This is a genomic window from Dysosmobacter sp. (assembly GCF_034093755.1).
Lineage (GTDB): Bacteria > Bacillota > Clostridia > Oscillospirales > Oscillospiraceae > Oscillibacter.
In genome coordinates this window covers 1-57,671 of the sequence record NZ_JAXEBZ010000069.1, presented here as the reverse complement: position 1 = coordinate 57,671, position 57,671 = coordinate 1, and the positions used below count along the sequence as shown (strand labels likewise).

Annotated in this window: 45 protein-coding genes and 1 other annotated feature (1 of these 46 running past the window's edge); of the genes, 7 read left to right on the top strand and 38 right to left on the bottom strand. The window is 61.2% G+C overall.

Translation table 11 applies throughout. The features are described from left to right. The coding region annotated (locus SOX55_RS09215) for a molybdopterin cofactor-binding domain-containing protein (protein ID WP_325287151.1) crosses the window boundary (this coding region is incomplete at its 3' end): on the bottom strand, positions 1-663 show 663 of its 1,187 nt. Its footprint begins 524 nt before the window's first position. Between the two features lie 104 nt (positions 664-767). On the opposite strand from SOX55_RS09215, the gene SOX55_RS09210 reads away from it, so the two are divergent. Further along, complete coding sequence (locus tag SOX55_RS09210) at positions 768-1,358, top strand: nucleotidyltransferase family protein (RefSeq protein ID WP_325287150.1); 591 nt, start codon at positions 768-770, stop codon at positions 1,356-1,358. Between the two features lie 39 nt (positions 1,359-1,397). On the opposite strand, the gene SOX55_RS09205 is transcribed toward SOX55_RS09210, so the two are convergent. The 14 genes from SOX55_RS09205 to SOX55_RS09140 form a co-directional block, all read right to left on the bottom strand. After that, the gene (locus SOX55_RS09205) at positions 1,398-1,688 is read right to left on the bottom strand and encodes a hypothetical protein (RefSeq protein ID WP_325287149.1); all 291 of its coding nucleotides are present in this window, start codon (positions 1,686-1,688) and stop codon (positions 1,398-1,400) included. Positions 1,689-1,691: 3 nt separating this feature from the next. Further along, positions 1,692-4,241, bottom strand: coding sequence for a selenium-dependent xanthine dehydrogenase (gene xdh, locus SOX55_RS09200; protein WP_325287148.1), 2,550 nt, complete (start codon positions 4,239-4,241; stop codon positions 1,692-1,694). Positions 4,242-4,344: 103 nt separating this feature from the next. Then, positions 4,345-4,977, bottom strand: coding sequence for a thiamine diphosphokinase (locus tag SOX55_RS09195; RefSeq protein ID WP_325287147.1), 633 nt, complete (start codon positions 4,975-4,977; stop codon positions 4,345-4,347). A gap of 121 nt (positions 4,978-5,098) precedes the next feature. Beyond that, positions 5,099-5,266 carry a hypothetical protein gene (locus tag SOX55_RS09190; protein WP_325287146.1) on the bottom strand — a complete coding sequence of 56 codons (168 nt, stop codon included), beginning with the start codon at positions 5,264-5,266 and terminating at the stop codon, positions 5,099-5,101. 62 nt (positions 5,267-5,328) lie between these two features. After that, the gene (locus SOX55_RS09185; RefSeq protein WP_325287145.1) at positions 5,329-5,742 is read right to left on the bottom strand and encodes a YjdF family protein; all 414 of its coding nucleotides are present in this window, start codon (positions 5,740-5,742) and stop codon (positions 5,329-5,331) included. Beyond that, entirely contained in the window at positions 5,711-6,271 is a 561-nt protein-coding gene (locus SOX55_RS09180; RefSeq protein WP_325287144.1) for a PadR family transcriptional regulator, read from the bottom strand. Before SOX55_RS09180 ends, SOX55_RS09185 begins: the two co-directional genes overlap by 32 nt. A 117-nt stretch (positions 6,272-6,388) precedes the next feature. Continuing rightward, a complete protein-coding gene (locus tag SOX55_RS09175) occupies positions 6,389-6,976 on the bottom strand; it encodes a LysE family transporter (protein ID WP_325287143.1) in 588 nt (195 codons plus the stop codon). Positions 6,977-7,007: 31 nt separating this feature from the next. Further along, positions 7,008-8,213 (bottom strand): ATP-binding protein, encoded by a 1,206-nt coding sequence (locus SOX55_RS09170; RefSeq protein WP_325287142.1) that lies wholly within the window; start codon positions 8,211-8,213, stop codon positions 7,008-7,010. After that, entirely contained in the window at positions 8,213-9,871 is a 1,659-nt protein-coding gene (gene ilvD / locus SOX55_RS09165; protein ID WP_325287141.1) for a dihydroxy-acid dehydratase, read from the bottom strand. The genes SOX55_RS09170 and ilvD overlap by 1 nt, the downstream gene beginning before the upstream one ends. Before the next feature lie 63 nt (positions 9,872-9,934). Next, the gene (gene ilvC / locus SOX55_RS09160) at positions 9,935-10,954 is read right to left on the bottom strand and encodes a ketol-acid reductoisomerase (RefSeq protein WP_325287140.1); all 1,020 of its coding nucleotides are present in this window, start codon (positions 10,952-10,954) and stop codon (positions 9,935-9,937) included. A gap of 127 nt (positions 10,955-11,081) precedes the next feature. Continuing rightward, positions 11,082-11,330: a binding site (T-box leader), on the bottom strand. Between the two features lie 324 nt (positions 11,331-11,654). Further along, positions 11,655-13,265 (bottom strand): HAL/PAL/TAL family ammonia-lyase, encoded by a 1,611-nt coding sequence (locus SOX55_RS09155; protein WP_325287139.1) that lies wholly within the window; start codon positions 13,263-13,265, stop codon positions 11,655-11,657. 113 nt (positions 13,266-13,378) lie between these two features. Beyond that, positions 13,379-14,893 carry a Na+/H+ antiporter NhaC family protein gene (locus tag SOX55_RS09150; protein WP_325287138.1) on the bottom strand — a complete coding sequence of 505 codons (1,515 nt, stop codon included), beginning with the start codon at positions 14,891-14,893 and terminating at the stop codon, positions 13,379-13,381. 60 nt (positions 14,894-14,953) lie between these two features. Continuing rightward, complete coding sequence (locus tag SOX55_RS09145; protein WP_325287137.1) at positions 14,954-15,538, bottom strand: hypothetical protein; 585 nt, start codon at positions 15,536-15,538, stop codon at positions 14,954-14,956. 1 nt (position 15,539) lies between these two features. Further along, complete coding sequence (locus SOX55_RS09140) at positions 15,540-15,989, bottom strand: hypothetical protein (protein ID WP_325287136.1); 450 nt, start codon at positions 15,987-15,989, stop codon at positions 15,540-15,542. 252 nt (positions 15,990-16,241) lie between these two features. Between SOX55_RS09140 and SOX55_RS09135 the strand changes: the two genes are divergently transcribed. Together SOX55_RS09135 and SOX55_RS09130 are read left to right on the top strand one after the other, a co-directional pair. Next, complete coding sequence (locus SOX55_RS09135) at positions 16,242-17,318, top strand: selenium metabolism-associated LysR family transcriptional regulator (RefSeq protein ID WP_325287135.1); 1,077 nt, start codon at positions 16,242-16,244, stop codon at positions 17,316-17,318. A gap of 295 nt (positions 17,319-17,613) precedes the next feature. Further along, positions 17,614-18,894 carry an L-cysteine desulfidase family protein gene (locus tag SOX55_RS09130; RefSeq protein WP_325287134.1) on the top strand — a complete coding sequence of 427 codons (1,281 nt, stop codon included), beginning with the start codon at positions 17,614-17,616 and terminating at the stop codon, positions 18,892-18,894. Positions 18,895-18,969: 75 nt separating this feature from the next. On the opposite strand, the gene pepD is transcribed toward SOX55_RS09130, so the two are convergent. From pepD to SOX55_RS09075, 11 genes are all read right to left on the bottom strand, one after another. Continuing rightward, complete coding sequence (gene pepD, locus SOX55_RS09125; RefSeq protein ID WP_325287133.1) at positions 18,970-20,439, bottom strand: beta-Ala-His dipeptidase; 1,470 nt, start codon at positions 20,437-20,439, stop codon at positions 18,970-18,972. A gap of 41 nt (positions 20,440-20,480) precedes the next feature. Continuing rightward, on the bottom strand, positions 20,481-20,792 hold the full coding sequence (locus SOX55_RS09120) for a 2Fe-2S iron-sulfur cluster-binding protein (RefSeq protein WP_325287132.1): 312 nt from the start codon (positions 20,790-20,792) through the stop codon (positions 20,481-20,483). 5 nt (positions 20,793-20,797) lie between these two features. After that, positions 20,798-22,600 carry an FAD-binding protein gene (locus SOX55_RS09115; protein ID WP_325287131.1) on the bottom strand — a complete coding sequence of 601 codons (1,803 nt, stop codon included), beginning with the start codon at positions 22,598-22,600 and terminating at the stop codon, positions 20,798-20,800. Beyond that, positions 22,597-23,109, bottom strand: coding sequence for an L-2-amino-thiazoline-4-carboxylic acid hydrolase (locus SOX55_RS09110; RefSeq protein WP_325287130.1), 513 nt, complete (start codon positions 23,107-23,109; stop codon positions 22,597-22,599). The genes SOX55_RS09115 and SOX55_RS09110 overlap by 4 nt, the downstream gene beginning before the upstream one ends. A gap of 12 nt (positions 23,110-23,121) precedes the next feature. Continuing rightward, on the bottom strand, positions 23,122-23,628 hold the full coding sequence (locus SOX55_RS09105) for an L-2-amino-thiazoline-4-carboxylic acid hydrolase (RefSeq protein ID WP_325287129.1): 507 nt from the start codon (positions 23,626-23,628) through the stop codon (positions 23,122-23,124). Then, the gene (locus SOX55_RS09100; protein ID WP_325287128.1) at positions 23,612-24,955 is read right to left on the bottom strand and encodes an amidohydrolase; all 1,344 of its coding nucleotides are present in this window, start codon (positions 24,953-24,955) and stop codon (positions 23,612-23,614) included. Before SOX55_RS09100 ends, SOX55_RS09105 begins: the two co-directional genes overlap by 17 nt. Before the next feature lie 57 nt (positions 24,956-25,012). Beyond that, positions 25,013-25,975, bottom strand: a complete 963-nt coding sequence (locus SOX55_RS09095; RefSeq protein WP_325287127.1) for an ABC transporter ATP-binding protein — start codon at positions 25,973-25,975, stop codon at positions 25,013-25,015. Beyond that, positions 25,972-26,961 carry an ABC transporter ATP-binding protein gene (locus SOX55_RS09090; protein WP_325287126.1) on the bottom strand — a complete coding sequence of 330 codons (990 nt, stop codon included), beginning with the start codon at positions 26,959-26,961 and terminating at the stop codon, positions 25,972-25,974. Before SOX55_RS09090 ends, SOX55_RS09095 begins: the two co-directional genes overlap by 4 nt. A 15-nt stretch (positions 26,962-26,976) precedes the next feature. Next, on the bottom strand, positions 26,977-27,843 hold the full coding sequence (locus SOX55_RS09085; RefSeq protein WP_325287125.1) for an ABC transporter permease: 867 nt from the start codon (positions 27,841-27,843) through the stop codon (positions 26,977-26,979). A gap of 10 nt (positions 27,844-27,853) precedes the next feature. Next, positions 27,854-28,792 (bottom strand): ABC transporter permease, encoded by a 939-nt coding sequence (locus SOX55_RS09080; RefSeq protein WP_325287124.1) that lies wholly within the window; start codon positions 28,790-28,792, stop codon positions 27,854-27,856. 178 nt (positions 28,793-28,970) lie between these two features. Then, positions 28,971-30,359: an ABC transporter substrate-binding protein gene (locus tag SOX55_RS09075; protein ID WP_325287123.1), complete on the bottom strand. Its 1,389-nt coding sequence runs from the start codon at positions 30,357-30,359 to the stop codon at positions 28,971-28,973. Between SOX55_RS09075 and SOX55_RS09070 the strand changes: the two genes are divergently transcribed. Both SOX55_RS09070 and SOX55_RS09065 read left to right on the top strand, forming a co-directional pair. Beyond that, positions 30,358-30,684 carry a hypothetical protein gene (locus SOX55_RS09070; protein ID WP_325287122.1) on the top strand — a complete coding sequence of 109 codons (327 nt, stop codon included), beginning with the start codon at positions 30,358-30,360 and terminating at the stop codon, positions 30,682-30,684. The genes SOX55_RS09075 and SOX55_RS09070 overlap by 2 nt on opposite strands. A 266-nt stretch (positions 30,685-30,950) precedes the next feature. Beyond that, the gene (locus SOX55_RS09065; protein ID WP_325287121.1) at positions 30,951-31,871 is read left to right on the top strand and encodes a LysR family transcriptional regulator; all 921 of its coding nucleotides are present in this window, start codon (positions 30,951-30,953) and stop codon (positions 31,869-31,871) included. A 103-nt stretch (positions 31,872-31,974) separates the two neighbouring features. On the opposite strand, the gene SOX55_RS09060 is transcribed toward SOX55_RS09065, so the two are convergent. From SOX55_RS09060 to SOX55_RS09020, 9 genes are all read right to left on the bottom strand, one after another. Next, positions 31,975-32,190 (bottom strand): DUF6363 domain-containing protein, encoded by a 216-nt coding sequence (locus SOX55_RS09060; protein ID WP_325287152.1) that lies wholly within the window; start codon positions 32,188-32,190, stop codon positions 31,975-31,977. A 30-nt stretch (positions 32,191-32,220) separates the two neighbouring features. After that, positions 32,221-32,820: a patatin-like phospholipase family protein gene (locus tag SOX55_RS09055; RefSeq protein ID WP_325287120.1), complete on the bottom strand. Its 600-nt coding sequence runs from the start codon at positions 32,818-32,820 to the stop codon at positions 32,221-32,223. 151 nt (positions 32,821-32,971) lie between these two features. Then, the gene (locus SOX55_RS09050) at positions 32,972-33,550 is read right to left on the bottom strand and encodes a TetR/AcrR family transcriptional regulator (protein WP_325287119.1); all 579 of its coding nucleotides are present in this window, start codon (positions 33,548-33,550) and stop codon (positions 32,972-32,974) included. A gap of 83 nt (positions 33,551-33,633) precedes the next feature. Beyond that, complete coding sequence (locus SOX55_RS09045; protein ID WP_442873619.1) at positions 33,634-34,533, bottom strand: DegV family protein; 900 nt, start codon at positions 34,531-34,533, stop codon at positions 33,634-33,636. A gap of 3 nt (positions 34,534-34,536) precedes the next feature. Continuing rightward, complete coding sequence (locus SOX55_RS09040) at positions 34,537-35,424, bottom strand: DegV family protein (protein ID WP_325287117.1); 888 nt, start codon at positions 35,422-35,424, stop codon at positions 34,537-34,539. Between the two features lie 99 nt (positions 35,425-35,523). Then, on the bottom strand, positions 35,524-36,894 hold the full coding sequence (locus tag SOX55_RS09035; RefSeq protein ID WP_325287116.1) for a radical SAM protein: 1,371 nt from the start codon (positions 36,892-36,894) through the stop codon (positions 35,524-35,526). A 189-nt stretch (positions 36,895-37,083) separates the two neighbouring features. Next, complete coding sequence (gene metK, locus SOX55_RS09030; protein WP_325287115.1) at positions 37,084-38,241, bottom strand: methionine adenosyltransferase; 1,158 nt, start codon at positions 38,239-38,241, stop codon at positions 37,084-37,086. Then, the gene (locus SOX55_RS09025; protein ID WP_325287114.1) at positions 38,238-39,302 is read right to left on the bottom strand and encodes a lysylphosphatidylglycerol synthase transmembrane domain-containing protein; all 1,065 of its coding nucleotides are present in this window, start codon (positions 39,300-39,302) and stop codon (positions 38,238-38,240) included. Before SOX55_RS09025 ends, metK begins: the two co-directional genes overlap by 4 nt. Beyond that, on the bottom strand, positions 39,299-39,820 hold the full coding sequence (locus SOX55_RS09020) for a hypothetical protein (RefSeq protein ID WP_325287113.1): 522 nt from the start codon (positions 39,818-39,820) through the stop codon (positions 39,299-39,301). Before SOX55_RS09020 ends, SOX55_RS09025 begins: the two co-directional genes overlap by 4 nt. 95 nt (positions 39,821-39,915) lie before the next feature. Between SOX55_RS09020 and SOX55_RS09015 the strand changes: the two genes are divergently transcribed. Further along, positions 39,916-40,491, top strand: coding sequence for a TetR/AcrR family transcriptional regulator (locus SOX55_RS09015; protein ID WP_325287112.1), 576 nt, complete (start codon positions 39,916-39,918; stop codon positions 40,489-40,491). Between the two features lie 40 nt (positions 40,492-40,531). Here the strand turns inward: SOX55_RS09015 and SOX55_RS09010 are convergent, their stop codons facing one another. Further along, the gene (locus SOX55_RS09010) at positions 40,532-41,110 is read right to left on the bottom strand and encodes a DUF308 domain-containing protein (RefSeq protein ID WP_325287111.1); all 579 of its coding nucleotides are present in this window, start codon (positions 41,108-41,110) and stop codon (positions 40,532-40,534) included. Positions 41,111-41,438: 328 nt separating this feature from the next. Here SOX55_RS09010 and SOX55_RS09005 point away from each other — a divergent pair, with 328 nt between their 5' ends. After that, a complete protein-coding gene (locus SOX55_RS09005; RefSeq protein ID WP_325287110.1) occupies positions 41,439-41,759 on the top strand; it encodes a hypothetical protein in 321 nt (106 codons plus the stop codon). A 457-nt stretch (positions 41,760-42,216) separates the two neighbouring features. Here SOX55_RS09005 and SOX55_RS09000 read toward each other — a convergent pair whose 3' ends face one another. Further along, a complete protein-coding gene (locus SOX55_RS09000; RefSeq protein WP_325287109.1) occupies positions 42,217-54,546 on the bottom strand; it encodes an S-layer homology domain-containing protein in 12,330 nt (4,109 codons plus the stop codon). Between the two features lie 420 nt (positions 54,547-54,966). Next, positions 54,967-57,288: a LuxR C-terminal-related transcriptional regulator gene (locus SOX55_RS08995; RefSeq protein ID WP_325287108.1), complete on the bottom strand. Its 2,322-nt coding sequence runs from the start codon at positions 57,286-57,288 to the stop codon at positions 54,967-54,969. Between the last annotated feature and the right edge of the window lie 383 nt (positions 57,289-57,671).

Below are 57,671 nucleotides of genomic sequence, written 5' to 3'. Positions count from 1 at the left end.
AATGTGGGGGATCTGGGTGGAGCTGACCACCACCATCTTCCCGGACTCCTCATAGGCAAAGCAGCCGTGGTTTTCAATGTGGCAGTGCTGCACGGTGGGGGTGTCATACCACCCCTCCACCTTCACCAGACCCGGCTCCCGAATGGCGGCGGCATAGTTGCCCCGGCTGAGGGTGGTGTGGGCCAGCACGTTTCCGGGGAACCGGTCATGAATCTGAGGCGCGCCGGGCTTCATGGCCTCCTGCACGTCCAGCACAAAGGGCAGCTCCTCGTATTCTACCCGGATGGCCCGCAGGGCCTGCCCGGCGGCCACCTCATCCTCCGCGATGACCACCGCCACGTCGTCGCCGTAGTAGCGGACGTGCCGGTTCAGCAGCAGACGGTCTGCCACATCCTGATGGGCCGGGTCCGTGGACCAGGGGTGTCCAGCCGTGGGGAAGGGGCGGTCCGGCGCGTCGAAGCAGGTGAGAATCCGCACAACGACGGGAATTCGCTCCGCCTCCGCCGTATCGATGGACTTCACGAAGCCGTGGGCGATGGTGGAGTGGAGAATTCTGGCCGTCAGCGCCCCCCGGTCGCACAGATCGTCCATGAATTTGGCGCGGCCGGACGCCTTGTCATAGGCGTCTACCCGGGCCACCGGTTTACCGACAGATTTGCTCATGGGCATGGCCTCCTTTCAACGGAAAAGCGTTCTCCCGATTGACGGCGGGAGAGACAGCGGATATACTGAGAATATCGAAACAATGGCAAAGGGGGAAATCCGGAATGGAACACGCGCCGCGTCTGGGCTGCGTGGTGATGGCGGCGGGAAACGCCCGCCGCTTCGGCGCCAACAAGCTCGCCGCCCAGTGGGAGGGAAAACCCCTGATCCGCCGGGCCATGGAAGCCATCCCCACGGAGCTGTACCGCTATCGGGTGGTGGTGACCCAGTATCCGGAGATCGTCGAGCTTGCAAAGGAGTTATCCTTTACTCCCATTGAAAACATACGGCCTGATCTGGGCATCAGCCACACGGTGGCACTGGGGCTCGCCCCGCTGGCAGACTGTGACGCGGTGCTGTTTCAGGTGTCGGACCAGCCGCTGCTGCGGCGGGAGACGGTGGCGGAGCTGACGGAGTTCTACCTGTCCCGGCCGGAGTGCATCGCGGCGCTGAGCCACGGCGGCGTCCGGGGCAACCCCTGCATCTTCCCCGCCCGGTTCTTTCCGGAGCTGCTGGAGCTGTCCGGTGACCGGGGCGGCAGCGCCGTCATCAGGCGTCATCCGGAAGCTCTGGCCCTGTGGGAGAGCGACGCCGGGCAGCTGGCGGATGTGGACACCCCCGCCGCCCTGGAAGCCCTCCGGCAGCTGAAAACCTGATCTGCCCGGACCGCCGCCTTCCGCGGCGGTCTTTTTCTCTCAGAAGAAGAACAGCAGGCTCACCAGCAGGGCAAACAGGTTGGCGTACAGCACTGGCCGCAGGGAGGTCTGCAGCTGGTTTCTCCGGCGGAAATACATCAGAATCCACCAGAAGGGGGCCACGGTGCCCGCCAGCATCTCCATGATCAGCACCGCGGCCAGCACGGTGAACACCGGACTGCCGCCCGGCTCCCACAGTCCGGCCCACTGGCCCAGCAGAAACAGCACGCAGGCCGCCGGGGCCATGGCAGCGCAGACCCAGCCGCGCCGCCGGAACGTTTTTTCGTTCATGGTTCACTTCCTGACATAGGGGGTGTCCTCCAGGGGGAGGCTGGTGCGGAATTTGCCGTCGTAGCGGTAATAGGCGTCGGCAATGGCCGGCGCGGTGGGGATGGCGGTGATCTCACCGATGCCGATGGCGCCGCCGGCCACGTCCAGGCCCTCTTTTTCCACAATGATGGGCACCACTTCCGGAATCTGATTGGCCCGGAACAGGCCCAGGGTGCCGAATTTGGCGGTGGGGCGGCACTCCTCCAGCGGGTAGCGCTCCGTCAGGGCAAAGCCCATGGACATCACCACGCCGCCCTGAATCTGGCCCTCCACCGCGGTGGGGTTCACCGCCCGGCCCATGACGTGGGCCGCCACAATCTTCTCCACCCGGCCCTCGTCATCCAGAATGCACACCTGGGTGGCGTAGCCGTAGGCGATATGGCTGACGGGGTTGGGGACCTTGGCCCCCAGGGGGTCCGTCTTCCCCAGATATTCGCCGAAGAACTCCCGGCCCTCCAGGGCCGCAAGGTCCTGCTCTTCCAGCGCCGCTTTCAGGCTCCGGCAGGCACGGCGGCAGGCCTCGCCGGTGAACAGCGTCTGCCGAGAGCCGGAGGTGGTGCCGGAATCCGGCGAGGTGTCGGTGGCGGAGCGGTGGTACACCACGTCCCGCCGTCCCAGCCCCGTCTGATCGCAGACGGTCTGCACCAGCACGGTGCCCAGGCCCTGACCGATGCAGGAGGCGCCGGCGTAGATGTGGACCTTTCCGTCCTCCACCCGCAGCCGCACCCGGCCCGTGTCCGGGATGCCCACGCCCACGCCGGCGTTTTTCATGGCGCAGGCGATGCCCACATACTTGCCCTGGTCGAAATAGGGCTTCACCGCCTCCAGCGTCTCCACCAGGCCGGCGGAATTATCCACGATCTGGCCGTTGGGCAGCGCCTGCCCCGGCCGGATGGCGTTGCGGTAGCGGATCTCCCAGGGGGAGATGCCCACCAGGTCCGCCATGCGGTTCAGCAGACTCTCAATGCAGAAGCAGGTCTGGGTGACGCCGAAGCCCCGGAAGGCGCCGGCGGGGGGATTGTTGGTGTAATAGGCCCAGCCGTCGATCTCGTAGTTTTCGTAGTGGTAGGGGCCGGCGCCGTGGGTGCAGGCCCGTTCCAGCACCGGGCCGCCCAGGGAGGCGTAGGCGCCGGTGTCGGCAATGACCTCGGCAGCCACGCCCTGAATGATGCCGTTTTCGTCGCAGCCCAGGGAGAATTCCATCTCCATGGGGTGGCGCTTGGGGTGGATCAGCAGGCTCTCCGCCCGGGTGAGCCGCACCTTCACCGGCCGCTTCAGCAGGTACGCCGCCAGCGCCGCGTGGTGCTGCACCGTCACGTCCTCCTTGCCGCCGAAGCCGCCGCCCACCAGACAGTTGCGGACCTTCACCAGCTCCGCCGGCAAGCCCAGCATTCCCATGATCTCATGCTGGGTGTCATAGGCTCCCTGGTCGCTGGACAGCACCACCACGCCCTCCCCTTCCGGGTAGGCCACGGCGCACTCCGGCTCCAGGAAGGCGTGCTCCGTCCAGGGGGTGGAAAACCGCTGGGTCAGCACGTATCTGGACTTGGCGATGGCCTCCGCCGGGTTGCCCCGCTGGATGTGCCGGTGGGCCATCAGATTTCCGCCGGGGTGGAGCTTCGGCGCGTCGAACAGCATGGCCTCCCGGGGACTGCGGACCGGCTCCAGCGGTTCGTAGTCCACCCGCACCAGCTCCTTCGCCTGCTCCAGAATCTCCGGCGTCTCCGCCGCCACCAGGCAGATGGCGTCTCCCAGATAGTGGGTCACGTCCCCCACGGCGATCATGGTGTCCCAGTCCTTCACCAGGTGGCCCACCTTGTTCTCGCCGGGAACGTCAGCGGCGGTGAACACTCCCGCCACGCCGGGCAGCGCCCGGGCCTCTTCCGCATGAATGGCCAGCACCCGGGCACGGGGATATTGGCTGCGGACGGCGCTGGCGTACAGCATGCCGTCCAGGTACACGTCATCGGGATAGATGCCGGTGCCGGTGACCTTCTCCTCCACGTCAATCCGGGGGGCCCGGGCGCCCACGGACCAGTCCGTCTCCTCCGGCAGCGAATTGCCGGTGCGCAGCAGCTCCGCCGCCAGCAGCACCGCGTCGATGATCTTCACATAGCCGGTGCAGCGGCAGATATTGGTGCGGAGGGCAAAGGCCACCTCCTCCCGGCTGGGGGAGGGATTTTTGTCCAGCAGGCCCTTGGCGGCCATCACCATGCCGGGGATGCAGAAGCCGCACTGCACCGCTCCCGCGGCGCCGAAGGCGCTGGTGTAGACCTCCTTTTCCCGGTCCGACAGCCCCTCCGCCGTCACCACGGACTTTCCTTCCAGCCGGTCCGTCCAGGGGACGCAGGCCCGGGTGGGCTTGCCGTCGATGAGCACCGTGCAGGCGCCGCAGGCGCCCTCGCTGCACCCGTCTTTCACCGAGGTCAGGCGCAGTTCATCCCGCAGAAACCGCAGCAGCTTCTCCCGCCGCTCCGTTTCCACCGGTTTTCCGTTTACCGTAAATCGCGCCATAGGCACACCTCCTGTTGGAAAAGGTCAACCTTTTCTTCTATTATACCGGGTCCCGCCGTCGGACGCAATCCTTCCTTTGCGGGGGCGTTATTCTATTCAAAGATTATCCCTTCAGCGGCGGCAGCTCCCAGCCCACAATCAGCACGCCCTTCCGGACAGCCACCCTGGCCCGGGGCTCCAGAATATGGTTGCTGACCCCGATGGGAAACTCCGGCGTCAGCACCGCGTCACGGAGGGGATACTGCAGCCCCTCCTCGTCCACCCCCTCCGCCCGGTCTCCCAGGCAGAAGGCGGAAAACAGCCCCCACTCCACCGTCTTTTCCACGGTCAGTTCCTCGTTTTCAATGGCCGTCCAGACGAAATCGTCATCGTAGAGATAGCCCCGGGCGCCCCGCCGCCGCAGATACAGCAGTGTCTGCAGGTTGGCCAGGGTGTGATCCAGCCGCTTGCCTCCGGTTCCTCCGTAAAGGTGAAATTCTTTACAGCCCTTCTCCAGTCCGGTTTTTACCGCCAGCATGGTGTCCGTGTCGTCCTTCTCCACCGGGGAGCGGAGCACATTGGCAAAGTCCTCCGGCTGGTCCATGGAGTCAAAGTCCCCCAGCAGCAGGTCCGGAACGATTCCCGCCTGCCGGCAGGCCCGGTAGCCGGCATCGGCGGCAATGCACAGGTCGCCGGGGGCCAGGCGCTCCCGCAGGCCGTAAAAGGTTCCGGCAGAAAAAATAAAGCAGCGTTTCATGATTCAGCCTCCCGGACAAGTTCCGTCAACGCGGTATTTTTATCAGTTTACCACACTTCCCCGCCGATGGCAAACCCGTTCCCGTTGGAAAAGGCAGGAGCATCCGCCCCTGCCTCTCCGCCTACAGAATATGGTCCTCGCAGCAGTTGTCCAGCACCGGATAGCCCATCCACTCCGACGTGTCCTCCAGCATCTCCATGGACGTGTGGTCAAACAGCGGGCAGAGCCGCCCTGTCGGGTCCAGGCGCAGCTCCAGCAGGTCCTCCGGCTCCCACGGCCAATCTGTCATTCCTCTCACCCCGCAGTCAGTATGCGCAGACCGCAGACGGATCATGGCTGGAAATTTTTCGACTATTTTCCCCGGTGCTTCTGCTTTTTCTTCTCCTGACGCAGGGCATACTGCCGGTCCCGCTCTTCCTCCCGCAGCTGAAGCCGCCGCTCTTTCCGGGCCAGCCCCGCCTGCTCCCGCTGGAGCTGCAGCGCCTGCTGGGCCTTTGTGCCGATGCCCCGGTTTTGCAGTTGGCTGCTGATCTCCCGCTGCATCCGCTTGGGGCTGATTCTCCGCTCCTCCCCGCCCTCCGCCGGAACCGGCGGGCTGAACTGCAGCTTCTGCCAGTTTTTCAGCAGAAATTCGTAGACTTCACAGTCCTTCGGCTCCCCGCCGAACACGATGCGGCACACCTGGCAGCTCCCGCCGCCGGTGCGCTGGCAGATGCCCACCCAGAAGGGATCCTCAAACAGAATCGTCAGGCTGCTTCCATCCATCCGGCGGCTCCTTTTCCAGCGCGGCCTCCAATCCGTCCAGCCACTTCACCAGCGCCTCATACACCAGCCGCTGCTGGTCAAAAATTGTCCGGCCCACCAGCGGGATATCCGCGAACTCCGCCGCCCAGCGTTCATTTTCCTCCGCCCCGGCGCAAATGCGCTTCCGCAGCGTTCCCAGCAGCGCAAGACCCTCCTCCCGGCCCACCTTGTTCAGGTTGGTGACCATCACGTTGCACTCCAGCAGCAGCGGTGCGCCCCGGCCAGCGCAGGCCGCCATCTCCTGATGAAAGTATTCCCGCCCGGCCTCCGTGACGGAATACACCGTCTTATCTGCAAAGCGATCTCCCTTTACAGTGCTGCTCTGCAGGTAGCCCCGGTCCTTCAGCTCCAGCACCTTCCGGTAGACGGAGGGCACGCTGATCCGCGTCCAGCGGGAAAAGTGGTGGTATTCCACATCCTTCTGCAGATCGTAGGCGCTGCGGGGTCTCTCCAGCACCATACCCAGAATCACAAGATCAATGGACGCCATTGGCCTCCCTCCTTTCCTATCGATAATATTACTATTGTCAATAGTAAAAGTCAAGAAAAACCGCCTCCGGGAACCCATTCAGGTTCCCGGAGGCGGTTGGTTCTGTTTCCGTGCCTGTCACACCGACACAATCTTCCAGGCGCACCACGCCAGCAGCGCCGCCATGACGGCATTCACAATCCGGCAGTACCGCTTGTACAGGGGGAACAAAGCGCTGCCCAGGGTGGCCCAGATCAGGTTGCCGGTTCCGGCGCAGAGGGTCATGATGGCGGCAAAGGCCAGCACATAGCCCAGGTGAAAGCCATGGGGCAGGATGTAGCCGGAGTAGAACGCCACACCCAGCATCAGGATTTTCACATTCAGGAACTGCAGCAGAAAGCCGTTGACATAGGTCAGGGGCTTTGCCTCCGCCGAACCGCTGCCGGCGGAGCGGGTCAGGGTCTTGTAGGCCAGATACAGCACATAGGCGGCGCCCACGTACTTGGCCACAGGCACCACCTGGGGCAGCAGCCCGCCCAGGGCGGCGCAGCCGAAGCCGCAGATGAGCATTACCGTCAGAAGTCCCGTCCAGATCCCCAGAATCAGCGGGCGGCAGCGGCGGAAGCCGAAGGTGCTGGCGCTGCTGAGCAGCAGGATATTGTTGGGGCCGGGGGTAAAGGTGGTGGCGCAGGCAGACAGCGCCAACTCCAGGAAAACGGTTGTCATGACGGCTCTCCTTTATATTATATAATGTATGTCAGTCCTGCACGCCGGCCTTCCGCAGCTCCACGAACTGCTTGGCCACCCGTGCGCTGCGGCCGCCCATGCGGATGGCAAAGGCCTCGCTGCGGACCGCCAGCTCCCTCTCGTCCATCTCCAGGCCGTACTGCCGGGCCAGCTCCTTCACGATGTAGAGATACCGGTCCCGGTCGGGGCTGGTGAAGGTGATGGTGAGGCCGAAGCGGGCGGACAGGCTCATCAGCTCCTGGCGGGTGTCGCTCTCGTGGATGTCATCGCCGGTGCGGTCCGTCAGGGTCTCCTTGATGAGGTGGCGGCGGTTGCTGGTGGCGTACACCGCGATGTTCTGGGCGCGGCCGCCCACGCTGCCCTCCAGAATGGCTTTCAGGGCGGCGAAGTTGTCGTCGTTGGCGGTGAAGCTCAGATCGTCGATGAACAGGATGAATTTCAGCGGGTTGGCCGCCAACTCGTCCATCAGGTCGGGAATCTGATACAGCTGGTTCTTCTTCACCTCTACCAGGCGCAGTCCCTGGTTGGCGTAGGCGTTGGCGATGGCCTTGATGCAGCTGGACTTGCCGGTGCCGGCATCGCCGTACAGCAGCACGTTGTTGGCGGGCTGGCCCTGCAGCAGCGCCAGGGTGTTGGCAATGACCTTCTCCCGCTCCCGCTCGTAGCCCGGCAGCTCCTCCAGTTGCTGGGGGTCCGGATGCTTCACCGGCACCAGCCGGCCGTTCTCCACGGTAAACATATGGTGGCGGGCAAACATGCCATAGCCCTTGGACCCCACTTCCCGGAGGCGGGTGGCGTAGTCTGCCGCAATGTCCTTATCCGAGGTGTTCCAGCTCTCATGATACACGTCAGGGTCCGGATACTCGGCGCCCTGGATGAAGTCCTCCAGCGTCAGCCGGGACAGCTCGTTGAGAAACTGCAGCTCATGCTCCATGTGGGCCTTCAGCAGGGGGCTGAAGGTCTCCGGATCGTGCTGGCGGACACAGACGTTCTCGTTCTCCATGACGATCTCATAGAGGTAGTCCGTCCAGTTGTCGCAGCCCTTGTCAAACAGCACGGATTCAAAAGCGGCGCAGGCCTCCACAAAGTCATCCTCCGTACCGCTGCAGCGGGCCTCCAGCGTGCGGCGCAGCGCCTGCACGGCGGGATCCTCCAGCAAGCCCCGGAAAATCACCAGGCTGATGAGGCGGCGGCGGATGGTATTCAGGCTTTTCATTACTTCAGAACCGCTCCTTCGTCGGCGCTGGTGACCATGCGGGCGTAGCGGCTCAGCCAGCCGGTGGTGATATTGGGCGCGGGCTGCACGTAAGCGGCACGGCGGGCGGCCAGCTCCTCGTCAGACACCAGCAGCGTCACGGAGGCGTTGGGGATGTCGATGGTAATCCGGTCTCCTTCCCGCACCAGTCCGATGGGGCCGCCGGCGGCCGCCTCGGGGCTGACGTGGCCGATGGAGGCGCCGCGGCTGGCGCCGGAGAAGCGGCCGTCGGTGATGAGGGCCACCGTCTTGTCCAGGCCCATGCCCGCCAGGGCGGAGGTGGGATTCAGCATCTCCCGCATGCCGGGGCCGCCCTTGGGGCCCTCGTAGAGGATGACCACCACATCGCCGGGGACGATTCTGCCCTCATAAATGGCGGCGATGGCGTCTTCCTCGCTGTTGAACACCCGGGCGGGGCCGGTGTGGGTCTGCATCTCAGGGGCCACGGCGCTGCGCTTCACCACGCAGCCGTTGGGGGCCAGGTTGCCCCACAGAACCTGCAGGCCGCCAGTGGGGCTGTAGGGGTCCTCGATGGGACGGATGGCGTTGTGGTTCAGGTTTTTCGCGCCCCGGATGTTCTCCCCCACCGTCTTGCCGGTGACGGTGATGCACTCCAGGTCCAGCAGGTTCTGCTTGGCCAGCTCCGCCTGCACGGCGGGAATGCCGCCGGCGGCGTACAGGTCCGGCATGTGGGTGGGACCGGCAGGAGCCAGATGGCACAGGTTGGGGGTCTTGGCGGAGATCTCGTTGAACAGCGCCAGATCCACCGGCACGCCCGCCTCGTGGGCGATGGCCAGCAGGTGCAGCACCGTGTTGGTGGAGCAGCCCAGGGCCATGTCGCAGGTCAGGGCGTTGCGGATGCTGCGCTCGTTGATGATATCCCGGGCGCAGATGTTGCGGCGGACCATCTCCACAATGGCGGCGCCGGCCCGGCGGCCCAGCTGCAGCCGCTTGCTGTAGGGGGCAGGGATGGTGCCGTTGCCGGGAAGGGCGATGCCGATGGCCTCGCACAGGCAGTTCATGCTGTTGGCGGTGTACATGCCGGAGCAGCTGCCGCAGCTGGGACAGCTGTTCTGGGTGCACTCCTCCAGCTTCTCCTCGTCAATGAGGCCCGCCTTGTAGGAGCCAACGGCCTCGAACATCTTGGACAGGCTCACCTCCTGGCCGTTAAAGGTGCCGGCCAGCATGGGGCCGCCGCTGCACACCACCGTGGGCACGTTCATCCGGGCGGCGGCCATCACCATGCCCGGCACGATTTTGTCGCAGTTGGGGATCAGCACCATGCCGTCGAACTGGTGGGCCTGGAACATGGTCTCCACGCTGTCGCAGATCAGCTCCCGGCTGGCCAGGGAGTACTTCATGCCCACATGGCCCATGGCGATGCCGTCGCACACGCCGATGGCCGGAACCATGAAGGGAGTGCCGCCGGCGGCCTCCACGCCGCTTTTCACGGCCTGGGTCAGCTTATCCAGATTCATGTGGCCGGGGACGATGTCGCTGTGGGCACTGACCACGGCGATCAGGGGCTTTTCCAGGTCCTCCGGCGTGTAGCCGAGGGCGTAGAAAAGGCTGCGGTTTGGCGCCCGCTCGGGGCCTTTTGTCACGTTGTCACTACGCATGGCGTTCTCCTTTTCGCTTTTCCGGCGGACCGGGGATGCCCCGGTCCGCCTGGGATTGTGTGTTTACTTTTTCAGCCAGCTCATCATGGCCCGCAGCTGGGCGCCCACCTTCTCGATGGGGTGCTCGGCGGCCATGCGGCGCTGGGCCAGGAAGTGGGTCTTGCGGCCGCCGTTGGGGCTCATCTCCGTCAGGAATTCGGAGGCGAAGGTGCCGTCCTGAATCTCCCGGAGGATCTGGCGCATCTCCTTCTTGGTGTCCTCGGTGATGAGGCGCTTGCGGGTGCGGTAGTCGCCGTACTCGGCGGTGTTGGAGATGGAGTAGCTCATCTTTCCGAAGCCGCCCTGGTTGATCAGGTCGATGATCAGCTTCATCTCGTGGCAGGTCTCAAAGTAGGCCATCTCCGGCTCGTAGCCGGCCTCCACCAGCGTCTCGAAGCCGGCCTGGATCAGACCGCAGACACCGCCGCACAGCACCGCCTGCTCGCCGAACAGGTCCGTCTCCGTCTCCTCCTTGAAGGTGGTCTCCAGGATGCCGGCCCGGCCGGCGCCGATGGCGGAGGCGTAGGCCAGGGCCACATCCTTGGCCTTGCCGGTGAAGTTCTGCTCCACGCAGATCAGGCTGGGGACGCCCTTGCCCTCCAGATACTGGCTGCGGACGGTGTGGCCGGGGCCCTTGGGGGCGATCATGATCACGTCCACATTCTCGGGAGGCACGATGGTCTTGAAGTGGATGTTGAAGCCGTGGGCAAAGGCCAGCGTCTTGCCCTCGGTCATGTAGGGGGCCACCTGCTTGTTGTAGATGTCGGCGCACAGCTCATCAGGCACCAGCATCATCACCACGTCGCCTGCCTTGGCGGCCTCTTCCACTTCCATCACCCGGAAATTGGGGCAGGTCTCGGCGAACTTGGCGGCCTTTTCCCAGTGGGCAGAGCCCTTCCGCAGGCCCACCACCACGTTGACGCCGCTCTCGGCCAGGTTTTCGGAATGGGCGTGGCCCTGAGAGCCGAAGCCGATGACGGCCACGGTCTTGCCGTCCAGCATCCCCAGATTGCAGTCGGAATCGTAGTACTTTTTCACAGCCATGATGTTCGTTCTCCTTTTTGTTGTTTTGATGTTTTGTTGTCTGATGGGATTCGGAATGGGTTTCTGTGCTGATGGCGACCGCCGATGGAGGGTCGGAATAATCAAAAACGCCTTTGCCTCTTGCAAACCAAGAGGCAAAGGCGTCTAAAACCTTCGCGGTACCACTCTTGTTAACGATGCGTCACCACATCGTCATCTCAGCAGGCTCCAACAAGCCCTGCACGGTAACGGGTGCGTCCGGCTCTGCCTAACGGTCTCCCCTCAGCAGGCTACTCCGGGATGATTTCGCCCTCCCCGACGCTTGCTGCCTTGCACCGACCGGCAGTTCTCTGAAAGCGGAGCGAAGCGGGTTACTTGTTCCCTTCATCATATTTCTTGAGTGAGATTCTGCCATACCTGTCGAAAAATGTCAAGCATTATTTTGCATTAAAGCGAAAAATTTTTCTCCTCCCTCTTCCGGCTACGGGAAGCGGCCCCCGGTTGTCAAAAAAGCCTCGCAGAGTTCGCACCCGCAGGTGCGAAAAAAGTGGAATCTGTTTTTTCCGGCAGAGTGTACGTCGGGAAAACACTTCTCGGCCCGCAAGTGTGCGAGCAGCGGGCCGCAGCCCTTCTCGTCAAAGTGGCTTTGCCGCTTTGACGAAAGTAGCGGCCCCCGGTCCGCGGACCGGGGGCCTTGGGGAGAAAAGAGGGTGGATTCGGATTACAGCTCGCCCACAGCGGCCTCGACGGCGTTGAGCAGCTCGTCGGACTCCACCAGGCCGATGGTAGCCTTGGACTGGTCCCGCATGTAGAAGTCATCGTTCTGGAACTTGATCAGATCGGTGACCATGCCGTAGGCGATGGACGTGCCCTTGCCCAGCTGGAACTGGCCCAGCTTGTCGGCGGTGATAAAGATGCCGCGGGAGGCCAGCAGCAGCTCGATGCCCAGAATCTTCTCCAGGTTCTTGATCACCAGCTGGCACTTCCGGGCTGCCCAGGGCGCCATGGACACATGGTCCTCCTGATTGGCCTTGGTGGGAATGTTGTCGCACACGGAGGGGAAGGCCAGGGTCTTGTTCTCAGAGGCCAGGGCGGAGGTGGGGCAGCAGATGATGTTGTAGCCGTAATTCAGGCCGATGGGCTCACCGGCCAGAGCCAGGGGCAGACCGTAGCTCAGGGTGGGGTCGCACATGGTGAAGCAGCGGCGGTCAGAGATGTTGCCGATCTCCACCAGGGACATGGTCAGCAGATCCATGGCAAAGCCGGTGGGCTCACCGTGGAAGTTGCCGCCGGACAGGAACTCATAGTGGCCGTCGCCCTTGGGGAAGATCAGGGGGTTGTCGGTGGCGGCGTTGATCTCCACTTCCACCAGATGCTTCACATAGTCCAGGTTCTCCCGGCAGACGCCGTGGACCTGGGGCATGCAGCGGAAGCAGTAGTTGTCCTGCACCCGCTCCTGATAGTGGGGGTGCATGATGTCGTGCTCCAGATGGACTTTGCGGGCATCCTCCGTCACGCGCTGGCTGCCTTCCACCAGGCGCAGCACGTTGGCGGCCGTCTTGATCTGGCCGGCGTAGGGACGGGCCGCCTGGATCCGGGGATCGAAGGCGCGGGTCTCGGCGCGGATGGCCTCCATGGACAGGGCGGTGGTGATCTCAGACAGCTTGTACAGCCGCTCGGCGTCGTGGATGTTCAGGCAGGCCATGCCGGCGAACATGGTGGTGCCGTTCAGCAGCGCCAGGCAGTCCTTGGCCTTCAGCTGGAACTCCACCGGGGTGATGCCGGCCTTCTTCAGGGCCTCCTGGGCGGGCATCCGCTCACCCTGGTAGAAGGCCTCCGCCTGGGGCACGCCGATGAGCACGGAGACGATGTGGGCCATGGGAGCCAGGTCGCCGCAGGCGCCCACGGAGCCCTGCCAGGGCACCACGGGATGGACGCCCTTGTTCAGCAGTTCCACCAGACGCTCCACCACCACGGGCCGCAGGCCGGACACGCCGCGGCAGAAGGCGTTGAGCCGGACGCACATGGCCGCGCGGACCACGTCCTCAGGGGCGGGGTCGCCCACGCCGCCGCAGTGGGACAGCACGGTGCGGTACTGGTGCAGATCGCTCTCCTCGATGGAGACCTTGTGGTCCTTGTGCTTGCCAAGGCCGGTGTTGAAGCCGTAGACGGCAGGCGCGTCGTCCCGCATCCACTCGTCCTCCATGTACTGGCGGACCTGGGCGATATGGGCCATGCAGCCGGCGTCGATCTCCACCTGATAGCCATGACGGGCCACATTGACCACGTCTTCGATCTGCAGATCCACGCCGTTGAGAATTACTTTGTTCATGACAGAACCTCCTGTTGTATCTAACGCAATTTTAAACGCTGTTTCCCGGAAAAGCAATCACAGTTTCCTCCGGCTGCCGGACGGCAGCCGCGAAAAACCACTTCCGGCAGTCATCACTGCTCCGCGCTGGTACGGCGCTGAACAGCCTCCTGGAAGGCCTGACGGTCGGGAACGTACTTGTTCTTGCCCCAGCCGCGGATACCGCCGCGCACCTTGTTGTCATAGAACATGCCGAAGCCGGTATAGCCGCAGATGATGGTGAAGATGGGAACGATGTAGCCCCAGACGTAATAGGGGGCGAAGTCGGTGGTGGCCATGCCGAACAGGCCGGACATATAGGCGCCGCCGCTGGTCCAGGGCGCCAGGCACTGCACCACCACAGCCATCTCGCAGACGCGGGACAGCACCTTGCGGTGAATGTTCCAGTCATCATAGGCAGAGCCGAAGGCGGCGCTGGTCAGGATGTAGGCGCCGTAGCTGTTGCCGGTGAGGTAGCACAGCAGCGTGGTGGTAATGGTGGAGGAAGTCACCACATTGCCGGGAGAGGAGATCATGCCCTTGAAGTGGTACACAATGGTCTCCAGGGTCTTGGTCTCCCGCAGGACGCTGCCCAGAGGCATGCCGCAGATGATGATGGTAATCACGCTGGTCATGGAGTTCAGGCCGCCCTTGCCCAGCATGGAGTCCACAGCCTTCACGCCGGTTTCCAGCTTCAGGCCGCCGGCCAGCGCGGTGCAGACCTCCTTGAAGGTGAAGCCCTGGGTCAGAGCAAACACCATGCCCACGGCAATGGCGATGCCCAGGGCCTGGATGGAGCCCATCTTCTTGTAAATGCAGAAGCCCAGAATCAGGATGGGGATCAGCAGCAGCGGGTTCAGCCAGAAGTTCTCATGCAGGGCGGTGGACAGCTCCGCCAGAGCGGACATATCCACAGAGGAGCCGCCGTACTTCCAGCCCATGATTCCGTAGATGATGCAGGAGAGGATGGTGGAAGGAATGATCACAAAGACCATGGAGTGCACATGCTCCATCAGCTCCGTCTCGGCGGCGGCAGCGGCGCAGTTGGTGGACTCGGAGATGGGGGACAGCTTGTCGCCGAAGTAGGCGCCGGTGAGGATGGGGCCTACGATCATGGGCGCGGGAATGCCCATGGTGGTGCCGATGCCGAACAGGGCCAGACCCACAGTGCCCGCGGTGGTCCAGGAGCTGCCGCAGCAGACGGACAGGATGCAGCAGGCCAGGCAGGTCATGGGCAGGAACAGTCTGGGAACGATGATTCTCATGCCCACGTCAATCAGATACGGAACCACGCCGGCAGCGCACCAGGCGGCGATCAGCATACCGATCATCAGGTTGATGATCATGGCCAGTGCGCCTACCCGGATGCCGTCCATCAGCATGGCTTCAATCCGCTTCCAGCTGAATCCCAGGAAACCGGCAAAGCTGCAGGAAATAAACAGGCAGATGGAAAGGGCAATCTGCGCAGAGATCTTCTGGAACAGAATCAGCCAGACCAGCAACGCCAGGATCACAACCACAACCAGAAGCGCTTCGCCGAATTTGGGCGCGCGGCCAACCCGGTCGGCCTTTTCAGATACTGTGTAGAACTTTGACTTTTTCTCTGACATTGGGATTCCCTCCTAAAATTTTTTCAAAACTCCACCCGGAGATACCGCCCGTTTTCGCTGTCAGATTCTGGCGTGGAGCACCTCGTCGCCGATCTTCGCCAGGCGGACCAGCTCCTCGGCCTCCTCCACGGAGGTGATCACCGGCATCAGCTGGCCGCAGACCTCCCAGGGGAACACCGTGGCGAACCATCTGTACATGCGGGTCAGGTAGCCGAACCAGCTCCACAGCAGGTCCTTCAGGTCCTTCTTGTTGTCGATGGTGTCAAAGCTGTCCACCACGTGGTTGTAAAACTGCCACGCCTTGGGGACGTTGAACCAGGCGGCGGGAGCGCCGTTGGGGTCCTCGTCGCCCAGCAGCTTGCACTTGCGGTAGTAGGTGAAAATGAACATCTTCTTGATGTGTTCCACGTCGAAGGAATCGTCGGCGATGGCCTGATACATCAGCGGTTCAATGATGTAGGGTCCCAGGCCCTGCAGCTCGGAAACCTGGAAGAACATGTTGCCGAAATAGTTGCCGTGGGCCGCGCCGGCCCGGCCGGGGAAATAGCCCTTCTTGCTCAGGGTAACCTCAATGGGTTCCTCTGTCCAGATCCGGTCGATCTCCTGCTCGATCTCATCTTTCACTTCGGTCCAGTGCATTCCCATGTCAGTTCTCCTCTCTGCTGACGTTCAGAACCGCCAGCTTGTGGTAGTAGTAGGTGTGGTTCCAGACGTCCTCGCCCGCCTTGATCAGCAGATCCAGATACTCCGGGTCCACCCGGGCCGTCACCGCGCCGGCGATGCTGGGCTCCGTGCAGAAGCCGTAAACCACGTACAGCTTCGTCCCGGACCAGAGCAGGTCGCCCGCTTTCAGGGAGGTGTACCCCACCTTGTTGCGGCCAATGGGGTTGGCCAGGTGGGACTCGGTGTTGGGGCTACGGCTGGGCCGCCGGAAGGCCGGGAAGGAAAAGCCGGTGGACAGGGTATTGTGGCAGATCAGCGGCTCCGGGTCCTCCGCGAATTCCCACAGGCTCGCGCTCAGCTCCGGTTCTTCTTCCTCCAGCAGGGTTGCCAGAACGGCCGTTCCGTTCGGAAACGTCAGTTTGATCTTTTTCATGATAGCTCCTTTCACCAACTGTATTTGGGAACCGATTGTCTGCCCTGATTGTATAAAAGGGTTCGACGCTTTTTCAACGTCCCGGAGGACTGCTCCCCGCCGGCAGGCCCTCCGGCCAGATTCCGCAAAAAGTCTCCTTATTTGCAGGAAATCCCCGTTTTCCTGCAAATAAGGAGATCGCTTGGGACCGGAATCAAATCGTCCGTCCTCCGCTGATCTATAGGGAAATTTAATGGGAGTCCGGTTTGGATTATGTTTCGAAATAGAACAAAAACTTGCAGAATATCCGGTTTTAACGATTTCTTCCGTTTTAAATTGTCACTTATGTTCTTGTATAAGGAAGAGAAATATGATATAGTTTTATTCGGAAAACAAATGGCTGCCGCGGATCGGCGGCAGGCTCCGCGGAGAAAGGTGGGAGGCAAATTGGATTTGAGGCAGCTGGAATCTTTCATCATGGTCATGCAGAAAAACAACTTTTCCAAGGCCGCCGAGACCCTTCATCTGACGCAGCCCACCGTCAGCAACCAGATTGCCTCCCTGGAGCGGGAGCTGGATGTGAAGCTGTTCATCCGCAGTTCCCGGGCCATCACCCCCACCCGGGAGGGGCGGATTCTGTTCAAATACGCCCAGGGCATCATCAGCCAGCGGGACGCGGCTCTGCGGGCGCTGCAGAATGGGAAAAACCCCTCTCAGGGAACCGTTTATATCGGTGCCACCTCCACCCCCGCCCGGTACTTTCTGCCCCAGCTGGCAGCCGACTTTCAGAAGAAAAACCGAGGCGCGTTTTTCCGGGTCAGCAACGACATCAGCTCCGTCATTGTGCAGGATCTGGTAGACCGGAAGATCGAGATCGGCATGACGGGCATTCTCATTCCGTCGCCCTACTGCGAGGCAAAGTGTCTGGCCTTTGACCGCTGGATCCTGATCACCCCCAACAACATGCGCTACAAAAACCTGATCATATCCGGCTTCATGCCGGATATGATTCTGCAGGAGCGGTTCATCAGCCGCTGTCAGGGCTCCGGCTGGCGGAAGGATACGGACAATTTCCTGCTCCAGCTGGGTGTGAATCCGGCGGCTCTGCGCATCGTGGCCGAAAGCGACGACACGGAAATGATCATCCGGATGGTGGCAAAGGGCATGGGCGTGCCCCTGGTCTCCCAGCAGGTGGCGGAGAGCTATGTGAGCCACGGGGACATTCTGTCCGTGGGCTTCGACCAGCTGGTTCCGCCGCGGCCGCTGTACCTGATGCGGAACAACGATGTGGAGCTGTCCTATTTCGCCCAGAAATTCTGGGATTTCGCCCTGGATTACTACCAGCACTGACGCCGTACCAACCCCAAAAACGGGCATCGCTCATAGGAAGCGATGCCCGTTTTTTTCGCACGGACGACGCCGCGCCGCGGCCGTCGGATTTCCCCGGTCAACCCCGGAAATCTGTGCCGGATTTTTAGGCAAAAAAGCGGAATATTCCCAATCTTTTCTGGAACTTTTTTCGCGCTTATGGTATAATATTCGCAGTGCATCAAGACCGGTATTGTCACCGCCGCAAACAGAACTGCCGCCCTCGCCGGCAGGGAAAAACACCCGTCTGCGGGAATCTGCAAAGGAGAATCTACTTATGGAACGCAGCAGTCTCACCTATCAAACCTACGTCCGCATTCTGGAGCGGGAGCTGATCCCTGCCATGGGCTGCACGGAGCCCATCGCCATCGCCTACTGTGCCGCCAAGGCCCGGGCGGTGCTGGGCGCCATCCCCGACGCCATTCACATTGACGCCAGCGGAAACATCATCAAAAACGTGAAGAGCGTTGTGGTTCCCAATACCGGCGGACGGAGAGGCATTGCCGTGGCCGCGGCCGCGGGCGCCCTGTGCGGAGACGAAAACGCCCTGCTGGAGGTCATCTCCCACATCACCGAAGAGGACAAGGCCCGCCTGCCGGAGTATCTGGAGCAGACCGACATCACCGTCAGCCCCGCCCAGTCCGATTACGTTCTGGACATTGTGGTCACCGTTTCCAAAAACGGCAGCCATGCCACGGTCCGGGCGGTGAACGAGCACACCAACCTGGTGCTCATCGAGAAGGACGGCGTGGTGCTGGAGGAAAAGGAGATTGCGGAGGTGGTGGATTCCGACGCGCCGGACTACACGCTGCTGAGCATTGAGGGAATTCTGGATTTTGCCGAGACCTGCGATCTCGCGGACGTGGAGGACATCCTGAGCCGCCAGATTTCCATGAATACCGCCATCTCCGACGAGGGACTGAAAAACGACTACGGCGCCAACATCGGAAAGGTGCTGCTGTCCTCCAACGGCAATGACATCCGCACCCGCGCGAAGGCCCGGGCCGCCGCAGGCTCCGACGCCCGGATGAACGGCTGCGAGCTGCCGGTGGTCATTAACTCCGGCAGCGGCAACCAGGGGCTCACCGCTTCCCTGCCGGTCATTGAGTACGCCAAAGAGCTGGGAAGCGACCGGGAGACGCTGTACCGGGCGCTGCTGATCTCCAACCTGGTGACGCTCCACGAGAAAACCGGAATCGGCCGTCTGTCCGCCTATTGCGGCGCCGTCAGCGCCGGCGCCGGCGCCGGTGCCGGCATCACCTATCTCCACGGCGGCCGGCTGAAGGAGATTTCCCACACGGTGGTCAACGCGCTGGCCATCACCTCCGGCATTGTCTGCGACGGCGCCAAGTCCTCCTGCGCCGCCAAAATCGCCGCCTCCGTGGACGCCGGCATTCTGGGCTTTGAAATGTACCGGCAGGGCCAGCAGTTCTACGACGGCGACGGTCTGGTGCTGAAGGGCGTGGAAAACACCATCCGCAATATCGGCCGGCTGGGCAAGGTGGGCATGCGGGAAACCGACCACGAAATCATCCGCATGATGACGCAGCACGTGTAAGAAACCGACAAAAAGAAGCCGCTTCACACAGTGAAGCGGCTTCTTTTTGTTTTGCTTCGGCCCTCCGGCAGAGGATCAGGCCAGTTCCCGGAAGGTCTCCAGAATCTTGCGGAGATACCCGTAGGCCACCTCCACCGCGTCAATGTCCAGATGCTCATAGGTGGTATGCATGTTGAACAGCCGCGCGCCGGTGGCCACCGCGTCCTTCAGCGACGGACACACATTCATAATGTAGCCGCACTCGCTGCCCGCGTGGCGGGAGATCACCTCGGGATACTTGCCGTTGAGGCGGAAATAGGCTGTGGAGCAGACCTCCCGCAGGGGGGAATCCTCCACATACTCCCAGCAGGGGAAGCTGTCCCCCACTTCCCCGGTGATTCCCAGGGTATCCGCAATCGTCTGCATCAGGGGAAGATAGTCGGAGTTCATCAGGGACGTCAGCGAACTTCTGCACAGGCAGTACAGATGCACTGCGTCCTCCGCGAAGGTGACCACACCCAGGTTGTTGGAGTAAATCGCCTCACCGGTCTCCAGATTCCGCGTCAGGGTTCCGCTGGGGGTCAGCAGGATGCACTGCACCAGGCGCCGCGCGTCGGCGGGACACAGTACCCGGGAAACCGCGGGGATTTTCTGCACGCTCAGCGTCACCTCAGGCTCCGTGTCCGCCAGCTCCCGGCGCAGCGTCTCTTTCCACCAGTCGAGTCGGGCCTGCAGGGCACCGGCGTCCACGGGATTCACCGCCGTCTCCGCCCTTCTGGGAATCACATTGGCTTTGCCGTCGGCCCGGAAATACGCCAGCTCCACGTCCAGCTCCCGCTGCAGGTCGGCCACCACCCGGCCCAGCAGCTTGATGGCGTTGGCCCGGCCCTTGTCAATCTCCGCGCCGGAGTGTCCGCCTTTCAGGCCGTCCAGCACGATGCTGTAAGTCTCCCCCCGGGCGGAGCCGCAGGTCTGATAGGGCATGTGGAACGCGAACCGCTGTCCGCCGGCACAGGCCACGGTGAGAGAGTCCATTTTGCTGTCCAGATTCAGCAGGTGATGGGCGGTGATCTGGCTGCCGTCAAAGTGCTTGATGCCGCTCATGCCCGCCTCCTCGTCGGCGGTCAGCAGCACCTCCAGCGCCGGGTGCTGCAGGTCCTCGGTATCCAGCAGCGCCAGCAGCAGCGCGACGCCGATTCCGTTGTCGGCGCCCAGAGTCGTTCCGGAGGCATACAGGAAGCCGCCCTCCCGCCGGAGCTTCAGGGGATCCGTCAGGAAATTATGCTCCACGCCCGGGTTCTTCTCGCACACCATGTCCAGGTGGGCCTGCATCAGCAAGGTCGGGGCATGTTCATACCCGGGAGACGCCGGCTTCCGGATGAGCACGTTGTTGTAATCATCCACGCAGATGTCCCAGCCCTTGTTCTTTCCCAGATTGTAAATATACTCCGCCAGCTGCTTTTCATTCCCGGAGCCGTGAGGAATGCTGGCGATGTTTCCGAAATAGAAAAATACCTTCCGGGGCTCCAGTCCCTGAATCACCTGCTCATTGTGGGGAGTCATCATATCATATTCCTCTTTTCTGTCCCGGCTGTGCCTGACAAACGTCAGTTCACCGTCACCAAATCTTTGACAACCGTCCGTCTGGCCGCCGGCTCAAGGGTGAGCACTCCGGCGGGGTCCACCCTCGTGGTGCAGGCAAGGCCGGGTTTTCCGTTCACCTGCAGCAGGCAGCGGCCGCAGATTCCGTGGTCGCAGGCGCTGTGCTTATAGTAGCTGACCGTGGGGTCCAGATTCTCACTGATATAGTCCATCACGTCCATGACGGTCCATTCTTCATCCACCCCGGGAATCTCATACTCCGCGAAATAGGGCGCGGCATCCTTTCCGACCTCAAAACGAAACACTTTTACCAGCATGTTCTTTACCTCATCTTCGGGCGCAAGTATTGATGTTCCTCGTTGAACAGATAGGAGATAATGTCACGGTCCTTTCCCTGCGGCAGCTGGAATTTTACCACCTCAGGCCGCCGGAAGTCGATGCGGAACGCCCCGCCGTCCCGGTGGAACACCGTGCGGTGGAGGTACTCGTCGTGATTCACCTCCGGGCAATCCACCCGGATGTGGGAACCGCGGCTCTCTCTGCGCAGCTCCGCGGCCGTCAGGCCCGCTTTCAGGCACAGGAACAGATTCTGCACGGCGAAAAGGGACAGCAGCTCCAGATTGTACACCGGATTGGGATTGCTCACCGCCAGGTTCGGCAGGACCTCCCGGCCGAATCTGTCCAGATCCTGAAGGCTCTTTTCCATGCGATCCCCGCTGCGGACAAAGTTGAACCCGTAATCGGCGATCTTCTCCATCTGACGCATGGCCCGGATGGGAGAAATGCCATCCTTCTTCCGCGCCAGCGCCTGCTCCAGCACGCCGAAATCCGGAGTCCGGGCTTCCGCGGCGCCGTCGCAGTTTCTGGCGTAGTCAGCCGCCGAAAGGCCAGCACGGTGGCCCTGCACCAGCATTTCCACCAGGCCGTCGCCGGCCCGCATGGCGCCGAAGACGCCGCTGGTCACCTCGCCGGCCGCGTAGAGACCGGGGATTTCCGTGGCCATGGTCTCATCCACCAGCACGCCGCCGTTGCTGTATTCGCAGCCCAGGCCCACTTCCAGCAGCCCGTGATCCCGGATGCGCTGGTACAGCGCGCTGATATCGTCGCCCATGTAATAGCCCTTGCGGTGCCAGGTAGCCATGTAGTTGATGTAGCGGTCCAGAATCTCCGCCCGCTTTTCGGCGGGATAGCCGGAGTAATCGAAATAAACGCCGCCGTTGGGCGTGCCGTTCCCCCGGAAGATCTCCTGTCCCCAGTAATAGCAGCTGGTGAGCTTTTCCATCTTGCTGCCCCGCACCAGTTCGTAGACCTCCGGCGGAAGAACGATCTCCTCCCCCTTCGCGTTGCGGACCACCGGCGGCATTCCCCACTTGCCCATCAGCACCTGAATCAGGTAGGGATAGATGGAGCCTTTGACGGCTTTCGGCGAAAGGGCGGTGGGGAAGCACAGGACAAACTCCATGTCCGCCAGGCCCGCCCCCGCCCGGTAGGCCATGCCCAGGCCGTCGCCGGTCATGTCGGTTACGGTGTTTTTCAGGGAGAACGGCTGATAGCCGCCGGTTGCCAGAATCACCGCTTTGGCGTGGACGCAGATTCTCTCACCGGTGTAGATGTCGTAGCCGATGGCGCCGGTGACGCGGCCGTCGGTCCTGATGAGATCGATGACCGTGCAGTCCTCCAGAATCTGGATGTCCGGATGGGCCTTCACCGATTCTTTCAGCGCCGCCGCCCAGGACCGCCCCACGGAGAACCACTTGCCGGGCGGCAGAAACGCGAAGGTCTGCCCGGCCTTTTCCCCGAATTTTACCAGATCATAGACCACCTGAGGGCTCTCCTCCACAAACTGGCGCACCAGCTTCTGGTTGTTCAGGTAATAGCCCTCTTTCACCAAGTTGTCGAACACCACATCCTGCGTCACCCGCTCGTCGGCCTTCTCATAGCCGAAGGCCCTGGCGCTTTTTCCGTCAATGGAGAAGCTGCCGCCGGCCATGATGGCGTTTCCGTTTTTGCCCAGTTTGCCTTTGCTGATCAGCAGGACGCTCTGTTTTTGTTCCACGGCGGCAATGGCGGCGGAAATGCCGGCGCCTGAGCCGCCAATCACCAAAACATCAACCGTCTTATTCATTTTTCCTCCTCAGCAGAAGGCTCCGTCACAATCCGCACGATGCAGCAGTCATCGCCGTCCAGCAGATTCTTGTCATGGTAGCAGGTCATGCCGTCGCAGTAGCCCCGGTACTTGGCCTGGTCCACGTAGCAGTACATCCGGCCCCACTTTTCAAACCCCAGCTCCTTCCAGTGCTGGGCAAAGGGGCAGTAGGACACCTCGCTGGCCTTCACGTTTTCGCTGCCGGTGTCGATTTTCTTCTTCTCCCAGCCCACGGAGGGCAGGTCCTTTCCCAAACGGTAGTTCTGGAGGGTAATGGGCTCCCCCAGCTCCGTCACCTTTTTCCGGGCGCGCCGTCCGCAGTCCAGGCCATACTCCTCAATCGCCCGGCGCACGATGCGCTCCGTCGTCTCCTCGTCGTTCTCCTGCAGGATGCTCTTCACCATGAAGTAATACAACGAGGACAGGCGGTCCGCCATGATCAGAACGTCATTTTTTGCCTGCTGCACGTCCATGTTTTCCTTTTCCACTTCTGTTCCTCCCTATTTCCCGGCCGGCGGCTCCGGGTCTTCCACCCGGATGATGCATCTGTCGTCTCCATCCAGCAGATTCTTGTCATGATGGCAGACGAACCGCTCATTGTAGCCGCTGTACTTGGCGTGGTCAATTTCGCAGTAGAGCCGTCCCCACCGGGCAAAATCCAGCTCCTGAAACGCCCTAGCATAGGGGCACACGGTGACCTCCGTCATCTTGACCCGCTCGCTGCCGGTGGCGATTTTTCTGCTCTCAAAGGCGATGGGGGGAATCTCCTTCCCCAGGCTGTGATTCACAATGGAGTTTTCCTTCCCCAGGGCCTCCACCTGCGCCCTGGTGGCCCGGCCGCAATCCGCGCCGAAGTCCGCGATGATCTTCTGAATCAAGCGCCGGGCCTCCTCTTCTCCGAACTCGGCAATCAGCGTCTGAACCGTGTGGTAATAGAAGTGGACCAGGCGGTCAATGGTGACCTCCACCTGCCACTTCGCCTCTTCCCGGTCAATCATCTGCCCCATGGGGAACCTCCGCCGTCATGTACGAATACTTCAGGACTCTGGAATACCTGGACAGCAGGTCCAGATACGCCTGTACCGTCAGGTTGGGGTGATTCTCCGCCAGAATCTCCCGTGCCCTGGCGCCATCGTTCTCCAGCAGCTCCCGGATCATGGCGCCCAGCACCTGCGCGGGAAGCACGCAGGCCTCATCGAAGTCCTCCAGGCGGAAATCCTTGGCGTGGAGGCTGCCGCTGATGCCGCCGGTGGCGATCTTCAGCGTTGTCATGATCTGCGTCAGATCGCCGAAGTCGCTGGCGCCGCCGGACATCGAGCCGCGGCCCACGGAATCCTCCCCCAGCAGCTCCCGGCTGATCCGGTCGCAGTCGTCGGCGATGTTGCTGTGGAGCACGCCGGGCAGGTAGCCCGGCATCTCCGTGATGACCACATCGCAGCCGATGGCCTGCGCCGCCGCCTGGAAGCAGCGGTTGATCCGCTCGCTGACCTGATTCAGGCAGGAGAGGCTCCTTGCCCGGATATGCATCTCCAGAGAGGAGTGGCCCGGCACCACATTGACGGTCTCGCCGCCGTTGGTGACGATGTAATGCACCCGGACGCCCTCCTTGTCGGGGAAGGTGTCCCGCAGGGCGTTGATATTGTTGATGGCCTGCACCATGGCGTGGAGCGCGTTGATGCCGTCATCCGGGTGAAGGCCCGCGTGGGCCTCCCTGCCGAAAAACTCCACCTTTTTGGCGCAGAAGCCGATATTGGTGCTGCCGATGACCACCTTGTTCCTGCCCATATAGTCGGTGGGCATGTTGTGGGTGATCATGGCAATGTCCACATTGTTGAAGTAGCCCTTCCGGACCATCTCCTGCTTTCCGCCGAAGTACCGGATCTCCCCCCTGGCCTGCATGGCTTCCTTCACCGACAGGTCGATGTACTCCTCGGAGGGGACGCCGATGATATCCACGCTGCCGCACAGGCCGCCGGCCTCTTTCCACTCCACCAGCTTGGACGCCAGCATGTACATGGCCGCCACCTGCAGGTTGTGGCCGCAGCAATGGGCATAGCCATCCAGGCCGGAGGCGGGGTGCGCCCTGCACTTGATGGCGTCCAGCTCCGCGATGATGGCGATGCGGGGGCCCTGGTCGCTGAATTTCACATTGGCAATACAGCCGGTTTTCACAATGTTCCGGTCCACCGTCAGTCCCAGCTCTTCCAGATAATCGGAAAACAGGTTGGTTGCCAGTTCCTCGCAATATCCCTTTTCCGGGTTCTTATAGATCTGAGACGCCAGTTTTCTGGCGGCGCACCGGTACTGCGGCTGAATCTCAATTACTTTTTGCATCAGATAGCCTCTTTCTCCCGGTTCATTCCGGCAAAACGCGGAATGAATGCGGCAAATTTATTTCTGGTACAGGATGCAGCTGACAAAGTGGTCCTTGCTGACCTCGTTCAGGCTCAGGTCACCGGCGGTGCATTCCAGCTTTGCGCAGGGGCAGCGGCCCGCGAAGCGGCAGCCGGGCTTGGGGTTGATGGGGCTGGTCACCTCGCCCCGGATGGCCACCCGCTCCTTGTTGCGGTACTTCAGGTTGGGCACCGGGATGGCGTTCAGCAGAGCCTTGGTATAGGGATGCAGCGGGTTTTCAAACAGCTCATCCGAGGGCGCCTTTTCCACGCACTGGCCCAGGTACATCACCGCGATCTCGTTGCTGATGTGCTTCACCACGCTGAGATCGTGGGTAATGAACATATACGTCAGGCCGCGGGCCTCCTGCAGGTCCATCATCAGATTCAGAATCTGCGCCTGAATGGACACGTCCAGCGCGGAGACCGGCTCGTCGCAAACGATGAACTCCGGGTCCAGCGCCAGTGCCCGGGCGATTCCAATGCGCTGGCGGCGGCCGCCGTCCAGCTCGTGGGGATAGGTGTTGACGAAGCGCTCCGCCAGGCCCACCGTCTCCATCAGCTCAAAGACCTTGTTGTCGATGTCCCGCTGGTTGGTCAGGGTTCTGCAGACCTTCATCGGCTCGGAAATGATCTCGCTGACCGTCATTCTGGGGTTCAGGGAGGCATAGGGGTCCTGGAAGATGATCTGCATCTTCTTGCGCAGCGCCAGCATCTGCTTCCGGTTATACTTGACAATATCCTCGCCGTTGTAGAGAATCTCGCCGGAGGTAGGCTCAATCAGCCGCAGAATCGTGCGGCCCAGGGTGGATTTTCCGCAGCCGGACTCGCCGACCACGCCCAGCGTCTGTCCCCGCTGGATGGTCAGATTCACATCATCCACCGCGTGGAGATCGCCCCGCGGGGTTTTGAAATACTTCTTCAGGGATTTTGTCTGAATCAAGGGCGTAGTGTTGTTCATCGGGCCATCTCCTCTCCGTCACCCTGATACAAATGGCAGCGAACCATATGCGTGTCCTGCACAAAGGGCTGCGGCTTCTGGGAAACACACTTTTCCATGCAGCGGGGGCAGCGGTCATGGAACGCGCAGCCGCTGGGCAGATTGGACGGGTCCGGCATCAGACCGTCAATGGGGCTCAGCCGTCTGGTTTTCTTGGAAAGATCCGGAATCGAGTTAAAGAGGCCCACCGTGTAGGGGTGGTGGTACGCGCCCTCAAACACGTCCTCCACGGTTCCCTGCTCAATAATCTCGCCGGCATACATAATGGCCACGCTGTCGCAGTTGTTGGCCACCACACCCAGGTCATGGGTGATCAGAATCATGGCGGTATTCAGCTTTTCCTTCAGCTCCCGCATCATCTGCAGCACCTGGTCCTGAATCGTCACGTCCAGGGCGGTGGTGGGTTCATCCGCCAGCAGCAGCTCAGGCGTGCAGGCCAGCGCAATGGCAATCACCACCCGCTGCTTCATGCCGCCGGAAAACTGATGGGGATAGTCGTTCTTTCGCTCAGGCACAATTCCCACCAGGGAGAGCATATCGTCCACACGCGCCTGAATTTCCTCGTGGTTCATGTCAGGGTTGTGCAGCTCCAGTACCTCCGCGATCTGATCTCCCACCGTGAGAATGGGATTCAGGCTGGTCATGGGGTCCTGGAAGATCATGGAGACCTTATTGCCCCGGATCAGCCGCAGCTCCGCGTCCTTGCAGTGAATAATATCCGTCCCGTCCAGCAGGATTTCCCCCTGGACGATTTCGCCGATCCGGTCCGGCAGCAGCCGGAGGATGCTCAGGGCGGTGGTGGTCTTGCCGGCGCCGGTCTCTCCCACCAGGCCCAGGACCTGTCCCTTGTTCACCGTCAGATTCAGGCCGTTCACCGCGTAGACGCAGCCTTCGTCGGTTTTGTAGACCACATGCAGGTCTTTGATTTCAAGCAATTTTTCAGCCATTGTCGATACCCCGCTTCAGTTTTTCAGTCTGGGATCCAGCGCGTCACGCAGGCCGTCGCCCATCAGGTTCAGAGACAGCACCGCGGTAATCAGCGCCAGACCGGGAATGACCACCAGATGGGGGAAGTAGCGCATCTGGTCCTTCCCCTCCGCCAGCATGGAGCCCCATTCCGGGCTGGGCGGCTGGATGCCGAGGCCCACAAAGCTCAGAGAGGACACCGTCAGAATCATCGTGCCCATGGTCAGCGTGGACTGCACAATAATGGGGCCGATGGCATTGGGGATGATGTGCTTGAAGATAATCCGGGCGTCAGACGTGCCGCAGGCTCTGGCCGCCTCAATGTATTCCTGTCCCTTGATGGACAGAATGGAGGAGCGCACAATCCGGGCAAAGCGGGGAATCTGGGACACGCTCATGGCAATCACGATGTTCACCAGTCCGGTTCCCAGGGCCGCCACCACGGAAATGGCCAGCAGCATGGAGGGGATCGCCATCAGCACATCCATGACGCGCATGATGATGTTATCCACCTTGCCGCCGTAATAGCCGGCCACGGAGCCGATGATGGAGCCGAAGCTCAGGGACACCACCACCGTCAGCAGGCCCACGAACAGGGAGTTGCGGGCGCCGAAGATGATGCGGGCGAAAATGTCGCGGCCCAGCTGGTCCGTTCCGAAGATATGCTGGGCGTTGGGGGTCTGCAGCCGGTCCGCCATCACCTGGGTAATGGCCACGTCATAGTCCACAATGAAATCGGCAAAGATGGCAATCAGGATCAGGGCCGTCAGGACGCACAGTCCGGCCAGCGCCAGACGGTTTTTCTTGAAGCGGATCCAGATGGATTTCAGCTTGCTCTTTTTCCTGTACTGTGTTCGGTTCATCTGCTCCATCTTATTTTTTCACCCCCATATACTGAGACTTGATTCTCGGGTCGATGTAGGCGTAGAGCACGTCAACGATCAGGTTGACAATACCCACGGCAATTGCCACAAACAGTACGGAGGCCATCACCATGGGCGTATCCTTCGCCCGGACGGAGGCCACCATCAAAGAGCCCAGGCCGGGGATGGCAAACACCGTTTCCGCAATCAGCGCGCCGCCCAGCAGGGCGCCGAAGTTGTTGCCGATAACCGTGACCACCGGCAGCAGGGCGTTGCGCAGGGCGTGCTTGAATACCACCGTCCGCTCCGTGGCGCCCTTCGCCCGGGCCGTGCGGATGTAATCCTGCCGGATGACCTCCAGCATGGTGGAGCGGGTCATGCGGATCAGCGTGGCCAGGGTGGTAGCCGCCACGGCGATGGAGGGCATGATGAAGTGCTTCCAGCTGTCCGCGCCTGTGGCCGGCAGCCAGTGCAGCGTGTTGGCAAACAGCAGCATCATCATCAGGCCCAGCCAGAACGAGGGCAGGGACGTCATCAGCAGCGCCGAAACCGTGCACACGTGGTCCAGCAGCGAGTATTGCTTGACCGCCGATATGACGCCCACCGGGATGCCGATGATGATGGAGATCAGGATGCCGCAGATGGCCAGCTTCAGGGTATTGGGAAACCGGGCGATCAGCTCATTGAACACGTCCACGTTGTTGCGGTAGGACTTGCCGAAATCGCCGTGCAGGGCGTTGACGATAAACCGCGCGTACTGCACCAGGAAGGGATCGTTCAGTCCCATCTCCTCCCGCATGGCGGTCACTTCCTCCTCGCTGGCGCCGTCGCCCAGCTTCATGCGGACGGGGTCGCCGGGAGAAAAGCTCATAATGGCAAAAATGATGAATGAGATTCCCAACAGCACGGGAATCAGCATGATTAACCGCTTTCCGATAAATTTAAGCATTGTTCCTCCTATTCCGCAAAACGCTGCAGCGAAGCGTTCTGCGGCAGCACTTGATGGAAACTGTCCAATATGCACACTGCGGTGCGGCTTGTCGATTACACGAGCCGCACCGCAGTGCAAATTCATTCAGGCTGCTATGTACGGGCTGCCCGGATTGCAGAGCCTCAGATGCCGCAGATTACCAGGCGTAGTTGCAGATGTAATAGCGGCTGGTGGAGTTTGCCACAACACCCTGCAGGGTCTCGTTGGCAGCCACGGTGTTCAGGCCGCAGAACAGGGGGATCATGATGGCTTCCTCGTTCACGATCTCACAGGCCTGCTTGATGATCTCCATACGCTTGTTGTAGTCGCCCTCGATACGGGACTGATCCAGCAGCGAGTCCAGCTCGGGGATCTGGCAGCGGAAGAAGTTGTTGCTGCCGCCGTAGAGCTTGCTGTGGAAGCGGGAGTACAGGGTGTAGTCCGCGTCGGCGAACATGGAGATGATGGCCCACACGCACATCTCATAATCGCCCTCGTTGTAGATGTCCTCCAGGAAGGCGCCCTTCTCCATGATATCCAGCTCCACGTTGATGCCGATCTGGCGCAGCTCGTCCTGGATAATCTGGGCGGGCTTGCTGTACAGGGGGCTCTCCGTGCACTTCAGGGTCACGGTGAGGCCGTTGGGATAGCCGGCCTCCGCCACCAGAGCCTTGCCCTTCTCAATGTCATTGGGGAAGCCCTTCAGATCAGCGGGATAGCCAACCGCGTTGGGAGAAACGGGCACTTCCACGGGAACGCCGTTGCCCTCCAGGGCGCCCAGGATGATATCGTCACGGTTGATGGCGCAGGCAACAGCCTGACGCAGGAGCTTGTTGGCGAAGGGCCCCTTCTCGTTGTTGAACGCCGCGAAGACGTACATGGAGGAGTTGGTCTCATAGAGCTTGATGCCCTTGTGATCTCTCAGGTTGGCCAGCTCGCTGGCGGGAGGATTGTCCAGAACGTCAATTTCGCCGTTCTCCAGAGCGTACACAGCGGTGTTCTGATCGGTGTAGATCTTCAGGGTCAGGTCCTTGATGGGAGCGGCGCCCTTGAAGTAATCCTCAAAGGCCACAAAGGACAGGCTCTCGCCGTTCTTCCACTCCACGAACTTATAGGCGCCGGTGCCCACGGGGTTGCGGCCGAAGCCCTCTTCGTCGGCTTCCATGGCCTTCTTGCTGACGATGGAGGCGGGCGCGCAGGCCAGGCAGCTCAGGATGGGCTCATAGGCGTGCTTCAGGGTGATTTTGACTTCCATGTCGCCCACAATCTCAGCCTTCTCCACCGTGCCCATGATCTTGGCGGCATAGGAGGAGGCGGCGGCCTTGTTGATGGAGTACTCCACGTCCTCGGCAGTCAGGGGATCGCCGTTGTGGAATTTGACGCCGTCATGAATCTTGAAGGTCAGCTCGGTACGGTCCTCGGAGAACTCCCAGGACTCCGCCAGGCTGGGAACGATTTCGCCGTCCTCGCTCTCCAGCACCAGGGTGTCAAACACCTGAGTGATGGGGAGGAAAGAGCCGGAGTCAGACACCATATACGGATTCATGGAAACCGGTTCAACGGTCATTCCGAAGTTCAAGTCGGTGCGTGTTTCAACTGCAGTGGAAGATCCCGTCTGTCCCGCGGAGGCACTGCTGCCGGAACTGCCGCCGGAACAGCCGGTTACCAGGGTGAGAAGCATTGCCATGCTTAACATCAGGCTCAAAAATCTTTTCATCTGTTACAACACCTTTCTTCTTTTCGGTTATCCCCGGAAGAACCGTTTGTTCTTCCTTGCCCCCATTCTACCCTCTTTCCCTTGCGGATGGCAAATAGCTGTTTCTTCAACAAAACTATTCCAAATTATGCATATCTGGAGGAAATACCAATAATTAGGAATTGACATTATGAAAATCGACCAATTCCGTCGAAAAACGGCCGATGATTCCAAAATTCTTTTGTCGAAATTAGGCAAAAATATTCCAATTATTTGGAATTTCCGTTTTTGTCATGAAAGATGTGTTATAATGTTTCCAACGTTACAATCTGATGTCCTGTGCCAGCAGAATGCATCCAAATGAATATTGTCGGTATTTGCATTACAGCGGTTGACCATTACCATTGTCAGGAGTTGATATTGTTGATTTACGACAATCGTTTGTTATTGTATTTTCAGGCCATTGCCACGGAGCACAGCATTTCCAGGGCCGCAGACAAACTGTATATCTCCCAGTCCTCCCTGAGCAAGTTTCTGAAGGCCATTGAGGACGAGCTGGGCACCAAGCTGGTGGACCGGAGAACCATTCCGCTGAAGCTGACCCCGGCCGGGGAGCGGTTTCTGCAGTTTCTGAAGGAGTCCTCCGCCCTCTACGAAAAAGCCCTGTCCGAAATCACCCAGCTGGAATCCGAGGCGCCCCGGGAGCTGATCATCGGCACCTCCAGCATGAACAGCAAGGTCATCAGCGACGCCTTTCCGGAGTTTTACAGCCGCTATCCCAACATTCAGCTCAGCCTCCAGGAGGGACACTCGGAGGATCTGGCCCAGCTCCTGATGCGCAGGAAAATCGACATGGCGGTGCTGGTGCGCAACGGGAATGACATCAACGACAGCAGCGGCTCCTTTGAGGTGCTGGTCTCCCAGCCCCGCCTGATTGTGGTCTCCCGGAAAAACCCCCTCGCCAGGCTGGCCGGGCCGGACAACTCCCTGGAAAACCCCCAGTACCTGGACATCCACCATCTGGAAAACCAGAAGCTGATTGCCGGCAAGGCGGGACAGCGGATTTTTGAGGACATGAACGAAATGGTGCACAAGCGGCGGATTCCCATCCGGGGATTCCTGGAGACCCAGTCCGTGGACACCATGGTCAGCTTCGCCGCCAAGAACTACGGCGTCAGCTTCATCCCCTCCTACTACCTGAAGAGCTTCCTTCCCCTGGACGATCTGGTGTTCTTTTACTCCGACTACCCGGAGCTGCAGTGGGCGCTGACGCTGGAGTTTCAGTCCTCCTCCGTCAGCATCCCGGAGCGCTATTTCGCGTCCATTGTGAAAAAGGTGTGCGGCAAGTACGAAAAGCGATAAAAAAACCGCCGAAAACGGCAGACCATGGAACACAGCCATGGCCTGCCGTTCTGTTTTGCCTGCCGGGCGGAGGCGTCTCCCCCTTCCGCGCCCCGGCTCCCGGTCAGCATTCCTTCATAAATGCCGGTATCGCCCGGGCGTCCCGATACCCTTTCTCATAAAACCGCCGCAGCGCCTCCTTGTCCTTGGACAGGGTTTCCAGGCCGCAGGTGTCATCCGGCGCCACAATCAGGGCCCGGCCCCGGGCCTCGTATTCTTTTGCCGCCGCCACGCCCCTGTTATACCGCTCCGCTCTCCGCCGCAGATTCTCAGCGGCCAGAGGGTACTTTCTCTGAATCCGGTCCGCGAACTACAGGTCCTTCCCGGGGCCCCGCAGCAGCTCCTTCGGCTTGCTCAGGATGACCACTACTTTATCGCAGCCCATCCGGAAGGCCTTCTCCACCGGCACCGGGTCCCCCAGCGCACCGTCGTAATAGGGGACGCCCTCCACCTCGTAGGGATGGCACACGAAGGGGATGGCGGAGGAGGCCTTCAGGATGCTGTAATCGTCCTGCTTCATGTCGCTCTTGTCAAAATACCGGACTTCTCCCGTCTCCGCGTTGGAGGCCACAATGCACAGCTCAATGGGGCTGCGGATGATCGCCGGATAGTCCAGCGGGTTTTCGCCGCCGGAATTGCTCAGCGTCCCATACACATAATCCAAATCGAGGTAGGAACGCCTGAAAATGAAATTCCGCAGGCTCATGTACTCCTTCCGGAAGGGATATTCGGTGTAGAACGGGTAATTCCGCCGGTTCTGTCCGCCGATATAGGCGGAAATATTCGCGCTGCCGGCGGAGACGCCGATGCAGAGGCCGAACCGGACCTGATGGTCCAGGCAATAGTCAAAAACCCCCGCCGCATAGACGCCCCGCAGGCCGCCGCCCACATCCACAACGCCGATTTTCATGCTCTGATCCCCCATTTTTCCTGTTTTCCGCTGAAAAAAAGCGCCCGGTCCGGCCATGGATCCCTCTCCTTCCGTGACCGTAACCGGGCGCACCCGACATCTTCCCATTCGACAGCATCATTGCGATGATGTGTCCTCCGATGACTGATATTCAGTTTTCCGCCCCGGCGGCCGGATTCCCCGCATTGGCCTCCAGCATCCGGCGGGTATTGCCCAGCAGCAGCCGCTGCGCCCGCTCCAGAAAGTCCACCGGCTCCCCCTTCATGCCCCGGCGGAGCCAGTCCAGCAGCATTCCCATAAACATGGACTGATAGGAAAAGCAAATGAACCGCAGGTCCTCCTCTGCGGCGTCCAGCCCCTCCGCCGCCTGGCGGACATACTCCAGAAACAGCCCCTCCGTGGCCTGAAACAGGTACTGCGTCAGGATGCCGTGGTTGATGGAGTGGTAAATGTGGTAGACCCGCCTGCGGTTCTGGGAGATGTGGGTAAAGATGGTCCGCAGGTCATCGTACCAGGTGTCCTCCGGACAGTGCTTTGCCCGGAGCATCTGCATCTCCTGCTTCAGCAGCGCCTCCAGCAGCGCGTACACGTCGCCGTAGTGGTAGTAAAAGGTGTTGCGGCTGATTCCGCACTCCGTAATAATGTCCCGGACGGTGATCTTGTCCAGCGGCATCTGATCCAGTAGCCGGACAAAGGCGTCCATGATCGCTCTCTCGGTAAACTGTGCCATTCCTGCCCGCCTTTCTCCGTGTTACCGTCAGTATAGAGGAATCCGGGCAAAATGGCAAGCGCCCCCCTCTCTCCCTGCCGCTGTCAGCCGCCGGCGGAGAGGGCCTTCTCCCCGGCCGGGACCCGCTTGCTGACCGCCATGCCGAAGGCCCCCGGCCCCACGTGGCACCCGATGCTGCACGCCAGGGGATCATAGCGGATGTCCCTGCCGGGAAACGCGGCGCGGGCCATGCTGATCCACTCCTCTTCCTCCCCGCTGCTGAGGAAGGTGTCCGCCGCGCCGATGGAAAAGGGATCGCCGCTTGCCTCATACTTCTCCACCCACGTCCGCAGCTCCTCCATCACCCGGCGCTTGCAGCCCTTGGTTCCATGCACCTGCGCGTGGGACTCCAGAAGCGCGCCCCGGATCTGCAGCAGCGGCTTGACCCGGAGCAGCGAGCCCATTTTCGCCACGGCGGGGGTGATGCGGCCCCCTTTTTTCAGAAATTCCAGGGTGTCCACCCCGATGTAAATCACGGTGTCCGGCGCCGTCTTTTCCAGGGCGGCTTTGATCTCCCCGCCGCCGCGGCCGCCGGCCGCCAGCTTTAGCGCGTCCAGAACAGCGTACCGCTGGGGGACGGAGACGGAGAGGTGATCCACCACCCACACCCTGCCGTGATACTCCGCCGCCAGGCAAAGCGCCGTCTGGCAGGAGGCGCTCAGCCCGCTGGACATGGGGATATACACCAGCTCCTCGTGCCGCTCCAGAATCCTGTCCCACATCTCCATGACATCGCCGGGCGAGGGCTGGGAGGTGGAGACGGCGTGTCCCTCCAGCATGAAGCGGTAGAAGTCCCCCGGAGACAGGTTGACCCCTTCGTAATACGTGCTGCCGTCAATCAGAACGGGCATGGGAATCACAAAAACCCCAGCCGCTTCCCCTCCTCCACGGAGATTCCGCTGTTGGTATCGGTCATAATCGCAACGCTCATACGCACCTCTCAAGTGTCAGTCCCCTCTGGCCGTTCCCCAGAAAAACAGGGCAACGGTCCCCGGGCCAGTATGGCAGCCAATGGTGGTGCCGATGCTGTTGATCTCCGCGGGACCGTCCAGCTTCGGAAAGCGCGCCTCTACCAGATCGGCCACCTGGCGGGCGTCCGCATAGCAGCCGGAATGGGAGAGACAGCATTTCCCGCTGTAGTCCGTTCCGCCGTCCGCGTACTGCTCCATCTTGTCCACGATGGCCTGAATCACACGTTTCTTTGAACGAATCTTTTCCCGCGGAACCAGCTTTCCGTCCGCGCTCACATTCAGAAGCGGGCAAATGCCCAGCATACTGCCCACCGCCCCGGCGGTCTTGGAGATGCGGCCCCCCTTGATGTAGAAGGACAGGTCCGTGGAGAAGAACCAGTGGTGTACCCGCAGTTTGTTCCGCTCCGTCCATTCACAGAGCGTCCCAATGTCCATGCCGCTGTCCCGCAGGTCCGCCAGCCTGTCCATCAGCAGTCCGCAGCCGGAGGACGCCGCCAGAGAGTCCACCAGATAAATCCTGCGCCCCGGGTACTTATCCTCCAGCGTTTCCTTGGCCATGCGGGCGGAGTTGATGACGCCGGTGATGCCGGAGGACAGGCACAGATGCAGAACATCCTTCCTGTCCTTCAGAAACGGCTCAAAATATTCCTCAAACTCATAGGCATTGATCTGCGCCGTCTTTGTCTCCGCGCCGGCGGCCATGGCCGCGTAGAATTGGTCGTACGGGATGGTCTGGCCCAGATCATCCCTGTACGGTTTCCCATCCAACTCAAAGGGATAGCAGATATAGGAAATATCACGGTCCGCGAAATGCTGGGGTGTCAGGTCCGCGGTGGAACCGCAGCTTAAGACATAGTTGTGCATGAAACGCTCCTTTCCGCCGGGGATGCCCGCCCGGGCCGCCGCGGAGGGTTGCCGCGGCAGCCGAACGGCAAATCGCTTTCGGCCGCTCCCCCGGAACCGTTATTCTTCCCCGCAGCTGCCGCAGGCATCGCACCCGTGGCTGCAGGCCCACAGGCGGTCCGCCGCGGGCTTCCACCGCTCCGCCTTCTCCCGGCACTTCTCGGACAGGTCATGGACATCCTCGGGGAACTGCATATCCGTGGAGTGGGCGCCGGACTTCTCCACCATGGCAGCCAGGGCGCCGGGATTGTCCAGCAGCGGGCAGGGCCGCAGCAGGTTGTCGCTGAAGGGCTGCCCGGCCCGGTAGGCCATGAACAGCGGGGACTGGAAGGCCTCGATCAGGGTTTTTTCCCTGATGTTGGAATCGGAGTAGTGGATGAAGGCGCAGGGCTCAATGTCGCCGTTGGCGTTGATGTGCAGGTAGTTGCGTCCGGCGGCGATGCAGCCGCCCACGAACTCGCCGTCGTTCCAGAAGTCCATGGTAAAGAGGGGCTTGGTCTTCCGGAAGGCCCGCACCTGGCGGTACATGAACTCCCGCTGCTCCGCCGTGGCCATCAGATTGGTGGGAGCGCCGTTGCCCACGGGCATGTAGGTGAAGATCCAGCAGAACTTGGCCCCCATCTCCACCATCCAGTCGAAGTACTCCTCGCTGCCGATCATCTCCACATTCTGGGAGGTGTAGCAGCAGGAGAGGCCGAAGGGCAGCTTCTTCCGGTGCAGCAGCTCCATGGCGGCCTTCACCCGGGCGAAGGTGCCCTGGCCCCGGCGGAAGTCGGTGCCCGCCTCGAAGCCCTCCACGGAGATGGCGGGGACGAAATTGCCCACCCGCAGCATCTCGTCGGCAAAGGCCTCGTCGATGAGGGTGCCGTTGGCGAAGGAGAGGAACACGCAGTCGTTGTGCCGCTCACAGAGGGCAATGAGGTCCTTCTTCCGCATCAGCGGCTCACCGCCGGAGTAGATGAACATGTGGATGCCCAGCTCCTTGGCCTGCCAGATGATGGAGTCCAGTGTCTCCAGGTCCATGTTCAGCTTGTTGCCGTACTCCGCCGCCCAGCAGCCGGTGCAGCGGAGGTTGCAGGCGCTGGTGGGGTCCATCAGGATGGCCCAGGGGATGTTGCAGTTGTACTGCTCCATGGCGGCCTGACGGCGGGGCGCCCACAGGAAGTTTGCGTTGATGACGAAGTTTTCAAACAGCTTTTTGCGGACATTGTCATCCACATCCTCCCAAAGGCTGCGCACCAGCTTGTACCAGTTGTTGCCGGGGTCGGAGATCGCCGCCCGGATCGCGTCCCGCTGCGGGGCGTAGGCGTTGGCGGTGTCCATCTTGTCCGCCAGGTCCATCAGCTCGGGGAGATTGGCGTCCGGGTCCTTGTCCAGATATGCGTAGGCCTGCTTGATTGCCGCGATCTGAATACTCTCTTTAATAGCCATGCTCCGCATTCCTTTCTTCTATGGACTTTTGATAGAGAAGTTCTGATTGATGATCAGTATAGAAAAGCCGGTTAAAGTATGCCATGGTCAAAAAAACCGGGGTGTTTGAATCTGGGACACTCCGGCGGATTTACCCGAAATTCGCACATTTTCCGCGATCTGCGCAAATCGAGTCCCGTCCCGCCACGCTCAGAGCTGGATCTTCAGCACATCCATGGCGGCCTCATTCACCTGCTCCCAGGCAAAGCCGCTCCGGCCGAAATGGCCGTAATTCGCGGCGGCGGCGGCGAAAACGGGTCTGTCCAGCTTCAGATACCGGATGATGGCGCCGGGCCGCAGGTCGAAGCAGTCCCGCACCCAGCCGCACAGCACGTCATCCGGCAGACGGCCTGTGCCGAAGGTATCCACGGACACGGACACCGGCTCGGAGACGCCGATGGCATAACCCAGCTGAAGCTCCAGCTTTTCGGCGGCGCCGGCCGCCACCGCGGTCTTGGCGATGTGGCGGGCCATGTAGGCGGCGCTGCGGTCCACCTTCGTGGCGTCCTTGCCGGAAAAGGCCCCGCCGCCGTGATGGCCCGCGCCGCCGTAGGTATCGCAGATGATCTTCCTTCCGGTCAGCCCCGTGTCGGCGGCGGGACCGCCCAGCACAAAGCGGCCGGTGGGATTGATGCGGTATTTCGTATTCTCATCCAGCAGTCCGGCGTCAATCACCGGGAACACCACCTGCTCCAGAATATTCCCGCGCAGCACCGCCATATCCGCCTCCGGATCGTGCTGGGCGGAAACCACCACCGTGTCCACCCGGAGGGGCACACCGTCCTCATACTCCACGGTGACCTGCGCCTTTCCGTCCGGCCGCAGGTAAGCCAGCGCGCCGGACTTCCGCACCTCCGTCAGGCGGCGGGTCAGGGCGTGGGCCAGCGTAATGGGCAGCGGCATCAGCTCCGGGGTCTCGGTGCAGGCGTAGCCGAACATCATGCCCTGGTCGCCGGCGCCCACATCCCCGGAGCCGTCATCCGCCGCGTCCACGCCCATGGCGATGTCCGGGGACTGCTCATGGATGGAGCAGGTGATCCGCGTGCGGATGGCGTCAAACCCATAGGCGGACTTTGTGTAGCCGGTCTTCGCGATGCAGCGGCGGGCGATTTTCACATAGTCCGGGGCGGCCTTGCTGGTAACCTCTCCCATAATGTGCATGGCCCCCGGCTCCGCCGTGACCTCCACGGCGCTGCGGGATCCGGGGTCTTCCTCCAGCAATGCGTCCAGGATGCTGTCCGCCACAAAATCGCAGATTTTGTCGGGGTGGCCTTCGGTGACCGATTCGGAAGTCAAAAATGTTCTCATAACTCACATCTCCTGTTGTATTTTTCTCCGGCTGCGTGGTCCAGCACTTGCCGCTGTACCCGCAGAAACACAATCACGCTGAGGACAAAGGGAAAAAAGAAGGTGGCGACCCGGTACAGAATCAGCGCGGAGGACGCCTGGGCGTAAGTCATATACCGGGAAAAGATCATGACAAAGGCGAACTCCACCGGCCCCACCCCCGCCACGTTGGGCAGGGCGTTGGAGATCAGGTGCATCAGCCCGGTCAGCAGCTGCATCTGCCGGAAGCCCGGGCCGGGAATTTCCAGCATCTGTGCGGCGAGGAAGGGGATGCTGTACAGGCAGCACAGATGCTGGGCGTTCCACGCCAGCACTTTCATGAGGCAGCGGCCATCCCGCAGCAGCTGCCGGGACTCTTCGTAAAGGGCGGTCAGGTTTGCCTGCCACAGCCGCCGGCGGCGTTCCCAGGCTTCCGTATCGGGCAGGCGGTCCATCCCCCGCAGCGCCAGCCGCTGCACCCTCTCCCAGGTACACAGCAGGAGCAGCCCCGCGATGATCAGGGCGCAGATGCCGTATCCCAGGAACAGCCAGCGGGCGAGGCCCCGGGCCGTGCCGCCCAGCCACCGGCCCTGCAGGAGCAGCATCACGGTGGTATAGGCCAGGACGGCGGTTTTGTGAAACACGTATTCCAGCGTCATGATGCCGGCGCCGCCGCCCGCCATCAGGCCGCAGCGGCGCAGATAGCCGCTCTGCATGGGAATGGTTCCGGCGGAGAGGGTGGACACATTTCCGAAAACCCCCAAAAGCGTTACCTCCACTGCCTGCCGGAAGGAAAACGCCGGCAGCCGGCGGCGGACCAGCGTCACGCAGACTGCCGACTCCAGCAGCTGATACGCCACGCCCATGGCCAGCAGCACAAGCAGCTCCGGGAGGCTGACAGCCCGGATATTCTCCAGAATCTCCCGGGCGTGGTCCCGGAAAACCCGGAACACCAGCAATGACAGCAGCAGGAGCGTCGCCGCGCTGACGGCAGCCGTTTTCCGCCGTTTCCGCCCCTCTGGGGTGCCGACGCCGTGATTCATGCGCCCCAGTCCTCCCAGGCGGGCAGAAAGTTTTTGGAGAACCGGACGCTGGTTGCCATCAGCTCCAGCCCCAGAATCACAACATGGGAGGAAAACTTCTCAAACGGGTCAAAGAGCAGCATCAGCGCCAGCGTGATCCGCAGCAGAAACTCCAGAAGCGGGGCCATAAACCGCCCTTTCCCGCGAAGCTGCCGGATGGCCCGGCCCAGGGACCGGGAGGCCTTGCGGATGCCGAAAATCGCCCAGGTGGTGCCCATGGGGCCCAGAGCGTTTGCCCCCTGCGCAATAAACGCCGTCCCCATGATCAGCAGAATCAGGGCGTGGGCCAGCCCGTCGGAGCTGCCGCCGGGAAGCCCTCTGCCCCGCCGGCAGCTCACGCCCCGGGCCGCGGCCGCAAGGGCCATGGCGCCCCCCAGCAGATAGGGCAGCACCGCCGTCACAGGGCCGGGAAACAGCACACAGACAGCGCCGATCACCGGAAAGAGACGGCAGATCAGTGTCTGGATTGTCTGGATCATCGGGGTTCCTCCATCTCCGGGCATGATTTTCACCGATTGCCAAAACCGGCAATCTGTGATAAATTAAAGTTGTTCCCGCATGAAAAACCAGGGGGGTGAGCAGCCTGAACCGCACAAAGGACGCCATTGCGGACGCGTTTCTGGAGCTTCTGACGGAGCGCCCGCTGAGCAAAATCACCGTCAAGGACATCGTTGACCGGTGCGGCATCAACCGCAACACGTTTTACTATCATTTCGAGGGGATCCCCTCCCTTCTGGAGCAGACCGTCCGGTACATGTCGGACCAGATCATTCAGGCCCACTCCCGATTCGGCTCCCCCATGGACTGCATTGCACCCTTCGTGCAATACTGCACCGACAACAAAAAGGCCATCCTCCACATCTACCGCTCCGTCCAGCGGGAGGTATTCCTGACCTACCTGGACCGGGCCGCCATGTACACGGTCAGCCGGTACGTGGAGGCCACCACCGCGGACCTGCTTCCCTCCGAAAGCCACGCGGCGGAGAAAAACCTATTGATCCGGTATTATAAGTGCACCCTCGTGGGCGCCCTTCTGGACTGGCTGGACACAGGGATGGACTATGATCTGCTGGCAGCGGCCCAGGGCATCTGTGAGCTGCTGGCCGGCTCCGGGAAGCAGGCGTTTCTGAAGTGCCTGGAAACGAAATAAGACGGATTCCGGAAGGAGTACTGCAAAGGCAGTACTCCTTCTATATCTGTGAACGGGAATCCGCTTCCCTCTCCGGCCAATGACGCTTCATGGTTTTCACCGTGAGAATGACAACGCAGTGGTTTTTCAGCCCCTCCGCCAGCAGTGTGCCGCCGGCCGCAAGATGGGCGGCCCCGGAACTTTGGTACGGCCTGACAATCAGCAGGACGCCGCACACGGCGGCCACAACCGACGTCGCCAGAATGACGTTCCATGTCTCCAGTCCGAACTGTCTGGCGTCTTTGGATGTCTGGATGGAGAGAAGGCTGTCCAGCAGGACCAGCACCCCCAGCCCGACGGACAGATGGGCGACGATCCGTTGATTGCACGCCAGTATGATGACCCCCAGCACCATCAGAAACGGGCCGCAGGCCAGATCGTACTGGAACGCCAGGCAGTAGAGGTCATCGGAGCAGTACCCGATCACTTTGATGATGCCGTAGATGATCAGCACGATGCCGCTGGTGATGCAGATGGTCATCGGAGAGATCTCCGGCAGGAACATATAGGTCAGTCCCGCGATGTAAAACACGACGGACATGACGATATATCCGTCCCGCGCCAATCGCAGCTTTTTCAAGAAGGCCCCCTCCTTTTTTGAGATTGTCATGATTGTATTCTCTTGCGGAGGCGCGGAACATGGGCAAAACCAGTGCCCGTGCCTAAAATTCAGGCACGGGCACTGACATTGTCCAACTTTCCGGCGGGCGGCGGGGAGCGGGCATCCCGTTCGGTCTGGTGATGTGCCTGACCCTGCTGACCGTCTCCGCCCTGGCGGCGGACCCGGAGCCGGTAACAGCATCAAAACGGCGGACTTCACCACTGACACAGATGCGGCGCCGGCGCCGCTCAAAAGCAGCGGCGATGCGACGTGGGATTCGGCGAGTAATAAGCTCACCCTCAACGGCGTGAACTTTACCACCTCTGCCGGAATTGCGGTGCAGGTTCCCGCGGACACGATCATCAAACCGGCAGACGAAAACACCATCACCAGCGTGTGCGATGGCGTGGACTTTAGCTACGGCATTTGCGCCCGGAACAGCCTGACCATCGAGGCAGGCGGCCAGCTGACCGCCATCAGCGGCGAGTCGATTCTCAGGAGCTGCGGCATTTTTGTATATTGTGAAAACCTTGCCATCACCGGCGGCACCACCGGCACCGCCTTCTCCCCCGACGCTGCCTGCACCCGGGCCCAGATTGTGAAGTTCCTGTATCGCTGCCTGGGGTGACAGCGGGAACCGCGCAACCCGAACGGAATATCCGGTTACAAACAGGTCCGCATGGCTTTACGCCATGCGGACCTGTTTGTAACCCGCCTGGCCAGCGGGTTCCTGATATACAAAAAAAGTCCTGAAACCTTGAGGTTTCAGGACTTTTCTGGCAGCGGGTGAAGGATTCGAATCGCCTGTGTGCGATTTTGAACCGTGTCACCTAATGCCGCCGAATGCCGCAAAGTGCTGCGGCACAACGGGTTTGAGATTTTACTATTTTAAGTGCTGTTAGAGCGTGTAGGCCGGTTTTACCGTGGTAAGGGTCAGAATAAGGGTCAAATTAAGGGCCTGCTTGTACTTTGCACCATGCATATCAGCTCCTTTGCAAGACCGCTTTTTCCTTTGATCGTGCATGAACGGAGGGCGGCAGGCAAGCGCCTGTCGCCCTCCGTTTTACAGTTGGGGTAGCTTCGGATTATTCGCCCAGGCAGCGATACAGGAAGGTCACGATCTGGGCCCGGGTGCAGTCATTGCTGGGAGAGAAGGTGGTGGCGGTAGTGCCGCTGGTGATGCCGTTCTTAACGGCCCATGTCACAGCATTGTAGTAGTACATTCCACGCTTCACATCCTCAAACGGGACAGCAGTCTGGACTGCCTCGGAACCGGAATCACGCCACAGGAAGGTTACGATCTGGGCGCGGTTGCAGATGGCATTGGGAGAGAAGGTGGTGCCGGTGGTTCCCACCGTGATCCCCTGCTCCACAGCCCACAGAACAGCCTTGTAATAATACGCACTGCTCTTTACATCCGTAAAGGGATTGCGGGTCGTTGCAGGCTCGGGAGAGCCGGCAGCACGCCACAGGAAGGTGACCGCCTGGGCGCGGGTGCAGCTTGCGTTGGGGCTGAAGGTCGTTGCGGTCGTACCGCTGGTAATGCCGTTGGCAACCGCCCAGCTCACCGCGTCCGCATAGTAGGCATTGGCGGGAACATCCACGAAGGGACTGGCCGCCAGGGGGACGATGATGGCGTTGATCTCGACAGCGGAATCGGGCATCTTGAACCTGAACTTGCCGCCGCCCAGATCCGTCACCGGGATCTTGTTGCCGTCCTCATCGGTGACGGTCACGGTCTCCACCGTATAGCCGTCATCCGGCCTGACCGTCACTGTGACCATTTCGCCCTCGGATGCCTTGGAGGGGCTGACGGTGATCGTGCCGTGCTCGGGCTGTGCCGGGGCCGTGGCAGAATTGGCCCCGGAACTGGTGGTAATTGCGCCGACGCGCACAAATCCGGTGGCCGCGTTCTCCCACAGGGTGGGATCCGCCTGGTATGCCTGCTCGGTCAGCTTGCTCAGGCGGTCGCGCTCCGCTTCGTATTCGGATGTGGCCTGTGCCAGCGCCGCTTCCGCCGCCGTGTACGCGTCCGCGGCAGCCTGCGTGTGCAGATCCGTGAAGTACGCCTGCAGGGCGGTATCATAGGCAGCTTTCGTCCTGACCTGATCCGCTCCGGCAGCCGCAGCCTGCCATTCATTCAGGGCTCTCAGCACCGCGGCATTCCCGCCGATGATGCTCATGTAGCGCGCCTCAGTTTCCGCGGAGCCGGATGCCTGCCAGGCCTGCAGGGCGCTGGCGGCTTCCGTCTCGGAATTCTTCACCGCACTGAGAATTGCGCTCTTGGACTGTGCCGCAGCAGCTTCCGTGAGCAGCTGCTGTTTCTCTGCCATCGCGTCATAGAGGGCGCCGAGGTTCTGGACCTCCGATGCCGTGACGCCCGCCATCAGCCGGACGCCCAGCTGGTATTCGCCGGAGGCCAGGTCACTGATGGTCGCCTCGTTCATGGCGGTCAGAGGCATGCCCGCGGTCTGCCAGCCAGTCAGGGTGGAAACATCCGCCAGTTCCTTCTGGTCCTTCGCCTTGGGAACCGCCGCAAACTGGTACAGGTGGACGCCGGCCTTGCCGCCGGAAGCCGTCACGAAAATGATTCCGTTGTCTCTGCCGAAGGTGGTGCTCTGCGTGTCGGTGGTATAGGTGATGTTGGCGGCTTCGATGACAAGTGGCTGGCTGGTGATCGTTTCGGGTGCCGCGCTGTCACAGACATAAAGGACATACTCGCCGGGGACAATTCCGGTGATCTCCGCATCGTCCGCGTGCCAGAGCCCGTCAGGCAGCGTTCCGTCAGCGGGGATCTCCGCCTTGGGCACCAGGGCAAATTCATATCTGCCGAAGTAAGTGCCCTCAGCCGGCTCGGAGCGGTCCGCGTCATAGCTGCCGCCGGTGATCCTGGTGTAGTTCAGCTTCAGGGTGCCGTTGTCCAGCGCCTGGTTCCAGGGTTCCAGCAGAACAATGGCGCTGCTATTGACCAGGATCGGGGCATCTTCGGCCTGGATCGGGAATACTCTTGTGGCCACGTTGCCGGCGCCGTCCGTGGCTTCCACCACATAGTCGCCGCTGAAGGCTGCCTGGAAGGAGCCTGCCAGCATGGTCTGATCCGGCAGGATCGTCTGAGGCTGCCCGTTGATGGTCACGCCCGTCAGAGGCGAGGCGCTGGTTGCGCCCTTGGAAACGAGCCAGTTCAGCGTCAGGGGATTCTGGTCATCGCTGCTCACCGTAATGGTGGGGATCGCGGAGTCCATCTTGCTCATCTGGACGAACCTGGCCGCCCAGGAGCCGTCCGGGGCAGTGACGATGGCCTGGTAGATGCCGTTCTGCTGCACACCGAAAATGTTTTCGGACACCTGATCGAGGTCCTTGACCTCCCAGCCGGAAACGCCGTCGAAATCGGTCATGGCGTTGTGGAACTTCGCGGCCGCGGAGACCTTGCCCGCGCCGGACGTGCCGGTTACGAGCAGGCCCGCCAGCTGCTTGTTCCTGACATACTGGCCGTCCGCCAGGTCAGAATAGGTTGCGCCGTCGTCAGTGCTGATCTTCCAGGCGGTCTCCACAGTGGGAGCGCCGGCGTTGGCACCGCTGGAGATCGTGCTCGCAAACCAGTCCACGGTCACGCTGCGGGCGGTGCTGTTGCCAGACTGATCCGCCGCCTTCACCACCAGCGTCTGATTCTCGCTGAGGGTCAGGTCAAACTGCCAGAAGCCGTCGGAGTTCTTGGTAAGGCCCGCGGGAACCGTGCCATTGACCGTCAGGCTGCTCAGTCCGGTATCATCCAGCACATAGCAGGTAACGGGTACGGTGCCGCCGGTCTTGACGGAGGCAGTGTCGGGGAAGCTGCGGCTCCAGTAGATCTGAGGCGCGTTGGCGTCGTCGGAGGGAGTGGGCGCCTCGCCGCTGGCGTAGGATTCGATGACCTTGTCGAACTGGGCGTCATCCTCCAGGACGGTGATGGTGACCGTGTGGGAATAATTGGTCACGTTGTCGCCGAAGGAGATGAGGGTGCCCACACTGCCGCCCTCGGAGGTCAGGGTCTGGGCCGTGAAGCCGGGGAAGGTGCTCTCCACCTGGATCTTCCCCTTGAAGAACAGGGTAATATCGGACGCCACAGTCCGGAAGGAGAGCTTGGAGCCCTCGTCCGCGTAAGACAGGTCACCCCGGGCGGGCTGGCTGTCGTCAGCGCCCCAGGTCTGGACGGCGTTGGTGCTGAAGGACCAGGTCTGTCCGTCAGGGCCTGCGTTCTCATCAAACACTGTGCCGTTCTTGTTGGTAAAGGTAAAGAAGTTGTTGTCCTTGAAGATGTTGATGCCCACATCCTCACTGTTGACCGTGTAGGTGACGGCCTTCGTGGTGTTGGTTTCGGCGTCGTACAGGTGAATGACGCCGGAGCCGCGGGAGGAAGGCACCATGACGACCGTGCTGTCAGCGGAGTTGTAGTAGAGGATGCCCAGGTGGTTGGGTTCACCGGTGGTGCTGGGGACCTCGGTTGCCGTCAGGGTCGGCGTATGGCCCATGGTGGAAACCGCCGTCACCGGCAGACGTAGGGTGTTGCCCATGGCCAGGGTCAGCTTGTCGGGCGCGGTGATATAGGTGGTATGCTCAAAGCTGGCGGTCTGGACATTGTTCAGGGAATCATACTCGTCGTGCTCCACCGTCCGCGCACCCCTGTAGTAAGTCGTCAGCGTGTCGCTGCTGCTGAACAGCTCCAGCCGCAGCTTCAGGCCGCCGGTCTCGGCGCTCTGGTAACACTCAGACGGGACCAGCAGCGTACCGGTCACGGTACGGCCATAGCCGGAATCGATATTTCCGCCGTCCTCCGCGTTATACAGGTGGAAAATACCGTTTTTCAGCTCCTCGGGGCTGCTGGCGATCCGGAGCTTCAGAGGCTCCTGCTTGGAAACCGTCAGGTTGGCGCTGGTAATGTCCAGGGCGGCATAGGTGGGATTGTTGTCGCTGTCCACGCCGTCCTCATACTGGAACTGGACATAGACGTCCTCGGCAGTTTCGCTGCCGCGGTTGCCCGCCTGGAACTCCACTTCCAGGATGGTGTTGCCGTTCTCGTCCACGCCCTTGCGGGTAATGTTCATGGACTCAAAGCCCAGCTCCGGCTTGCTTTCCACCACCAGGGTACCGGTGGGATTGCCATCCGCGTTGGTGCCCAGGGTGGTCGCCGAGAAGGCGGTGCCGCCGGTGCTTTCAATATAGGCCTTGTCCTCCTCGACAGTGATGTAGAACACACTGCCTGCCTTCAGGTCGCAGGGAAGCTCGAACAGGCCGCTGAGCTTCACGGATTCGCCGGCACGGATATTCTGGGAGACGTGCCAGGTAGCCAGCTCGTAATCGCTGTCTCCGGCGGCCCGAACCATCAGCTTGACAACGATGGGGTTTTTCTCGCTGCCGCGGATGGTGACGTCGCCGGTATTGATGAAGGACAGCGTGGGAGCAAGCTCCTTGCCAGCGGTGAACTGGTAGAAGGGGAAGGTCAGCCGGTCATTTCCGATGCCCTGACCGCCGACGCCGTAGCTGAGGGCGTAGACGCCCACGCTGGCGTCCTGGTCTCTGGCAGGAGTCAGAACGGACTCGGTGGCACTGATGTTCACCCGCTCCAGCGGGAGCATGCTGCCCTCCGCCAGCACCAGCAGGGTGTCCTTCGTCACCAGGTCGCCATCCTCCTCACTGCGGCTCAGGCCAATGGCCACCTGCAGGTTGGAGAAGGTGAACTGATCCATGGAGGCATAGTCATTGCTGTAGCCTTCCAGCTCGCCCAGATAGGCCTGCTCCTTCTCCTCCGCCGACCAGTTGTTGGAAATGCCGTCCTCGTAGATCTGCATTCCGCGCATGGCCAGCATGGTGCCCGCGCTCCACTCGCCGGTATTGGGATCGAAGCGGCAGAGGTACACGGCGTTGTTCTGGGAGCCCTGAACGGGCGCCACATAGACCGCCGCGATGTTGCCCGCGCCGTCAGCGCCGATGGTGACGCTGGTGCGCCCGGTGGCCGCGGAGGCCTTTTCGCTGGTCTGCTCCACCTTGAAGAAGGGATAAATGAGGCCGCTGGGATCCTCCGAAACCAGGGAATCCAGAGAGTCGGAGTCGATGATGTAGGTGGCGCCGTTCATCTCAAAGAGCAGGAAATCCTCGGCCTCCACGGTGTCTCTCGTGCGAAGGCTCACGGGTTCACCCGTCAGCTTGTCGCCGATCTTGCCGTTGAGGAACTTGAAGTTGGCGAAGTAGGGGTTTTCATAGCCGGTCTTGATGGTGCCGCCCACATAGACTCCGTCCAGGTCGTCGTCCGTGTCGTAGTCCATCACGGTACGCAGCAGACGGGCATCCTGCCAGACCCATTCACCCTCGCTGTTCCTGGTCAGCGCCCGCAGGTACAGTCTGTGAATGTGGACATAGTCGCCTGCGGCGGAATCCTGCACATCCTGTCCGGTGCTGTAGGCCACATAGTAGCAGTCATCGGACTTCTGCAGCACGCTGATGTTCTCCAGGACCATGCTGAGGCTTTCATCCTCATTGGCCAGCTTCACGCCCACATCCTGACCGTCAATTCTGGCGTGGAGCTCGCTGTACTTGCCGTTGATCTGCCACTGGGTCAGCGCGAGCTGGTAGCCGTATTCCGTCATGGCGCTCTGGGCGTCGCCGGTAGCGTTGTACACGCTGTTCAGGTGGTCGATGTACGCCGCCGACTTTGCCTCGATCTCCTCGTCGGTGTAGTGGCTGGCTCTGGCGTAGAACACCGCGTCGCCGGTTCCGGCGGGCATGCTGACGCTGGCGCCGGTGACGGAGGCCTTGGCAGCCGCCGTGAACCGGGTGCCGCCGTCCGTATCGAAGGACGCCGTCTTGATCGCGGTGTTGTTCTTCGCGGCGTTGAAGCCCATGGTCCGAATGTCGCTCTCCGCTTCCGCGGTGCCGGAGAAGTAGTTGTACCAGGCCTTGTAGTTGTCATATTCGGCCTTGGCCTCCACATACTCCTCATAGGCCGGCAGGAGAACGTTATTGTACTCGGCCAGATCGGCCTCGTACTTCTCAACAGCTTTCTGATACGCCACATACGCGTCATAGGCTGCCCAGGGTCCGTTCGCCGTCTCATAGGCCGTCTTGGCGTCCGCATAGCTGCTGTACCGGGGGTTGTAATAGAACGCCGGATTCTCATTGTCCTGCCGGTAGTTCGGATAGCTGGCTGCCTCAGAGGCAGAGACATAGTAGTCGCTTTCAACCGGTCTGTCGCCCCCGGGCTTGCCGGCCTCCGCCACTTCGGTGGGGGCGGTGGGCTTCACCGGCTTCTTCACGGGAGTGGGTTCCATCTTCGTGGCCCACACCGTCTTGTAGTTGTGCTCATTCATGTCGCTGGGGCAGGGGGTGGCGGGCTTGGCGGGAGCGGCGGCGCCGCTGTAGTTGCCATAGTCGTCGCCGTCATAGCTGACCCACGCGGCATGGATGGTGTCGCCCTCCGTCCAGACGGAGAAGCCCAGATCGCCGGTGCCATCGTCGCTGCCGGCGGCGGTGGTGTCCAGAATGATGTAAGGCACCTTGCTCTCCTCGTTCACCGGGTTCACCAGGCCGTAGCTCTCGTAGGCCTCGTTCATGGTGACCTTGATCCTGGAGAGCACCAGCATCATGTGGTCCAACTCGCTCCTGGGATCGGGGCGGCTGAGGGTGTAGACCAGGTAGTTCTGGTCGCCCACGGACACCACACGGTAGTCATAACCGGTGATGAGGCCGTCCACCAGCTTGAACGCGTCGCCGGAGGAGCCGTAGCCGGAGATCTCGAAGGGCGCGTCTTTGTCGGTGGGCTGGAAGGCACGGCTGAGATCTTCGTTGTCGTTGTAGATCTGCTGGGTATCGTAGGTGCTGCCCAGCAGGCTGATCCTGACGGGTCCGTCATCCTCATCGCCGTCCCGCGACTTGATCGTGCCGCCGAAATTGTCGTTGAGGGCGCCCCAGCCCATGTGCCAGCCCTCGCCGTACTCGTAGCCGATGTAGTAGCGGATCAGGTCCATCTCATGGGAGAAGATGGCCACGACCACCCGGAGGGCGAGGCCGATGCTCATTTCAAAGGAGTCGACCTGTGCGGCCTTGTAGTGATAGCCGCTGTAGATACCGTCTGTAAACTCCTTCTCGTAGATGGCGAACAGGAACGTCGCGGCCACGTTGAACTTCAGGAAAATTTCAACCTTGAAACCGATGATGCCCAGGCCGGCTCCGGCCTCCAACATGAATTCCGGAGAGAGTTCGAGGCCGTCATAATGGGTGTTGTTGTTGGAATAGTCCACCTTGGCCACACGGGCCACGGAGGTCTCGTTATCCATGGCGGTGAGGTGAACCGTGGTGGGGTCGATCTTTGCGCCGTCCTGTTTCTTCAGCACAATGAGTACCGGCTCCGAACCGTCGGATTCGATGATGCCCTTGCGTTCCTCATCTCCGTAATCCAGATACAATGTACCATTGAAGGTGATGTTGAACGCCTTGATATTTGTGTCAAAGGTTACTTCCTGGTCTTTTGCCATTGTTTCGCCGTAGGTATAGGCCTTGCTGTCCTGAACGGACGCCAAAGTAACCGTATCCGACACCTCATGGACTTCCCGGTCCACGGTAAGGCCGGTGGTGAGGGAAATTTCAGCGCCCACCGAGAAGAAGATGTACAGGAGGGGGAATACGGCGAACCGATACTGGATGGTATACTTGAGTCCGGCCGACAGGGCCACGGTGAAATGGGAGAAGTGATAGTTGTTGCTCACCGGGTCATATTTGAAGATGAAGGCCAGCGCCACCGCGAATTCCACCTCAAAGCCGGAGGAAGTGAACTTCGCGTCCTGGTCCTTGGTGGCATTCGCCCAGGAGTCGTCCACATCCGCGGCACTGCCCTGGCCGGTACAGAAGTTCCACAGCTTGGCCATGTCCTCGCCTCTGGCCTTGTTGGCACCGGGAGGACCGAACCATTTGCTCTCCGAGCCGCCGCCCTGGCCGCCGCCCTGGCCGCCGCCCTGCTGGCCGCCGCCCTGCTGACCGCCGCCGCTTCCGCCGCTGCCGCCGCTGCCGCCACTGCCGCCCTGCTGCTGGCCCTGGCCGTTGTTCTGCGCGCCGGTACCGCCGGTACCCGCGTCACCGTTGGAGTTATAGCCGCCCAGGGGGATGCCGATGGAGAAGCCCACCTCATAGCCGTCCACCGTCACGGTAGCGTAGTCGGTGACGCCGATCTCAAAGGAGGGCAGCTCGGTGCCCACATCCAGGTCAAACATGCCGCCGCCGCTGTCGGCTCTACTTTTTCCCTTCGCGTTTCTGGTGTCCACCGAGGTTTCGGGCGGGGTCGTGCCGCTGACCACCTTCAGGTAGTCCGCGTTCTCATACAGGCCGCCGTCATAGCGGTTGGTGCTCTCCGGCTGGGGGGCGGGCGCGGCAGAGGGATCCGCCGCGATCTGCGGGGAGGTCATGGTCTGCTCCTGCACGCTGAGAGCGTAGGTGTCGTTGAACACATAGGAGCCCAGATAGCCGTTGATCTGCGCCGGACCCGCTTCCTCATCGGCATAGTGCCAGCCCCGCTCACTGGTGGGATCGGCCACAGTGTCGGCAAGCGGGATATTGCTGCCCGCCAGGCTGTGCTCGATCTTCACGGGAGAGGGATACTCATAGGGATAGAGCAGGTTTCCGCTGAATGCCGGCTCCCATGTGACGGTTCCCGTCGCGTCATCAATGCGAAGCGGGTGGAAATCGCCGCCCAGAGGAATATCGACGTACTGGGTGGCGCTGGCCGCCGCGCCGTACATGATATGGCTGTCAGCCGTACAGGTATAGTCATCCGTCCCGGGGACAAAACCGGCCGCGTCATTCACTTCGTAGGAGTGGCTGTCACCGCCCAGGATATAGCGGTAGGACTTCTGCTCCTCCGTCATCCGTCCCAGCATGCTGGAGGATGTGACGTCGGTGATGAAGCTGGGCAGCACCTGGACCTGCTTCCCCTCGCCGCCTTCCGGCGTCTGGAGGTTCCGGGGCGTCATGGTGTAGTAGGATTTCAGGAAGTGCTGGGCATAGCCCGCCACCTCCGTGCCGTTGAAATACGGCTGGGGGGCAAAGATGCTCTCGTCATAGTCCACGCCCGGCTCCAGGAACATGACCAGCTCGTCCATGGTGCCGGTCTGGCCGCCGTCCGCGTCCGTCAGAACGAAGCTGCCGGTGACCGTGTTGTAGTAGCCGTCAATGCGTCCGTTGAGGTTGGCGTCCAGATACAGCGCCGTCCGGTCAATGCTGGTGGTCATCACGCTGTCCACCTTGGCATAGTCGCTCTGGTAGTACCGGAAGGTCAGTTTCGAGGACGCCAGGTCCGCCTGCCGCAGCCAGATGGTGGCGTTGCCGTTATAGGACACGCCGTTGAGCAGGATCTTGTCCTCCGCAGGCAGGCCGAAGTTGATCCACTGGAGGTTTTCCAGTCTCAGGGAGTTCAGCACCGTGGAGGTGTCGGACTCCGGGGTCAGGGTCAGGTTCCCTGTCTGAATCTCTCCGAAGCGGTCCTCCTGAGAGTCGTTGATGGGCGTGTAGCCATAGGTGATAGTCGCGTCGCGCTGGAAGGCCGACACCACGTCCCCGATCCTGCTCTCATCGATATTCGCCATGACGTTGCCGTCCTCATCCAGCTGCCGGGGCACAGAGGGAGCGACATCCACGGAGACGGTCTGCTTTCTGGTCATGACCAGGCAGATCGTGTAGTCCGATTTGAAGTCATCCAGCGTCATGCCGTTCCAGGCAAGCTGCATGTAGTAGGCCGTCACATCGTCGCCGGAGGTCTGCGAGGTGACATTGACCGGCATGATCTCGCCGGTTTTGATGTTCTGCAGAAACAGCGCGTAGGAGAGGCTGCTGTCCGTAGCCGCCGGGAAGTAGGAGGCCGAGTTGGCGATCTCCACCTTGATGGTGCTGCCCACATAGGGGCTGCTGCCATAGGTACCGCCCTCCACGATCGTGATCTGGGGCTTGATGTCCTCATAGGCTCCGGCCGCCTCGCTGAGCACCACAGCGCCGTTGGCGGAGTCGGAATCGTTGGCGGTGTAGATCCGCAGGTAGAAGTTGCCGTCAAAGGTGCGCCGCTCAAGCTCCAGGCCGCGGTTCTGGGTCTCCACATAGCTGACGGTGTTCTGCATGTTGCTGCCGTTGATGGTGTATTCGCCGAACTGCAGCTTCCGTGCGTCGCCGCCGGCGCCGTCCATCACGAATGTGTACTTCAGATAATTCTCGGTTTTATAGGTGTATGTTCCGCCGCCCCAAATGGAGCTGCCGCCCGAAAATTTGGCATCGGAACCGCAGTATACCAGCACGTTGCCCTCGCTGTCTACGATCCGCGAATAGGGGTTGGAGCAAGTGTCCTTGCCCGCGTCATCCTGCCGGCCGCCCTTGAAATAGATGGTGCCGTCGATGTATTTGAACATCTCGTTCATGTAGTCGTTGACGTACATGTCGAAAGGACCGTGGTTATATCCCTTCATGTCCTTGTGCAGGTTGTTGATATAATAGTACCGCGTCCAGTTACCGCCCGAAAAGAACAGCCGGTTGGGATAGTCATAGGTACGGGCCTTTCCGCTCCGTTCGATGGTGACCGTACCGGTCTCCTTTTCCTGCTGCTGGCCGGTGATGGCCTCGCCGGCGCCGGGCGCGGCGATGGAACCGGTCTCCCGGACCCCGCCGCTGACGTCGATGGCGGTATCATCATAGAGCACCGTGGCCAGGTTGTTCTCCACCGCGGTGTTGGAGTTATACAGGGAGACGGTGGCCTTGGTTTCCGTCAGCGTGCAGATGCCGCTGCTGTCGCCCTTGAGATTGGACAGCGACACCGTGAAGTCCACCAAGTCCTCCGTGGCGATCTTGTCGTTGATCAGCTCCACGGAGATCGTCATCTCCTGAACGCCGGCATAAAACGCCAGCGTTCCCTCCGCCGCGATATAATCCCTGCCCGCCTTGGCGGTGCCGTCGGCGGTGGCGTAGTCCACGCTCAGCACGTTCTGGGTGCCGCCGGTCCGGCGCACGGTGATCTCCGCCTTGCCGTCGGACTTGTCCGCGGTCACTTCCGTCACAACAAAGCCGATCTCGGAGGGCTCAGGCTCCTCGTCGTCGATGGCGTGGATGGTCAGGGTGCTGGCAGCGTCCAGGATCTCGCCGCCCTCGTGGTCCAGCATCTGCAGGGTGGCAAACTCGTCCGCTTCCGCATCATCATCGTCCTCGATGGAGACGTGCAGCTCCTTCACCCACTCGCCCTCGGCGAAGGTCATGACGAAGACATAGCCGCTGTAGGGGTCCGTCGACTCCATGGCCAGAGGCAGGTAGGAAGGCTCTTCCCAGAGGATCTCATCCGTGGCCGCGGTGTTGTGGACCAGAGACATCGTCTCCGTAATGGTTTCGGATTCCGGCTCAGGAGTCACTTCAGGCTCCGGGTCGGGAGTCACTTCAGGCTCCGGGTCGGGAGTCACTTCAGGCTCCGGATCGGGAGTCACTTCGGGCTCCGGATCGGGAGTCACTTCGGGCTCCGGGTTGGGGGTCACTTCGGGCTCCGGATCGGGGGTCACTTCGGGCTCCGGAGGGGGGGTCACTTCGGGCTCCGGATCGGGGGTCACTTCAGGCTCCGGATCGGGAGTCACTTCCGGCTCCGGATCGGGGGTCACTTCAGGCTCCGGATCGGGGGTCACTTCCGGCTCCGGATCGGGAGTCACTTCCGGCTCCGGATCGGGGGTCACTTCAGGCTCCTCTTCCACCACTTCATACAGAGGTTCCGAGGTATACGCTCTGCCGCCCTCCATATAGACGCAGCGGAAGTTCCAGTTCGCCAGGTCCGCCGCCGCCACCGTCAGGGTCTGCTCCGTCGCGCCCTCAATGTAGTGCCATTCGCCGCCGTCCAGGACATACCACTGCCAGTATACCGCGTCGCAGCCGGTAAGCGTCAGCGTAACGTCGCCGTTGGCATCAGGCTCGCTGACAACGATGCGGACCGGCTCGTCCGGCACGACCGGATCGGGCGCCTTGCCCACCGGCTGGCTGGCCGCGATGGGCTGGTCCTTCTCCACGTTGATCAAAATATCATCGCTGCTGATTGCATGAATGTAATTGGGGGACATGTCTTCATTGGCATAAATGACCGGCGCGTATTTGAGCATCACACTCGCCCGGCCGGTGGTACCGCCCAGACGATAGATCTTGATGATGCCCTCTTTGCCGCCTTCGGTCAACTCAACGTTGGCATTGTCGAAGGCAAACGCGCCATAGGGGTATAGCGTTTCCCAGTCCGCGTCTGGGGTGATGGTCTGTCCATCTGCCGTCTGGATGGACAGGTCGTCATCGCGGTCAACCAGATAAGCATATGCCTGCGTCGGCAGCAAGCCGATGGTCAGGCAGATGCTCAGCAGTAAGCTGATCGCTTTTTGAAACCGTTTTCCGTTCACAAGAACTTCCTCCTTCGGTTCACACATTTGCTGTCAGTTTCGTTCTTTTTCTTCAAAGTCCGCTGGCGAATTGATTGACCTCATACTCCGACATCTCGTAGGAAAAGCCCATGTCATCGATCCAGCGGATGGTCTGTCCATCCGTGGCCACAGACTTCCAGACTGCTTCATCCCGCAGCGCGCCAAAGCGTGGGCTTTGCAATCTGGGACGCATATTCAGCAGCGTGGCGCTGCCGTTACGCCATTCCACCCGCAGAATATAGCCCCTGTGTGCCGCCACTGACTTGATGGGAGGCCCCGTCATCGGTCGTCACCCTCCTTTCCGTAAAAAAAACGCCGCTGTATCACTTAGTATACAGTGGCGTTTTTTAATTCGGTAGGGTAATGATTACCCCAATTTGCCATTTTAATTGGATGATATTACAAGCGATTTATAAGATCAGCCAGCGCCTGGCGTTTGTTCCGTCCATCGCCGCCCAGCCCCAGCTTCTCGTAGACGGCGTTCAGACGGTTGTTGACGGACTTCACGGAAACGTTCAGGATCCCGGCGATCTCCCGGCTGCTCTTGCGCTGAGCCGCCAGGCAGGCGATCTCCAGCTCCCGCTCCGTCAGACCGCACTGCTCCAAAAGGTCCCCTTCCCGCCGGATGGCCTCCCGTCCGGCGCGGAACCGGGCAGAGAGCGTATGCAGACGCTCCCGGGCTTCCCCCTTTGCCAGCTCGTTCAGCAGCCGGTCCAGGCAGGGATCGCTCTCGGCGAAGGGCAGCAGGATGCCGTCCGGCTGCGCCAGGGACCATGCCTCCCGCAGGGCCTGCCGCGCGTCCGCTTCCTTTCCGAGATGCATCAGCGCCACGGCGTTTTGCAAATGGGCATAGATGCCGCACAGGGCGAACCGGGCATCGGCGCTGGCCCGGAGCAGCCGGAGCGTCCGGGCCGCAACCTGCGCCCACTGGCTCTGCGCCAGCAGCACGCGGCCCACGATCACCTGAAAGACCGGCTCGATCAGCGGGAACACCTGTGTCATGCTGGCGCCTTCCGCCGTCAGCCACGTGGGAAGCTGCTCTGTCTGCCCCAGCAGGGCGCTGAGCCATCCCCGGCCCAGCTCCACGGTGGTGAGCAAACGGTACTGATGGGCGCGGCGCAGGGTGTCCGCCGCGCGGTCCAGGAGGGAAAAGCCGTTCCGGGGCGGCTGGTCATACAGCGCCAGCCGGGCGGAGAGAAAGGCAGCTGCGGTATAAATGCTGTATTCCCCCGCCTCCAGCACCTGTTCCTCCGCCTGGCGGCAGAGAATGTCGGCGTCGGTCAGGTTCCCCCGCATAAATTCCGTTTCGGCCTGCATGATGGTGGCCGCACCGCTGCCATGCCCGCAGGCAACGCGGCTGTAAATGGGCATACATTCCCGCATTTCGGCGTTCTCCCGGTCAAGGCTGCCGCTCTTGCTGTGATAGAGTATCAGAACAGAAGGTGAGCCCTGGGTCCATGGGTTGCGGTCTGCGGGGATCAGGGCGCGGATCTGCCGGTGATAGGCGCTCATGGCAGAGATGTCGTTGAAGCACAGGAAGGACAGGCGCAGCAGGGCCTCTCCCTCCAGCTGATCCCGCTCCTGCTGGGAAAGGTGGGTGCAAAGCGCCATGCTGCGCTGAAACAGCGCGTGATACCGCTGCATTTCCGGGATGTCCCGGCCGTAAAACAGCAGCAGCATGAATACCAGCAGCGCCTGCGGATGGCGCAGCTGACACTCCTCCGGGCAATTTGCCATCCAGCGGCGCATCAGCGGCAGCCGCTCGGGGCCGAAGCTCAGGCCCCGGTCCTGTCCCACCGTCCGCAGGAGGTCGTCCCAGCTGCCGGCCTTTTCATAGCTCTCCGCGGCAAAGCAGCACTCCCCCAGCTTCTCATACCACTGTCCCAGGCGGATCAGGGTGGCGTTCTGCTCCGTTTCCGGCAGCAGTAAGAACTTCTTCCGGGCGCAGGAGCGCAGCATATTGTGATAGCGATACACACCGTCGGTACAGGTGATAAAGGCATTCTGTTCTGTCAGCTGGCTCAGCAGCGCTGCGGTGTCATCCTCCGGCCACAGGAACTCTGCTTCTTCCATCGTGAAATCATCCGGCACACCCAGCCGCACCAGAAATTCCCGTTGGCGGGCCGTCAGGGGACGAAACAGCACCTCGTCGATCAGCGGATAGATATTGGTGGTGTTTTCCGGCCATTTTCCGGTCTGCGCATAGGCCCGCAGCTTCAGATAGACCATGGAGAACCAGCCCTCGGTACTGTTGGCCAGCATATTCACATCCCGGATGTTCAGCAGCTGGCCGCTCCGGCGCGCATATTCCCGGATGTCCGTTTCACCCAGCCGCAGATCGTCCATATTCAATTCCCACAGGCGGGGGCCCAGTTTCATCTGTGCCGCCCGGTCAAAGATCACGTTGCGGGAGAGCAGAATGATATGGGTCCGCTCCGGCAGGTGGTCGCTCAAAAACAGGATCAGGGATGTAAATGCGGGATTCGGCAGAAAGTGCAGGTCATCAATGATGTAAAAAATATCGTGGGATTTCCCGGCCAGCGCATCGGTCAGCAGTTCCATCATCAACTGCCGCGCCTGGGGGTCTGCGGGGAATCCAAGCGCAGACATATCCTTTTCCAGTTCCGGCCATTCCCGGAGGTTCCGGCAAAAGCCCCGCCAGAAATCCGCCAGGGAGTCCGTGACGATGGTCTGCCGCAGGATCAGCGCATCCGATCTCATCTTTTGGCAATCATCTACCCACCAGCTGATGGCTCTGGTTTTTCCGTATCCAATGGGGGCCACGATGGAAGTGACCGGATATTCGGAAATTTTGGACAGCTTAAAAGCCAGCGTGCTGGAGATATACGTTGTATTCAGCTTAACAGGCATTGCGAGTCACCTCGCTCATTACATACTTGTCATTATTATACCGGGAAATGCCTTGAATTGCAAGAGATCGAAAACCATACGCAGGAAAGCAGTTGTAGGATTACAATACATGTTGGACAAGTAAATAAAAAGGATGAAGGATAGGGCCTTATCGGTTAAAGTTGAGTTACCACACCACAACTTAACGAAAGGGGGCCATATCCTTCATGAGCAAGAGTATAACACAGGACATG

Coding starts and splice junctions, on each gene's coding strand:
- SOX55_RS09195 (WP_325287147.1), bottom strand. CDS start 4,977: ATGAAACGCTGCTTTATTTTTTCTGCCGGAACCTTTTACGGCCTGCGG.
- SOX55_RS09090 (WP_325287126.1), bottom strand. CDS start 26,961: ATGGCTGAAAAATTGCTTGAAATCAAAGACCTGCATGTGGTCTACAAA.
- SOX55_RS09025 (WP_325287114.1), bottom strand. CDS start 39,302: ATGAATCACGGCGTCGGCACCCCAGAGGGGCGGAAACGGCGGAAAACG.
- SOX55_RS09190 (WP_325287146.1), bottom strand. CDS start 5,266: ATGACAGATTGGCCGTGGGAGCCGGAGGACCTGCTGGAGCTGCGCCTG.
- SOX55_RS09105 (WP_325287129.1), bottom strand. CDS start 23,628: ATGGGGCAGATGATTGACCGGGAAGAGGCGAAGTGGCAGGTGGAGGTC.
- metK (WP_325287115.1), bottom strand. CDS start 38,241: ATGAGAACATTTTTGACTTCCGAATCGGTCACCGAAGGCCACCCCGAC.
- SOX55_RS09175 (WP_325287143.1), bottom strand. CDS start 6,976: ATGACAACCGTTTTCCTGGAGTTGGCGCTGTCTGCCTGCGCCACCACC.
- xdh (WP_325287148.1), bottom strand. CDS start 4,241: ATGGCGCGATTTACGGTAAACGGAAAACCGGTGGAAACGGAGCGGCGG.
- SOX55_RS09075 (WP_325287123.1), bottom strand. CDS start 30,359: ATGAATCCGTATATGGTGTCTGACTCCGGCTCTTTCCTCCCCATCACT.
- pepD (WP_325287133.1), bottom strand. CDS start 20,439: ATGATGACTCCCCACAATGAGCAGGTGATTCAGGGACTGGAGCCCCGG.
- ilvC (WP_325287140.1), bottom strand. CDS start 10,954: ATGGCTGTGAAAAAGTACTACGATTCCGACTGCAATCTGGGGATGCTG.
- SOX55_RS09055 (WP_325287120.1), bottom strand. CDS start 32,820: ATGAAAATCGGCGTTGTGGATGTGGGCGGCGGCCTGCGGGGCGTCTAT.
- SOX55_RS08995 (WP_325287108.1), bottom strand. CDS start 57,288: ATGAGATCGGATGCGCTGATCCTGCGGCAGACCATCGTCACGGACTCC.
- SOX55_RS09130 (WP_325287134.1), top strand. CDS start 17,614: ATGGAACGCAGCAGTCTCACCTATCAAACCTACGTCCGCATTCTGGAG.
- SOX55_RS09040 (WP_325287117.1), bottom strand. CDS start 35,424: ATGCACAACTATGTCTTAAGCTGCGGTTCCACCGCGGACCTGACACCC.
- SOX55_RS09155 (WP_325287139.1), bottom strand. CDS start 13,265: ATGAACAAAGTAATTCTCAACGGCGTGGATCTGCAGATCGAAGACGTG.
- SOX55_RS09050 (WP_325287119.1), bottom strand. CDS start 33,550: ATGGCACAGTTTACCGAGAGAGCGATCATGGACGCCTTTGTCCGGCTA.
- SOX55_RS09080 (WP_325287124.1), bottom strand. CDS start 28,792: ATGCTTAAATTTATCGGAAAGCGGTTAATCATGCTGATTCCCGTGCTG.
- SOX55_RS09170 (WP_325287142.1), bottom strand. CDS start 8,213: ATGAAAAGCCTGAATACCATCCGCCGCCGCCTCATCAGCCTGGTGATT.
- SOX55_RS09115 (WP_325287131.1), bottom strand. CDS start 22,600: ATGAATAAGACGGTTGATGTTTTGGTGATTGGCGGCTCAGGCGCCGGC.
- SOX55_RS09135 (WP_325287135.1), top strand. CDS start 16,242: ATGTTTCGAAATAGAACAAAAACTTGCAGAATATCCGGTTTTAACGAT.
- SOX55_RS09035 (WP_325287116.1), bottom strand. CDS start 36,894: ATGGCTATTAAAGAGAGTATTCAGATCGCGGCAATCAAGCAGGCCTAC.
- SOX55_RS09210 (WP_325287150.1), top strand. CDS start 768: ATGGAACACGCGCCGCGTCTGGGCTGCGTGGTGATGGCGGCGGGAAAC.
- SOX55_RS09180 (WP_325287144.1), bottom strand. CDS start 6,271: ATGGCGTCCATTGATCTTGTGATTCTGGGTATGGTGCTGGAGAGACCC.
- SOX55_RS09145 (WP_325287137.1), bottom strand. CDS start 15,538: ATGGGAATGCACTGGACCGAAGTGAAAGATGAGATCGAGCAGGAGATC.
- SOX55_RS09070 (WP_325287122.1), top strand. CDS start 30,358: ATGGAAACCGGTTCAACGGTCATTCCGAAGTTCAAGTCGGTGCGTGTT.
- SOX55_RS09095 (WP_325287127.1), bottom strand. CDS start 25,975: ATGAACAACACTACGCCCTTGATTCAGACAAAATCCCTGAAGAAGTAT.
- ilvD (WP_325287141.1), bottom strand. CDS start 9,871: ATGCGTAGTGACAACGTGACAAAAGGCCCCGAGCGGGCGCCAAACCGC.
- SOX55_RS09120 (WP_325287132.1), bottom strand. CDS start 20,792: ATGCTGGTAAAAGTGTTTCGTTTTGAGGTCGGAAAGGATGCCGCGCCC.
- SOX55_RS09100 (WP_325287128.1), bottom strand. CDS start 24,955: ATGCAAAAAGTAATTGAGATTCAGCCGCAGTACCGGTGCGCCGCCAGA.
- SOX55_RS09185 (WP_325287145.1), bottom strand. CDS start 5,742: ATGGATGGAAGCAGCCTGACGATTCTGTTTGAGGATCCCTTCTGGGTG.
- SOX55_RS09020 (WP_325287113.1), bottom strand. CDS start 39,820: ATGATCCAGACAATCCAGACACTGATCTGCCGTCTCTTTCCGGTGATC.
- SOX55_RS09085 (WP_325287125.1), bottom strand. CDS start 27,843: ATGAACCGAACACAGTACAGGAAAAAGAGCAAGCTGAAATCCATCTGG.
- SOX55_RS09140 (WP_325287136.1), bottom strand. CDS start 15,989: ATGAAAAAGATCAAACTGACGTTTCCGAACGGAACGGCCGTTCTGGCA.
- SOX55_RS09150 (WP_325287138.1), bottom strand. CDS start 14,893: ATGTCAGAGAAAAAGTCAAAGTTCTACACAGTATCTGAAAAGGCCGAC.
- SOX55_RS09205 (WP_325287149.1), bottom strand. CDS start 1,688: ATGAACGAAAAAACGTTCCGGCGGCGCGGCTGGGTCTGCGCTGCCATG.